At 68.6% G+C, this 57671-nt stretch carries 52 protein-coding genes and 3 tRNA genes (2 of these 55 cut by a window edge); 29 read left to right on the top strand and 26 right to left on the bottom strand.

Annotated features, from left to right (window positions below; all coding sequences use genetic code 11):
• The 5 genes from OED01_RS13245 to OED01_RS13225 form a co-directional block, all read right to left on the bottom strand.
• On the bottom strand, positions 1–39 hold the beginning of the coding sequence (locus OED01_RS13245) for a mandelate racemase/muconate lactonizing enzyme family protein (RefSeq protein ID WP_264155751.1). The gene continues 1053 nt to the left of window position 1, outside the view; the window shows 39 of its 1092 coding nt (coding positions 1–39); it begins with the start codon at positions 37–39; its stop codon lies beyond the left edge, outside the window.
• The gene (locus OED01_RS13240; protein ID WP_264155750.1) at positions 36–935 is read right to left on the bottom strand and encodes a 5-dehydro-4-deoxyglucarate dehydratase; all 900 of its coding nucleotides are present in this window, start codon (positions 933–935) and stop codon (positions 36–38) included. The genes OED01_RS13245 and OED01_RS13240 overlap by 4 nt, the downstream gene beginning before the upstream one ends.
• The gene (locus OED01_RS13235) at positions 935–1858 is read right to left on the bottom strand and encodes an NAD-dependent epimerase/dehydratase family protein (RefSeq protein ID WP_264155749.1); all 924 of its coding nucleotides are present in this window, start codon (positions 1856–1858) and stop codon (positions 935–937) included. The genes OED01_RS13240 and OED01_RS13235 overlap by 1 nt, the downstream gene beginning before the upstream one ends.
• The gene (locus OED01_RS13230) at positions 1855–3192 is read right to left on the bottom strand and encodes a Gfo/Idh/MocA family protein (protein ID WP_264155748.1); all 1338 of its coding nucleotides are present in this window, start codon (positions 3190–3192) and stop codon (positions 1855–1857) included. The genes OED01_RS13235 and OED01_RS13230 overlap by 4 nt, the downstream gene beginning before the upstream one ends.
• Positions 3193–3324: 132 nt before the next feature.
• On the bottom strand, positions 3325–4323 hold the full coding sequence (locus tag OED01_RS13225; RefSeq protein ID WP_264155747.1) for a LacI family DNA-binding transcriptional regulator: 999 nt from the start codon (positions 4321–4323) through the stop codon (positions 3325–3327).
• A gap of 115 nt (positions 4324–4438) precedes the next feature.
• Between OED01_RS13225 and OED01_RS13220 the strand changes: the two genes are divergently transcribed.
• Entirely contained in the window at positions 4439–5467 is a 1029-nt protein-coding gene (locus OED01_RS13220) for a M24 family metallopeptidase (protein ID WP_264155746.1), read from the top strand.
• Positions 5468–5522: 55 nt separating this feature from the next.
• Here OED01_RS13220 and OED01_RS13215 read toward each other — a convergent pair whose 3' ends face one another.
• The 3 genes from OED01_RS13215 to OED01_RS13205 form a co-directional block, all read right to left on the bottom strand.
• Positions 5523–5828, bottom strand: coding sequence for a hypothetical protein (locus OED01_RS13215; protein WP_264155745.1), 306 nt, complete (start codon positions 5826–5828; stop codon positions 5523–5525).
• A 164-nt stretch (positions 5829–5992) separates the two neighbouring features.
• Complete coding sequence (locus OED01_RS13210) at positions 5993–7894, bottom strand: DUF6807 family protein (RefSeq protein ID WP_264155744.1); 1902 nt, start codon at positions 7892–7894, stop codon at positions 5993–5995.
• Positions 7891–9231, bottom strand: a complete 1341-nt coding sequence (locus OED01_RS13205; protein WP_264155743.1) for a BNR repeat-containing protein — start codon at positions 9229–9231, stop codon at positions 7891–7893. Before OED01_RS13205 ends, OED01_RS13210 begins: the two co-directional genes overlap by 4 nt.
• A gap of 158 nt (positions 9232–9389) precedes the next feature.
• Here OED01_RS13205 and OED01_RS13200 point away from each other — a divergent pair.
• A tRNA-Ser gene (locus tag OED01_RS13200) sits at positions 9390–9481 on the top strand.
• A 12-nt stretch (positions 9482–9493) separates the two neighbouring features.
• On the opposite strand, the gene OED01_RS13195 is transcribed toward OED01_RS13200, so the two are convergent.
• The 5 genes from OED01_RS13195 to OED01_RS13175 form a co-directional block, all read right to left on the bottom strand.
• Positions 9494–9898, bottom strand: coding sequence for a site-specific integrase (locus OED01_RS13195; RefSeq protein WP_264155742.1), 405 nt, complete (start codon positions 9896–9898; stop codon positions 9494–9496).
• Positions 9899–10306: 408 nt separating this feature from the next.
• Positions 10307–12088, bottom strand: coding sequence for a DUF5605 domain-containing protein (locus OED01_RS13190; protein ID WP_264155741.1), 1782 nt, complete (start codon positions 12086–12088; stop codon positions 10307–10309).
• A gap of 4 nt (positions 12089–12092) precedes the next feature.
• Positions 12093–12986, bottom strand: coding sequence for a carbohydrate ABC transporter permease (locus tag OED01_RS13185; RefSeq protein ID WP_264155740.1), 894 nt, complete (start codon positions 12984–12986; stop codon positions 12093–12095).
• Positions 12983–13906, bottom strand: a complete 924-nt coding sequence (locus tag OED01_RS13180) for a carbohydrate ABC transporter permease (RefSeq protein WP_264155739.1) — start codon at positions 13904–13906, stop codon at positions 12983–12985. Before OED01_RS13180 ends, OED01_RS13185 begins: the two co-directional genes overlap by 4 nt.
• Before the next feature lie 56 nt (positions 13907–13962).
• Complete coding sequence (locus OED01_RS13175; protein WP_264155738.1) at positions 13963–15231, bottom strand: ABC transporter substrate-binding protein; 1269 nt, start codon at positions 15229–15231, stop codon at positions 13963–13965.
• 136 nt (positions 15232–15367) lie between these two features.
• Between OED01_RS13175 and OED01_RS13170 the strand changes: the two genes are divergently transcribed.
• From OED01_RS13170 to OED01_RS13130, 9 genes are all read left to right on the top strand, one after another.
• A complete protein-coding gene (locus OED01_RS13170; RefSeq protein WP_264155737.1) occupies positions 15368–16531 on the top strand; it encodes a LacI family DNA-binding transcriptional regulator in 1164 nt (387 codons plus the stop codon).
• A gap of 610 nt (positions 16532–17141) precedes the next feature.
• Positions 17142–17236: transfer RNA gene (locus tag OED01_RS13165), tRNA-Ser, on the top strand.
• 105 nt (positions 17237–17341) lie between these two features.
• Positions 17342–19474: a glycoside hydrolase family 32 protein gene (locus OED01_RS13160; RefSeq protein ID WP_264155736.1), complete on the top strand. Its 2133-nt coding sequence runs from the start codon at positions 17342–17344 to the stop codon at positions 19472–19474.
• Positions 19475–19538: 64 nt separating this feature from the next.
• A complete protein-coding gene (locus OED01_RS13155; protein WP_264155735.1) occupies positions 19539–20573 on the top strand; it encodes a LacI family DNA-binding transcriptional regulator in 1035 nt (344 codons plus the stop codon).
• Between the two features lie 122 nt (positions 20574–20695).
• Positions 20696–21538, top strand: coding sequence for an ABC transporter permease (locus OED01_RS13150; protein WP_264155734.1), 843 nt, complete (start codon positions 20696–20698; stop codon positions 21536–21538).
• Positions 21539–21545: 7 nt separating this feature from the next.
• Positions 21546–22523, top strand: a complete 978-nt coding sequence (locus OED01_RS13145) for a carbohydrate ABC transporter permease (protein ID WP_264155733.1) — start codon at positions 21546–21548, stop codon at positions 22521–22523.
• A gap of 36 nt (positions 22524–22559) precedes the next feature.
• Entirely contained in the window at positions 22560–24173 is a 1614-nt protein-coding gene (locus tag OED01_RS13140; protein ID WP_264155732.1) for an ABC transporter substrate-binding protein, read from the top strand.
• A 74-nt stretch (positions 24174–24247) separates the two neighbouring features.
• Positions 24248–25606, top strand: coding sequence for a glycoside hydrolase family 32 protein (locus tag OED01_RS13135; protein ID WP_264155731.1), 1359 nt, complete (start codon positions 24248–24250; stop codon positions 25604–25606).
• On the top strand, positions 25584–26501 hold the full coding sequence (locus tag OED01_RS13130; RefSeq protein ID WP_264155730.1) for a carbohydrate kinase family protein: 918 nt from the start codon (positions 25584–25586) through the stop codon (positions 26499–26501). Before OED01_RS13135 ends, OED01_RS13130 begins: the two co-directional genes overlap by 23 nt.
• An 18-nt stretch (positions 26502–26519) precedes the next feature.
• On the opposite strand, the gene OED01_RS13125 is transcribed toward OED01_RS13130, so the two are convergent.
• Positions 26520–28316: an ABC transporter ATP-binding protein gene (locus OED01_RS13125; RefSeq protein WP_264155729.1), complete on the bottom strand. Its 1797-nt coding sequence runs from the start codon at positions 28314–28316 to the stop codon at positions 26520–26522.
• Between the two features lie 106 nt (positions 28317–28422).
• On the opposite strand from OED01_RS13125, the gene OED01_RS13120 reads away from it, so the two are divergent.
• Together OED01_RS13120 and OED01_RS13115 are read left to right on the top strand one after the other, a co-directional pair.
• Complete coding sequence (locus OED01_RS13120) at positions 28423–29247, top strand: sugar phosphate isomerase/epimerase family protein (protein ID WP_264155728.1); 825 nt, start codon at positions 28423–28425, stop codon at positions 29245–29247.
• Positions 29244–30368, top strand: a complete 1125-nt coding sequence (locus OED01_RS13115) for a Gfo/Idh/MocA family protein (protein ID WP_264155727.1) — start codon at positions 29244–29246, stop codon at positions 30366–30368. Before OED01_RS13120 ends, OED01_RS13115 begins: the two co-directional genes overlap by 4 nt.
• Positions 30369–30462: 94 nt before the next feature.
• Here OED01_RS13115 and OED01_RS13110 read toward each other — a convergent pair whose 3' ends face one another.
• Both OED01_RS13110 and OED01_RS13105 read right to left on the bottom strand, forming a co-directional pair.
• The gene (locus tag OED01_RS13110) at positions 30463–31071 is read right to left on the bottom strand and encodes a TetR/AcrR family transcriptional regulator (protein ID WP_264155726.1); all 609 of its coding nucleotides are present in this window, start codon (positions 31069–31071) and stop codon (positions 30463–30465) included.
• A 52-nt stretch (positions 31072–31123) separates the two neighbouring features.
• Positions 31124–31399, bottom strand: coding sequence for a hypothetical protein (locus tag OED01_RS13105; protein ID WP_264155725.1), 276 nt, complete (start codon positions 31397–31399; stop codon positions 31124–31126).
• Between the two features lie 177 nt (positions 31400–31576).
• Here OED01_RS13105 and OED01_RS13100 point away from each other — a divergent pair, with 177 nt between their 5' ends.
• Positions 31577–32020, top strand: coding sequence for a DUF6325 family protein (locus tag OED01_RS13100; protein WP_264155724.1), 444 nt, complete (start codon positions 31577–31579; stop codon positions 32018–32020).
• A 4-nt stretch (positions 32021–32024) separates the two neighbouring features.
• Here OED01_RS13100 and OED01_RS13095 read toward each other — a convergent pair whose 3' ends face one another.
• From OED01_RS13095 to OED01_RS13065, 7 genes are all read right to left on the bottom strand, one after another.
• Positions 32025–34589 (bottom strand): LuxR C-terminal-related transcriptional regulator, encoded by a 2565-nt coding sequence (locus OED01_RS13095; protein WP_264155723.1) that lies wholly within the window; start codon positions 34587–34589, stop codon positions 32025–32027.
• 12 nt (positions 34590–34601) lie between these two features.
• Entirely contained in the window at positions 34602–35684 is a 1083-nt protein-coding gene (locus OED01_RS13090; RefSeq protein ID WP_264155722.1) for an ATP-binding protein, read from the bottom strand.
• Positions 35674–37353, bottom strand: a complete 1680-nt coding sequence (locus OED01_RS13085; protein ID WP_264155721.1) for a SulP family inorganic anion transporter — start codon at positions 37351–37353, stop codon at positions 35674–35676. Before OED01_RS13085 ends, OED01_RS13090 begins: the two co-directional genes overlap by 11 nt.
• Before the next feature lie 28 nt (positions 37354–37381).
• Complete coding sequence (locus tag OED01_RS13080) at positions 37382–38743, bottom strand: hypothetical protein (RefSeq protein ID WP_264155720.1); 1362 nt, start codon at positions 38741–38743, stop codon at positions 37382–37384.
• Positions 38744–38825: 82 nt separating this feature from the next.
• Positions 38826–40982: an RNA polymerase recycling motor ATPase HelR gene (helR, locus tag OED01_RS13075; RefSeq protein WP_264155719.1), complete on the bottom strand. Its 2157-nt coding sequence runs from the start codon at positions 40980–40982 to the stop codon at positions 38826–38828.
• 126 nt (positions 40983–41108) lie between these two features.
• Positions 41109–42164 carry a LacI family DNA-binding transcriptional regulator gene (locus OED01_RS13070; RefSeq protein WP_264155718.1) on the bottom strand — a complete coding sequence of 352 codons (1056 nt, stop codon included), beginning with the start codon at positions 42162–42164 and terminating at the stop codon, positions 41109–41111.
• 53 nt (positions 42165–42217) lie between these two features.
• Positions 42218–42466: a hypothetical protein gene (locus OED01_RS13065; protein ID WP_264155717.1), complete on the bottom strand. Its 249-nt coding sequence runs from the start codon at positions 42464–42466 to the stop codon at positions 42218–42220.
• Between the two features lie 107 nt (positions 42467–42573).
• Between OED01_RS13065 and OED01_RS13060 the strand changes: the two genes are divergently transcribed.
• The 5 genes from OED01_RS13060 to sufU all read left to right on the top strand — a co-directional run bounded on the left by OED01_RS13060 (position 42574) and on the right by sufU (position 46038).
• Positions 42574–42915, top strand: a complete 342-nt coding sequence (locus tag OED01_RS13060) for a DUF6804 family protein (protein ID WP_264155716.1) — start codon at positions 42574–42576, stop codon at positions 42913–42915.
• 1 nt (position 42916) lies between these two features.
• Entirely contained in the window at positions 42917–43852 is a 936-nt protein-coding gene (locus OED01_RS13055; protein ID WP_264155715.1) for a helix-turn-helix domain-containing protein, read from the top strand.
• Between the two features lie 100 nt (positions 43853–43952).
• Positions 43953–44264, top strand: coding sequence for a DUF7882 family protein (locus OED01_RS13050; protein WP_264155714.1), 312 nt, complete (start codon positions 43953–43955; stop codon positions 44262–44264).
• A gap of 29 nt (positions 44265–44293) precedes the next feature.
• Entirely contained in the window at positions 44294–45595 is a 1302-nt protein-coding gene (locus tag OED01_RS13045) for a SufS family cysteine desulfurase (protein ID WP_264155713.1), read from the top strand.
• On the top strand, positions 45592–46038 hold the full coding sequence (gene sufU, locus OED01_RS13040) for a Fe-S cluster assembly sulfur transfer protein SufU (protein WP_264155712.1): 447 nt from the start codon (positions 45592–45594) through the stop codon (positions 46036–46038). Before OED01_RS13045 ends, sufU begins: the two co-directional genes overlap by 4 nt.
• Positions 46039–46044: 6 nt before the next feature.
• On the opposite strand, the gene OED01_RS13035 is transcribed toward sufU, so the two are convergent.
• A complete protein-coding gene (locus tag OED01_RS13035; protein WP_264155711.1) occupies positions 46045–47661 on the bottom strand; it encodes an MFS transporter in 1617 nt (538 codons plus the stop codon).
• The gene (locus OED01_RS13030) at positions 47658–48407 is read right to left on the bottom strand and encodes an ion channel (protein ID WP_264155710.1); all 750 of its coding nucleotides are present in this window, start codon (positions 48405–48407) and stop codon (positions 47658–47660) included. The genes OED01_RS13035 and OED01_RS13030 overlap by 4 nt, the downstream gene beginning before the upstream one ends.
• Positions 48408–48595: 188 nt before the next feature.
• Here OED01_RS13030 and OED01_RS13025 point away from each other — a divergent pair, with 188 nt between their 5' ends.
• The 8 genes from OED01_RS13025 to OED01_RS12990 all read left to right on the top strand — a co-directional run bounded on the left by OED01_RS13025 (position 48596) and on the right by OED01_RS12990 (position 54390).
• Positions 48596–49465 carry a sulfurtransferase gene (locus OED01_RS13025; protein ID WP_264155709.1) on the top strand — a complete coding sequence of 290 codons (870 nt, stop codon included), beginning with the start codon at positions 48596–48598 and terminating at the stop codon, positions 49463–49465.
• Positions 49466–49529: 64 nt separating this feature from the next.
• A complete protein-coding gene (locus OED01_RS13020) occupies positions 49530–50189 on the top strand; it encodes a GntR family transcriptional regulator (RefSeq protein WP_264155708.1) in 660 nt (219 codons plus the stop codon).
• A 13-nt stretch (positions 50190–50202) separates the two neighbouring features.
• The gene (locus tag OED01_RS13015) at positions 50203–50448 is read left to right on the top strand and encodes a hypothetical protein (RefSeq protein WP_264155707.1); all 246 of its coding nucleotides are present in this window, start codon (positions 50203–50205) and stop codon (positions 50446–50448) included.
• Positions 50445–51317, top strand: a complete 873-nt coding sequence (locus OED01_RS13010; protein WP_264155706.1) for a hypothetical protein — start codon at positions 50445–50447, stop codon at positions 51315–51317. Before OED01_RS13015 ends, OED01_RS13010 begins: the two co-directional genes overlap by 4 nt.
• A gap of 35 nt (positions 51318–51352) precedes the next feature.
• Positions 51353–51916 (top strand): asparagine synthase, encoded by a 564-nt coding sequence (locus tag OED01_RS13005; RefSeq protein WP_264155705.1) that lies wholly within the window; start codon positions 51353–51355, stop codon positions 51914–51916.
• Between the two features lie 74 nt (positions 51917–51990).
• Positions 51991–52063 (top strand) — tRNA-Arg (locus OED01_RS13000).
• A 96-nt stretch (positions 52064–52159) separates the two neighbouring features.
• A complete protein-coding gene (locus tag OED01_RS12995) occupies positions 52160–53635 on the top strand; it encodes an L-serine ammonia-lyase, iron-sulfur-dependent, subunit alpha (protein ID WP_264155704.1) in 1476 nt (491 codons plus the stop codon).
• Positions 53635–54390: an AAA family ATPase gene (locus OED01_RS12990; RefSeq protein ID WP_264155703.1), complete on the top strand. Its 756-nt coding sequence runs from the start codon at positions 53635–53637 to the stop codon at positions 54388–54390. The genes OED01_RS12995 and OED01_RS12990 overlap by 1 nt, the downstream gene beginning before the upstream one ends.
• Positions 54391–54397: 7 nt before the next feature.
• Here the strand turns inward: OED01_RS12990 and hrpB are convergent, their stop codons facing one another.
• Positions 54398–56956, bottom strand: coding sequence for an ATP-dependent helicase HrpB (gene hrpB, locus OED01_RS12985; RefSeq protein WP_264155702.1), 2559 nt, complete (start codon positions 56954–56956; stop codon positions 54398–54400).
• 51 nt (positions 56957–57007) lie between these two features.
• Here hrpB and OED01_RS12980 point away from each other — a divergent pair, with 51 nt between their 5' ends.
• Complete coding sequence (locus OED01_RS12980) at positions 57008–57604, top strand: TetR/AcrR family transcriptional regulator (protein WP_264155701.1); 597 nt, start codon at positions 57008–57010, stop codon at positions 57602–57604.
• 45 nt (positions 57605–57649) lie between these two features.
• A protein-coding gene (locus OED01_RS12975) for an ABC transporter ATP-binding protein (protein ID WP_264155700.1) crosses the window boundary here: on the top strand, positions 57650–57671 show its 5' portion. It continues 734 nt past the right edge of the window; the window shows 22 of its 756 coding nt (coding positions 1–22); it begins with the start codon at positions 57650–57652; the stop codon falls past the right edge of the window.

The following is a 57671-nucleotide window of genomic DNA, read 5'->3' as shown; positions in this document are numbered from 1 at the left end:
GCGCTGCAGCCGGGTGTCGAACCGGGTGATCGTGGTCACAGCAGTGCGCGCCCCGCGTCGAGGATCTCCGCGAGCCGTGTCGCCTGCGCCGCAGTCGGATCGACCAGCGGTGCGCGCACCGAGCCGACCGGCAGCCCGCCCAGACGCAGGCCCGTCTTGATGAGCGAGACGCCGAAGCCGGGCGTCTCGTCACGGAGGTTCACCAGTGGTCGGTAGAAACCGTCGAGGATCTGCAGGCGGCGCTCCTCATCGCCGGACACGTATGCGCGGTAGAACGCGTTCGCGACCTCGGGGATCATCGCGAAGGCGGCGGACGAGTACAGCGGGACGCCGATGCCGCGGTACGCGCCCTGCGTCAGCTCGGCCGTCAGCAGGCCGTTGAAGAACGCGAACTCCGCGCGTCCGGTCTCGGCGACCGCTCGGACGATGAGCTGCGTCGTGCCGATGTCGCCGGTGCCGTCCTTGAAGCCGACCACCTTCGGGTTGGCAGCCAGGGTGCGCATCGTGTCGACCGAGTACTGCGCGCTGCCGCGGTGGTACACGATGACCGGCAGATCGGATGCCGCGGCGATCGCCTCGACGTACGCGATCAGCCCGGCCTGAGTACCACCGACGAGGTACGGCGGCAGCACGAGCAGACCGTCGGCTCCGGCATCCGCGGCGGCTCTGGCGACCTCGATCGCATGCCCGAGCGGCCCCCCGGCGCCCGCGATCACCGGTACGCGGCCCGCGACGGTCGTGACGGCCGTGCGGGTGACCGCGGCGGCCTCGGTCGCGGACAGCGCGTGGAACTCGCCGGTGCCGCACGCGGGGAAGACGCCGCCTGCTCCGGCGGTGACCCCGCGCTCGATGTGCTGGGCGAGGAGGTCGTGCTCGACCGAGCCATCCGGGGTGAACGGTGTGACAGGGAAGAAGAGGATGCCGTCGAAGTTCATCAGAGACCTTTCGTGAGGAGAGCGTCCGCGCTTGCGAGCTCGGTGCGCCAGTCGTGCTGCGGGCGCCAGCCCAAGAGTCGCTCGGCCTTGGCGATCGAGAACGCGGGTCGGGTGCCGGTCAGCTCGGCTGCGGCGCCGGCGGTTCCCGGATGGAACTGCGGCAGCAGGTCGGCCAGCGGCTCGCGGGCCAGAGCGTCGGAGGCGCCGACGAAGAAGACCTCGCCGTTGGGGATCTCGGTCATGCCTGCCAGCAGCGTGTCCGCGAAGCCGGCGACGTCGCGGGCGTCGACGTAGTTGAACAGCGCGGGCGCCGAGAGCGCCGGGTCGTCCAGTCGTTCCCGCACGGTGTGTCCCTGCTGGGTCGGAGCTCCGGCCCATTCCTCCGGCGCGATCACGTAGCACGGCCGGAACGCGGCGAACCGCGTCGCATCGCCGGTCTGGCGCTGCAGCATCCCGAGGGTGTCCTCGATCAGCAGCTTCGACAGCGCGTAGGCGTTCCACGGTCTGGTCGGGGTCTCCTCGTCCACCGGCAGCCGCTCGGGGATCCAGCCGGTCGGCGACCCGTACCCGAGCACGGTCGGGCTGGACGCCGCGACGATCTTCGGAATCCCTGCGCGCACCGCACCGTGCAGCACCGAGACCGCGAGGCCCGCGTTCGTGCGCATGATGACGTCCTCAGGGGCGCTGAACGGCACGGCGATCGCGGCGAGGTGGATCAGGGCGTCGGCTCCGGCATCCGCGAGGACGGATGCCGCGGCATCCGCGTCGGAGAGGTCCAGGGAGACCTGCGTGATGCCGTCCTGCTCGAGCTCGGGGGCGATGACCCTGTCGAGCGACACGATCTCGTGCCCGAAGCCCGCGAGCCCTGCGACGAGGCTGCGGCCGAGCCGGCCGGCGCCGCCGGTGACGACGATGCGGCTCATGCGTGCACCGCGCCTTCGAGCAGGTGGATGCCGAGGTCGGCGACCTGGACGGGCAGGCCCGTTTCGAGCGACCGGTTGCCGGCGATGCCGACCGCGATCGAGCGGATGCCGTCGCTCCAGTCCGCCGGTCGGGCGAGCGGGTCGTCGCCAGGGCCGACGAACACATCCGAGAGCAGCAGTGCGTCGCCGCCGCCGTGACCGCCTTCGCCGCGGACGATCTCGACTTCGCGGGCGGCCTCCCAGTGCTTCTGCACGATCAGGCGCTCGCCCTCGGGGCGCAGCGCGTTGCCGGCATCCGATCCCGAGAGGCTCGGGTCGAGGGCCGGATGCAGACCCTCTTCGGCGAGCACGGCGCCGCGCTCGACGACCTCGAGCTCGGCACGGCCCCGCGTGCCGTTGACGGCGACGCGGTAGCCCTCCCACGGGGAATGCGCGTTCAGCGAGTAGGAGAGCGTCGCCCCGGAGGCGTAGTCGACGACGAGCGCGAGGTTGTCTTCGATGGTGATGCCCTCGCTGAACACGTCGCGGTCGCGCACGTAGCCGTCGTGCTGCTCGGCGTCGAGATAGAGCGCCTTCAGCCGCTCATCGTCGCGCAGGTCGAGCTCGAACGGATCGCCCCCGTCGTGCGTGCCTCGGGCGGGCCGGCCCGTGATGCCGCGGGCGGCAGCGTTCTCGGCGCCGTAGAAGCGCAGTCCGCCGGATGCGTAGACGCGCCGCGGCTCGGAGCGCAGCCACCAGTTGACGAGATCGAAATGGTGGCTGGACTTGTGCACGAGCAGTCCACCCGAGTGGGCCTTCTGGCGGTGCCAGCGGCGGAAGTAGTCGGCGCCGTGCTTGGTGTCGAGCATCCAGGAGAAGTCGATCGAGGTGATCTCGCCGATCTCGCCGTCCTGCAGCAGACGGCGCAGCGCACTGTTGCGCGGCGAGTAGCGGTAGTTGAACGTCAGCACGACCTGGCGGCCGGTGCGTTCGACGGCCTCTTCGATGCGTGCGGCGCTCGGGGCGTCGATGGTCAGCGGCTTCTCGACCACGACGTCGGCGCCTGCTTCGAGCGAGCGGACGATGAGCTCGGCGTGCAGGTCGTCGCGGGAGCAGATGATGACGCGGTCGATGCGCTCCTCGCGGATGATCTGCTCGAGGTCGTCGGGTCCCGCCGTGCGCGGGGCTGCGGTCCCCGCGGCGGTGATGCGGTCGACGTAGTACTGCGCTCTGGTCGGGTTCGGCTCGATGAGGGCGATCAGCTCGGCGCGGTCGCGGTGCTCGCCGATGATCGCATCGACGTACATCTGTGCGCGGTGGCCGGCACCGGCGAGAGCGTAGCGCGTCATTGTCATCCACTCATCTCAACTGCTCAGGAAACGTTTTCTCGAGACTAGCACAGTGCTTGGGGCGCGAGACTTGGTTTGTGGGGTGAGACTTGGCCGAACCGGCAAAGTCTCACCCTGCAAGGTAAGTCTCGCGGAGAGTCAGGAGGGAGCTGCGGTGGTCTCCCGCACCACCAGCTCCGGCACGACCGTCGTCACGGCGACCGGCGCTCCATCCTCGAGCAGTTCGTGCATCGCCTGCCAGGCATGCGCACCGAGTTCGGCGGCCGGTACGGATGCCGTCGTCAGGGGAGGCGTGGCATTCGCGGCGAAGGGGATGTCGTCGAATCCGGCGATGGAGATCTTTCCCGGTACATCGACGCCGCGCGTGCGCAGGGCGGAGAGCAGTCCGAGGGCGACGAGGTCGTTGAACGCGAGGATGCCCGTCGCGCCCGAAGCGACCACCTGATCGGCCACCGCGACGCCGCTGTCGAAGTCGACGCCCGCGGGGATCTCGTCGACGCGCAGGTCCGCGATCCGCGCGACGGCCGCGGCGATCGCGTCCTGACGGGCTCGGTGCGACGCGCTGCGCTCCGAGCCGGCGAGGTAGGCGAGGTGGCGGTGGCCGAGGCATGTGAGGTGGTCGATGATCTCGCGCAGGCCGGCCCCGTAGTCCGCCGCGACCACAGGAGTGCCGGTCTGCGGCGCGCGGTTGATCACGACGGCAGGCGAGAGCTCGGGGAGCAGGGCCTGCAGCTCGTCCTCCGGCATGCGAGGGGCGCACAGGATGATGCCGTCTGTGCGCAGCCGTGTCGTCTTGGCGAGTGCGCGCTCGTTCTCCAGGTCCTCGATCGAGTCCGCGATCAGCACGTGATAGCCGTCCGTCGAGGCGGCCCGGCTGAGGCCGCGCAGGATCGCCTGATACGTCGGGTTCTCGAGATCCGGCACCACGACCGCCACGGTCTGGGTGCGACCGAGCACGAGGCTTCTGGCGAGGGGATTGGCGGTGTAACCGAGTTCGGCGGCCGCGGCCTTCACGCGCTCCACGAGGGCGGGGTCGACGGTCGGGTTGTCGTTCATGGCGCGCGACACCGTCGACAGGGAGACGCCGGCGAGCTTGGCGACGTCGGTGATCCGCGTCCGTGGTGTCGAACGGCTCATCGGCCAGCCCCTCTGTTCGCGTCGTCCACGCGGTGGCGCGAACCAGGCCATATTAGCCACTAGGGTGTGAGAAAACGTTTCCGGAGACCGGGTGGAGATCGCGATGGTGGGATCGATGAACGACCGCGAGGGCAAACAGGAGCGACTGGCGCGTGTGCGTTCGGCCGCGGGAGAGCCGCTGGTGCTGACCTCGCACGAAGCCGTGTCGTGGTACCTCGACGGCGTCCGCACGCATGTGTCCCTGGCCGGGCCTCCGGTTCTGGCCGTCAGGGTCGAAGATGCCGGCGACACGCTGTTCGTCGCCGCCAATGAGGCCGACCGGCTGATCGCGGAGGAACTGCTTCCCGCCGACGCCGATCGCGTCGTGCGCGTGGACTGGCAGATGCCGCCGGCCGACGCGGCGCTCGCCGCGGGATCGAGCGTGCCGGAGTCGGCCGTTGCCGCCGAGCTGCGGGCGGCACGGGCGTCGTTGCTGCCGGGGGAGCGCGATCGCTACCGGGCTCTCGGCCACGACGCGGCGGCCGTACTGACCGATGTCCTCTCGTCCGTCACCCCGAGCGACTCCGAGCAGACGGTCGCGGCATCCGTGGCGCAGGGACTCGTGGCCCGCGGCATCGACCCGCTCGTGATCCTCGTGTCCGGGGCCTCGCGGCTGGCGTTCCGGCATCCGCTCCCGACGTCGGCACACCTGGGCGAGCGGGCGATGGTCGTCGTGTGCGGGCGTCGGCATGGCCTGATCGCGAACATCACCCGCTGGGTCGGTGCGGATGCCGAGGACGAGCGCATCCTCGGCGTCGAGCGCGCCTTCCTCGACGCCTCGGTTCCCGGTCGTCCGCTCGATGTGGCGTTCGCCGAGGGCGCGGCGGCATACGCCGCGAACGGGTTCGCCGCGGACGAGTGGCAGCGGCATCACCAGGGCGGACCGACGGGTTACGCCGGCCGAGACCCGCGTGCGACGAGCGTGACGACCGATGCGCTCGCCGAATGGCAGGCGTTCGCCTGGAACCCGACCGCGCCTGGCGTCAAGGTCGAGGACACGCTGCTGCGCACGCCGGATGGCTGGGAAGTGCTCACGCTCGACGAGCGCTGGCCGACGGTCGCGTTCGGTGGCCTGAGCCGGCCGGTCGCGCTGCCCTTTGCCTGATCCGCCCGTCGCGGGCGATTCGCCGGGGACAAATCAGCGCCGAACCCGACCGCCGTCAGCGCCAGTTGTAGGTGAACGCCCATCCGAGGGCATCGAGCGCGGCCGCGCCGAGCTCGGGGTGGCGGGCCTTCATCACCCGCTCCACCTCATCTCCGCCCTCGGGAAGAGTGGTGTTCGACCAATCGATCTTGACGGCCAGGCACTCGTCCGTCAGTGAGACGACCGTCCTCACCAGCGCATCCGGATCGACATCCGCTTCCGCGGCGACGACGTGCACGGCATCCTCATCGTGCCGCGGGAAGGCCGACCTTCCTTTGCCCAGATAGGCCAGGACTGCCCGCTCCAGCGTCTGATCGTTCACGCGTTCCTCCAGAGATATCTCGTCCAGATCGCAGTTTCACACCGCGTCGGTTCACGTTCCATGCGGCCATGGTCGCCGTCGCATCGCTGTTCATCCTGCTCGTCGGGAAATCTGCGGGCACCGACCACGCGCACGCGATGGGGGAGAAGAACCCGCGCAGTTCGTCAGCCGAGCAGTGCGATGACGTCTGCGTCCGTCAGCCGACCGTCGGCGACGACGCCGCGGAAGGACAGCGTGACGGATTCGCCGGCTTCCAGGACGACGGGCTCCTCCCAGGCGAGCGCGGATCCGACACCGGGGTAGTCGGTCACCCGCACGAACCACGGTCGCTTCTCATCCGCCGCGAACGCGACGGTCGCCTCGCCGTCGGGGAAGCGTGCGCTGAACGCGATCCAGTCCGACACGCTGCCGTGCACGGCATCCTCTCCCGACGCATCCGCGGTGCGGACGTCGACCTCGGATGCTTCCGGGAAGCGCCACGAGAATCCGCCGTATCCGCCACCGGCGCGGCCGTGCGAGCCAGGGCTGCCCAATTCGATCCGGCCGGATGCCGCTTCGAGAGACGTCGTCGTCTGGAACGTCCACGCGCGGGCGTCGGAGGACGCGCGGAAACGCCACGTCGTCATCTCGCGCAGCAGCACGGTGCCGTCGGGGGCGAGCCAGTCGGCGGTGGACGTGAACCCTGACCGGGTGCGGTCGAACGACGTCGTCACGATGCGGCCGTGGTCGTCCAGCCAGCGATAGCCGCCGTCGCGCGTGTAGGTGGGGCCGCCCCAGAAGTTGACGCCACCCGCGTGCTGGATCGCCACCGAGACGCCGAGGTGCCAGTCGTGGTCGGCGGGGTGCGCGTCGGTGACGACGACGCCGCCGAGCGTGCGAACGGGGTGCAGGAACGGGCGAGGCCCCGAAGTCGGCGTGACGCCTGTACCCGAGTCCCGGACGGCGATCACACTGTCGCCCAGCGTCAGCTCCTCGGTCGCCCCGTCCGGACTCTCGGGGGCGAACGGCGCGCGCACTTCGCTGAACAGGGCGCCGGCGCGGGCCGTGCGCTGCACCCAGTCCGCGATGTCGTCGACGACGACCATGGTGTCGAGAGCGGTCATCGCGGCATCCGGGATCCGCACCGGGTCGGGCGCCGTGCGGACAGCCTCGAGGACCTCCATGTAGGCGCCGGTGTCGACGAGCGACGACAGCTGAGCGGCGCCGTGCTCGAGGTGATCCAGGAACTGCTCGAACAGCTCGATCCGTCCCGGCTCGGACGCGCGTCCGTCCGGGTAGGTGATGACGTCGTTCGTGTAGGAGAACAGTGCGTCGGTCGAGGGCGTCCGCACCTCGATCAGCGGCTCGTCCTGCGCGGCCCCCGCCAGAGTGAGGGCGGCGGACACGATCCGTCCGTCCGCCAGGGTGATCCGGGCGCTCGAGGTGTCGTCGGCTTCGATGTCGTTCGCGCGATAGAGCTCGAGCTCGATGCGGGCGATGTGCTCACGGCGGCGCGCGCCGGCGATGTGCAGTGCGGTCGCGACGGCGTGCGAGAGCGCGTTGGTGAGGACGCCGTCGACCACGGGCTGTCCGTCGAGAGTGCGCCTGCCCGCCCACGCCGACCGGTTCCAGTAGGTGAACTCGCGGCTCCAGTTCGCCCAGGTGGCGACGGAGGTCGCGTCACCGAGCTCGGCGAGCTCGGTGAGCGCGTGCGAACCGAAGCTCTGGAACCCGACCTGGATGCTGAGCCCGGTGCGCTCCTGCAACTCGAGCAGATCCGTGAACTGCTGCATGGTCGCGACCGGCGGCTTCTCGAGGTAGACGTGGCTGCCGTGCTCGAGCGCCTGCGCGGCCAGACCGAAGTGCGTGTTGGTCGGGGTCGCGACGATCACGACGTCGGGGCGGGTGCCGTCGGCGAGCGCGGCGTCCAGGGTCGGCCAGGACGGGACCTGCGAGCCGAATCCGTCCTCCGGGCCGCCCTTCGGGTCGGCGAGACCGATCAGCTCGACGCGGTCGCCGAGCCGTTCGAGGTTGCGGAGGTGGACGTGGCCGTAGCCGTGGGCTCCGACGAGGAAGACGGTGGTCATGCGGTTTCCTTCACAGAGTCATCTTCGTTCACAGTGTCTCCGCCGCTGCGCGGCAGATCGAGCAGCACGATCTCACAACGGTAGTGCTGGGAGGCGGTCATCTCACCGCGGAACCAGAGCAGTGCCGTGCGGCCGGGGTCGCCGGGGGCGACGATCGGGCGCAGGTTGTCCTGCGGGGAGTTCTCGGTGATCGGCGTCCACGACCAGGTGATACCGGCATCCGAGGTCCGGCCGTGGAAGATCTCGTGACGGGCGAGGCGGTCGCGGGTGCGAGGGTCGACCGGAGTCGAGATGTATACCGAGTCGACGTCGTACGGGTCGATGGCCGCGAGGCCGGTGTAGTCCTGCTCGTGAGGGAGCAGCCCCCCGCCTGCTTCGGCCAGCTCGACGAGCTGCCAGGCGTCGGCACATGGGGAGAGCCGGGCAGCGTAGAAGCGGATGTCGCGGACGGGGTGGTTGCGATCCGGATCGTCTTCGAGGTCGTCGTCGACGCGGGCGGTGAGGACAGCGGCGATCGTGCCGTCCGGCGCGCGCCGGATGTCGGTCGTCCAGGCGTGCATGCGGACGCCCTCGGGGCCGGCCGAGCCGGCGGCGAGCACGGTCGTCAGTTCGACCTGGGAGGGGGCGTCGTCGCTCGGCGCGGGGCGCGCGATGAGGGCGCCCGCGCTGTCGTGCAGAGCCCCGGCGGCGAGGTAGCCGTGGTAGATCGAGTTGTCGTAGTCGCGCGGGTGGTGATCCGTCGTGACGAAGTCGATGCGGTCACCGTCGGAGACGTAGCGGGTGTACCCGTTGACGTAACCGAGCTTGGGTCGGGTGAAGAGCTTGCCCGCATAGGTCCAGGTGTCGCCTTCGTCGTCCGACACCAGTGCGCATGGGTCGTCGTTGATGGCGCGGACGAAGCAGTACAGCCGGCCGTCGAGCTCGTGGAGGTTCGAGTAGGTGACGCCGCTGCCTCCGGTCAGCTCGCTCCAGTCGAAGGTGCGCTCCGGCCCCCAGCGGGTGGGGTCGTCCGATTCGCTGACGCGCCAGCGGGTCAGGTCGTCGGTCTTGTGCTTCGCGTAGACCGCGAGCCAGCGGCCGTCGCGGCGCCGCCAGAGGGCCGGCACGTCATGGTCGTCGGTCTCGAGGCGCTCGTGCAGGACGACGACCTGCGAGGTGCCGTGCGCGAGATCGGCGACGGTGAGTTCGATGTTGCCGGCGCGATCGTCGCCACCAGGGCCCTCCGGTGCCGGAACCGAGCCGACGACGAGGAGCTGTCGGACCGGGTCGACGAGGGCGCGTTCGTCCTGGAACCAGCACCAGGCTCCGTTGTCGTTGATGACGCGGGGTTCGGGCATGTCCTCTTCCGTTCCGATGATGTGGCGGCTGCGGCACGATCGTGGCGTCCTCGAGCATATCGGAAAGCGCTTACCCGAGGGGAGCCCGCCGGTGGTTCGTGGTGACTGTCGGGAGCGGTTATGATGGCATGACGCGTTCTCGCCACGGCGGGACGCATGGAGACGTCGCATAGTCAGGCCTAGTGCACCACCCTGCTAAGGTGGAGTCCCCTCACGGGGACCGAGGGTTCAAATCCCTCCGTCTCCGCCATTTATTTCCTGGTCAGAGGGTCAATCCTGATCCTGATGGATCTGGGCTCGCCTGAATCTGATCGGGATTCGCAGGCTTAGTGTCCGTGGAGTGTCCGGACTCACTCTGGCCGGTCTCCGCGATGGTGAGACGGCGGACGAAGTCGCGCCGTTGTCCTTCGCCGAGGATATGTGCGTAGATCTTCAGTACCGTGCGCGGATCGTCTCCCAGATACTCCGCAACTTCGTGAACGGGTGTTCCCAGGCGGAGCCAAGTCGATGCGGCGTAGTGGCGTAGCGCGTGACGACGGAAGCCCAGAGGAAACTTCCGCACGACGCCCACCCTCAACTGGCTGCCTAATTTGTTCGTGAACAAGTAGGCGTCGTTGCTTTTGCCTGATGCATGCTTCTCGTAGATCTCAACTGCTCGCGGCGACATCGGCACGAGCCGTATGCCCCGCCACGACTTGGGATCCTTCTCGTCGTAGCTGTCGGAATGCGAGCGAAGTACGGCGAGCTGTGTGAGTGGAGTCTTGACGAGCCAGCCGACCCGAGCAGCGCGCAACTCGCCCCACCGCAGGCCGGTCAGGGACTTGAACTCGTAGACGTCAGCGATGTCGTCCCGACGTTCGCGCAGTTCTCCGATCCGTGCCGTGAGGAGTTCGACCTAGCCGGATCGACGTCGACGTGCTGGACACCGCAGCGCTCATCGCAGGGACCGCGACGCTCATACCGACCGCGACCTGACAGTCCGCGTCACCGGTGGTCTCATTCGTTGAGATCGATGTCCCGCCACGGCGAAGAACGACCCGCAGGTCGAGTACCTGCGGGTCGTCTCGTGTCGAGGTTATGTAGTGGGCTGGTCGACGGCTTGGAAGCGCAAGGCCATGTAGGGACGGCCCGGCAGATCGATCGTGAATCGACCCGTGACGTGGCCGGGCAGGCGCTGGATGGTCATGTTCCAGGTGTCGATGACATCGACGGTGTATTCGGTCTCGGGGTCCCACAGGAATCGGCGGAACCGGGGCTGGTTGAAGCCGTAGTAGAACAGCATGTAACGGCCGGGGATCCCTGCGCTGGGGATGTCCCAGTCATGCGCTACAGGCTCCAACCCGAAGGGTGCCGCCTCCATGATTTTTCGCAGGAAGGCGATGCGCGCGGGGCTGGATCCGACGAGCTCTCCGCCCTTGGCCCACCAGATCTCGTCGTTCTCGCGTAGGTACGTTTCGCCATGGCCGACGTAGCCGCCACGGACGGCGCCTTCCCAGAAACGTCGCACCATTTCCTCGCCGGTGATATTGCCCCACCCCTGATCGAGGTCCCCCTCGTAGGCGCACTCATCGATCACGACGGGCTTGCCCCATGCTTGGCGCCACTGGTCGGTCATCTCTGCGGTCTTGTAGATATCGCGCCTCTGCACGCTCGCGTGCGTAATCCACTCACGGCTGTAGTCGTAGAAGTCGAAGCAGTTGTGAATCGAGAGCAAGTGCCCGGTCGGGTCGGACTCTTGCACGATGCTGGCGAAGCGCTCCCAGTCTGTCTCCGTTTTCGTAGGCAGCAGATCGTATTCGTTCGCGAGGGACCACCACACGTTCGCGAATCCGGCCAGTCGCGCCACTGCATATCGCAGGTAACGATCATCGGCTTGCAGCCCCATATCGGCGAAGCCCCACCGGTCGTACGGGTGGAAAAGGATGATGTCGGCTTCGATGCCCAGCGCATCCAACTGGGCGATCCGATGCTCCAGGTGCTCCCAGTATCGAAGGTCGAATCGTGCGAGATCGAATCCCGCGTCGGGGTCTCCGACGAATGGGTACAGTGCAGGCTCGTTCTCGTTGAACGCGTACGACTTGGGGAACACGCACATGCGAATCTTGTTGAAGGGTGCACTCGCCAACGTCGTGAGCGTGCGCTCCTCGAGCTCCCCGCCCTGATGCGTCCACGCATAGGCGGTCGTCCCAACGGGCGAGTACCGCGTGCCATCGGCGTGGGCGAAGTGGAAGCGATCCTGCACACGGACGGGGCCGCGCCCGGCGGCAGCAGAGGAGACCTCGAACTCGCCGCTGATGCCGTTCATGGAGCGTGCGTTGCTGACGCTCTCGAAGCGGTGCAGACCTGGATTCTCGGCCAGGAACCGCACCCGGTAGACGCCGTCACCGTCGTAGAAGCCTGGTACTTCCACGCGGCCCGACGGCGTGTCCATCTGCAGCGCGAGGGTGACATCCGTGAACGGGTTCCCGTGTTGCGGGCCTGCGAATACGACCTCGAAGCGTTCGAATCGGTGCAGTTCTCGCGGGTAGGTCACCGTGGCTGAGGCCGGGAGGCCCTCCGGGTCGTAGTTCTCTGGTGCGGCCGGCGACGCGGTGCGGATGGGTTCGGCCGGGCGGTCATCGCCCGGGACCTCAGACAACTCGAGGAACAGGGCGTCGATCGCGGCTTCGTCTTTCAGCGCTGGCGAGGTTTTGGCGACCAAGCGGAGCGAATGCCCGCCGAGTGTCAGACGGGAAGACAGACTCTGCAGCTCGGGCATGTGTCGTTCGAGAATTGCGCGTGCGTGGGGGTTGCGCATGAAGGAGTTCACAGACTCCTCGCCACTGACGGCGGTGGTGGGGGCAGGCAGGGGTGTCATTGGGTTATCCCTTCACAGATCCGGCAAAAGCACCGGAAACGAAATAGCGTTGAAAGAGCAGATACACGATCACGACAGGGATCACGGACATAAGAGTGAACGCATTGATCGGTCCGTATGAACTGGTGTATTGCGATTGGAAGCCCTGGATGGCCAGCGGAACCGTCCAGGAATCGGAACTCTGCAGGAGAACGAGGGCCATGCCGTACTCGTTCCATGTGGCCACGAAGTCCAGGATGAACAGTGCCGCCAGCGCGGGGCCGGAGAGCGGGAGGATGATCTGCCAGAACAGTCGGGCGTTCGAGGCTCCGTCGATCCGTGCGCTCTCGTCCAGTTCCTCGGGAATCTGCCGGAAGAATCCGTACAGGATGAAGATCTGATACGGGATGCCGAAGCCGATGTAGGGCAGGATCACACCAATGTGGGTGTTCAGCAGACCGAATGAGTTGATCACCTGGAACAGGGGAGCGATGGCTACCTGAACCGGCACCATCGCCCCCATCGCCACGGCTGCCAGCAACAGCCGGTTGCGACGGAATCTGATGCGTGCGATGGCGAACGCGGCGGCAGCAGAGATCAGCAGGCCGACGGGCACCTTCACCAGCGCGATGATGAGGCTGTTCAGTCCCACCCCGAGGAGGTTGCCGGACTCGATCGCTTCGGTGTAGTTCCCGAAGTCGGGATTCAGCGGTGGCAGGAACACGGGGGTACCGATCGCGTCCGCCTCGGTCTTCAGGGAAGTGAACAGAATGAAGACAAGCGGCATGATCCAGATGATCAGCGAGATCACCAACGCGATCCACAACCCGATGCGGATGTAGTTGGGTCGCTTCACCGGGCGGCTCATGGTCGCGTCCGTTTTCGAACGGCGCGGAGTGAGAGTCGATGTCGCGCTCATCTTTCGTCCTCCTGACGGCCAGTCCAGGCCAGATATGGCAGGACGACGGCGAGGGTCACGACCAGGAGCACCGTCGCGACGGCGCTGCCCGGTCCATATTCATGGTTGGTGAGTGATTGCTGGTAGGACCACAGCGCGAGCACCTGGGTCATCTGCGCAGGACCGCCTCCAGTCATGCCGACGATGAGATCGAACACTTTGATCGCGCCGATGAACGTGAGCACGAAGACGATCACCATCGTGGGGCGCAATGCAGGGAGGGTGACGTTGCGGAAGACCTGCCAGCTGTTGGCTCCGTCGATTCGAGCGGCATCGATGTGGTCCTTCTGCACAGATTGCAGTCCGGCGAGAAAGAGGACCATGTTGGTTCCGACGCTTTGCCAGACGAAGGCGATGAACACGGAGTAGAGGGCGAGGTTCTGGTCGCCCAGCCATTGCACGTCGGCTAGCCACGGCATGCCCAGCGCGTTTCCGATGCTGGCGCCGATGCCGTAGTTGGGGTTGTAGATCCAACGCCACATGTTCGCCACCGCGATCGAGGCGAGCACCCCGGGGATGTAGAACGCGGACCGGAACAAGTTGCGGCCGAACAGCGGTCGGTTCAGGGCTAGTGCGAGCAGCAGGCTTATCGACAAGGGGACGATCAGCGACAGCACGATCCAGATGACGGTGTTGCGGAACGCCGTCCAGAACACCGGATCCTGCGTGAAGATGCGCACGTAGTTGTCAAAGCCGACGAACACCTGAGGTGCGCCGACAAAGCCGGTCCATTCGAAGAAGGACAGCCGCACGGACTCGATCATTGGGCCGATGACGAAGATGATGTAAGCCACCAGCGCGGGAGCGAGGAAGGGTAGCGCAATCATGAATCGCGAGCGCCGCAGTGAACGCCGCGGCCTGGTCGGAGAAGAAATGGTCATGGGATCCCTCGTCTGTGACGACGTGGCCGGCGGGCGATGCCCGCCGGCCAGCGCTGTCACTGGTTATCGATGAACTTCTGCAGCTCGGCGCCCGCCTGCGACGGGTCCAGCTGATCGGTGGCGACCAGGTTCTGGATGCGCCAGTATTCGGTCGTCATCGCCAGAGACATGCCCTGATCGTTGAAGTAGTACAGACCCGTTGCTTCGTCGAACAGCGGGTTCCACTCCTTGTCGAGGCTGTCCTGCGTGGCTGGATCCACCGTCACAGCAGTGTTCACTGGACGTGAACCGACGATCTCGAGGTTGATCTCCTGCGGTTCCTCGCTGGTGAGATAGTCCAGGAACACGGCGGCCTCATCGGGATGCTTCGTTCCGGCGGAGACATACACGTTAGACGTGTCGCCGTACAGCTCTCCGCTCCCGGTGGGGAACAGGAAGACGCCGATCGTGCTCGTGTCGACATCGTTGGCACGCAGCATGTTGTTGAACCAGTTGCCCTCGATCACCATCGCGGCCTCGCCTGAATAAAACAGAGCATTCGCCTCCGAGTCGCTCAAGCTCGCCCACCCGCTGACAAGGTAATCCTGGGTCCAGGTATGGAACTCCTCGAATGTGTCGTCGACACAGGTCTCCGATGCCCAGTCGCCCTCGGCGGTGATCAGTGACCGGAACGTGTCAGGACCGCACTCGGTCATGAGGATGTTGTCCAGCAGCCTCATCAGATGCCAGTTGACCGTCCCGCCGAACTCGATGGGGGTGAAGCCCGCGTCCACGAGCTTGTCCGCAGCATCCACCAGCTCCTCGTACGTCGTGGGCGGCGCCTTGATACCCGCCTGAGCGAAGAGCTCCTTGTTGTAGAACACCGCTGCGCCAGCTTGACCATTGGGCACGCCGTCATAGCTGCCGTACTGCGTGACGCTCGCCATGCCGACGTCGCTGAAGCGGTCCTCCCAGCCGTACTCGTCGTAGTACCTCTTCAGATCGAGGCTCGCCCCTCCCTGGACGTACTCGCCGCCGATGCCCGGACCTGCCCAGGACCAGTACACATCCGGTGCAGCGGAGGTGCCCAGTGAGGTTCGCAGCGCCTCCTTGTGCCCATCCGTCGATCGCTCCTCGACCTGAATCTTGATCTCTGGGTGCGCCTTCTCGAAACCGGCCAGGACCTGCTCCCATGCTTGCTTCGACGCGTCATTGGTGTCCGCCAATTTCCAATAGGTGAGCGTGACCTGCCCGTCAGCGGCCTGATCCCCACCTGCGCATGCGCCCAGCGTTGTCGCGAGCAGAATAGTGCTCGCGGCCGCGGCCGCCTTTGTAATCCATCGCATCTCTGCTTCCCTTCACTGCATTGTGTGTGAGCGTGATCGTGTTGGGCTCGGCCTGCTGCTCAGCGCGCCGCCCAGAAGCCTATGTTAGCGTTTGCATATCTCGCGTCAAGCCCCGATTTCATGACCGTGGGAGACCATGCTCGTGGATTCCCGCCTGGTCGCGATGTCGCACGATGCCGGCTATGAGATCGCTATCATGATGGATACGATGAGGCTGAAAGGGGGCAGCGTGGCAGCCACGAAACAGAGCAAAGCGTCGACGACAGCGCGCCCGACTCTGAATGACGTTGGCCGGCTCGCAGGCGTCTCGGCACAGACGGTGTCGCGCTTCCTCACCGGCGCCTCTTACGTCGGCGCCGAAGCGGGGGAGCGCATCCAACAAGCGATCGACGCCCTCGGTTACCGCCCGAACCGGCTCGCGCGAGGGCTGCAGAATGGTCGCTCCGACATGGTCGGCGTCCTGACTGCCGCGCCACTCAACTACGGAGCGGCCGAGACGTTGGCGGGACTCAGTGCCGCAGCGCACGCCGCCGACGTCACCCTCATCACTGGACATCTCGATGTTGATGACCCCCAGTGGTCCGATGCAGGACGCATCCTGGAGCGCTTTCTGTCGATGCGCGTCGACGGAATAGTCGTCTCCGCGCGCATCGAAGGCCTCGAGTCCCTCCTGCAACAAACTGTGCGCAATGAAGTCCCGGTCCTCGCGATCACAGGCCGCCCCGTGCCCGGGACTGCTAACGCAGGCGCCGATTCGTATGCCGCGGGCCTGCTGGTAATGGAACACCTGCTGAGCCTCGGTCACCAGCGGATCGCGTTCCTGGCCGGTCCGCGAGAGAGCACCGAATCGCAAGAACGCGAGCGGGCGTACTTTGACGCGATGGCGACCGCGGGTGGAACAGTTCTGCCCATCATGATCGGTGGCGGTTGGACCGGCGCAGCCGGATACGAAGCAGGCCTGCGCGCCGACTTCTCTGCGTTCACGGCGGTCTACGCTGCGGACGATGAACTTGCGCTCGGGTTCTCCGCGGCCGCGCGCAGCAGAGGTCTCAGCGCGCCCGGAGACTTCTCGCTCGTCGGCATCGACGACATGCCACAGTCGCGCTACTTCGCGCCTCCGCTGACCACCGCGCGGATGGACTTCGACGCGCTCGGCCGGCGCGCGTTCGGTGCGCTCCGAGAACTCATCGACTCCGGAGGCGGGGACCACGTCGTGGTTACCCCCAAGCTCGTCATCCGCGAATCAACCTCCGCGCCTTCGTCCGTTTCGCTTTCCGCCGCGAAACAAAGTACGGCTTGAGCCCCGTTGCAGCGGTCATAGCGCTGCAACAGAGCGGCCGGAGAAATGGGGGGCGATGGATCTCGGCCATCTTGTCAGGAGTCACGATCAGACCGAGATTTGTCGAGGCGTCTCCCTTCAACCTGTGCGCCGGAGAGAAGGATGTGGTGCTTCTGTCCGACCGTGCTCCGGGGAGGAGGGGCACGTATTCCGATCGGGGAGCCGGAGCCCTTCCGGGCACACACCTTAGATCCACGTAGGCCGAGATCGTGACGTCGCCGAGTGACTAGATTCCATCGCGTTTGTGCGACCCGTCGGCTGCCAGTAGTTACCGGAGATGTGTCTTTTCCGCGAACCGGTGGCCTCAAGACGTTGAGAATCGCATGATAGCCCGCCCGCATCGTCAAGTCGGAGCATCCCATCGAGATTCGCTACCGCATGAGCGAATGCCATGGACGCTTCCTGCAACTGGTTTCGCGAAGTGTCCGGATAGTGTCCGGAGTATCCGGAGTATCCGGAGTTTATTGATTCTGGCGTGTGCGGGGATCCGTGAGTGCCTGACGGCACTGTCGCTGCATTGCTCTGATGCGCGGAATCTCGCGGATCCGACGTGCTCTCTGATGAAGTGGGCGGCGGAGCTCGCGCACTCGGTTGGACGATGCACCACCCTGCTAAGGTGGAGTCCCCTCACGGGGACCGAGGGTTCAAATCCCTCCGTCTCCGCCACGAGAATCGCGCTCCGGGACGAAGTCCGGGGGCGCGATTCGTTTTGCTGCTAACATCGTCGGTTATACGATTAACGCTCTCGATCCACGAACACGAAAGCCGACGATGATCTTCGACCTCAGCTTCACCGGCAACCCCGTGACCGTCGTCGATGCGGCGCGCGGATCCGCATCGATCGTCATCGACGCGCCTGCCGCGCAGCGCAGGACGCTCGGGAAGCCGCGCCGCGGCCGCACCACGGGGGAATCCGCCCTGTATCTGGACGGCTGGTCCACTTGGGTGGAGCATCGGGGCCGAACGTACGAGGACGTCGAGGTCCGGCTGTCGGCCTGGTTCGCGCCGCGGGCGATCGCGAGCGGGGACTCGCGCGGCTTCACCGCGCTGATCGACGCGACCGACGTCGAGCGCGGAGTCGCCCTCGGCCATGTCCGGTCTGGACGCATCGCTGCCATCATCGGCGGTGAGCTTCTGGTCGGAGAACGGATGCTCGACAGGGACCGTTGGCACCACCTCGTCCTGGAAGTGAACGGTGGGGCGTCGCGCCTCTTCCTCGACGGCATCGCCGCAGGCGAGGTCGCGTTCCGGCCTCGAACGGTCTCCCTCCCGTCGCTCGTGCGGATTGGGCGAACGGGCGAGGCTCCGCTCGTCGACGACCTGTTCCGGCGCGGTGCGGCGAACGGACTCCTCGCCAGGGCGTCGGTGGCACTCCTCCAGGCGAACGGCGCGGGTGACGTGCCGACCGCGGATCCGGCGGCCGGCACCGTCGGTTCACGCGCCGAGACGGCTCCGGACAGATCCCGCTTCGCGGATGACCCGCACCGCCCGATCGCACACGTCACGGCCCCGCAGGGCTGGATGAACGAGCCGCATGCGGCCATCGAGGTGGCGGGGACCCATCATCTCTTCTCGCAGCACAACCCGGTCGGTCCGTACTGGGGTGACATCGCGTGGGCGCACGCGGTCAGCGAGGACCTCGCGCACTGGCGGGACGAGCCGATCGCGCTCGCACCCGCGGACACGATCGTCGCGCCGGACGGGATCTGGAGCGGCAGCTCGGTCACGGGCGCCGACGGCGAGCACCTGCTCTTCTTCACGGCAGGCGACATGTCCGCGAAGCCGGATCAGTCGGTGGCGGTCGCCAGACCCGACGGTGCGGGTTGGAAGGCAGACGAGGTCCCTGTGCTCCGCATGCCGGCGAGTGTGCCCGGCCGCACCGAGTCGTTGGTGGACGGCCAGTTCCGAGACCCGTTCGTGTGGCGGGAGGGCGAGGCATGGTTCATGCTCGTCGGGGCCGGCCTCGAGGGGTTGGGCGGGGCGGCCCTGCTGTTCGACTCGAGCGACGGGCGGGAATGGCGGCAGTGCGAGCCGCTGCTGGTCGGCGATGTGGGGCGGTTCCCCGCGACGGGAGTGATGTGGGAGCTGCCCGTCCTGCTCCCTGTCGGCATCGGCGCGGACGGTCGCACCCGGCATGCGCTGTTCGTCGCACCCTGGTGGGCGGGGACGAGCGAGCATCATCTGCAGCACGTCTGGCACTGGGTCGGCGTCTGGAGCGCCGCCGAGCGCCGTTTCGTCCCTGACCATGCCGAGCCCCGCGAGTTCGACGGCGGTGGGCATCTGACCGGGCCGAGCGGCACGCTCCTGAGCGACGGGCGTTCGATCCTCTGGACGATCGCCCAGGACAAGCGCAGCGGCGAGGAGTTCGCCGCGACGGGGTGGGCGCACAATGCGGGCTGGCCGCTCGAGCTCGGTCTGCACAGCGACGGAGGGCTCTCGGTGAGGCCGGTCGCCGAACTGCGGTCGCTGCGCGAACCGCAGCTCGCTCCGGCCGCGGGCGACGAGCTCGCCCGCGGCCGTCATCTCGATATCGAGCTCGAAATCACCGGAGCACAGTTCGAGATGGAGGTCCTTCGCAACGCGGACGGCAGCGAGAGCACGGTGCTCGGCGTCACCGGTTCGGAGGTCTGGATCGATCGGAGTCGGAGCAGCCACGCGCCCGAGCATCGGGAGGGTCTTCGGGGGATCGCCAGGCCCGACAGCGCGACCGTGCGGGCGCGCGTCGTGGTGGACGGATCGATGATCGAGTTCTACGTCGACGACCGGGTCGCACTCACCTCTCGCGCCTACCCGGTGTCGCCGGATGCCCAGGGTGTACGGGTGCGGATCGGGGCGGACTCGCGCCTCGAACGATGCGAGATCCACCCGCTTCACTCGGCGTATGCGCCGGCCGACCCGGAATGAGTTGCACAGGTCCGGACACGGTGATAATGTCCGTTATACGATTAACGACCAAGGGTGGTGAGCAATGGCGCGCAAAGCGACGGCGACGATGAAACAGGTCGCCGAACGTGCGGGCGTGTCCCAGGCCACCGTCTCGCTCGTTCTGAATAACGTCGGCGGCAACCGCGTCAACGAGAGCACCCGGCAGCGCGTGCTCGACACCGTCGATGAACTGGGTTACCGGACGAACGCCTTCGCCAAATCGCTGCGCAGCGGCGAGTCCGGGATGATCGGCTTCATCTCGGATGAGGTCGCCAGTTCTCCCTTCGCCGGTCGCCTGCTCAAGGGTGCGCAACTGCTGGCGTGGGAGACGGGCAACGTGATCCTGAGTGTCGACACCTTCAACGAGCCCGACCTCGAGGCCGCGGCCATCGACATGATGCTCTCGTACCGGGTCAAGGGTGTCGTGTACGCGTCGATGTACCACCGCGTGCTCGACCTGCCGGCCGGCCTGGATGCCGTGCCGACGGTCGTGGTCAACGCGCAGGAGCGCTCGCGACGCGTCGCGAGCGTCTTCCCCGACGAGGAAGGCGGCGGCTACGCGGCCACCCGCCCGTTGATCGAAGCAGGACATACGCGCATCGCGATGATCAACATCCAGCCGGAGGACAGTGATCTGCCGGCCGGCCTCGGGCGACTCGCGGGGTATCGCCGCGCCCTCGCGGAAGCGGGCATCGCGGAGGACCCGGAGCTCATCCGCTACGGCGGTGGCATCGTCGAGGACGGCCTCGCGCTGACGCTCGACCTGTTCGACCTCGATGCGCCGCCGACCGCGATCTTCTGCGGCAACGACCGCACGGCGTGGGGTGCCTATCGTGCGCTCGAGTCGCGCGGACTGCGCGTCCCCGAGGACTGCTCCATCGTGGGCTTCGACAATCACGAGATGCTCGCTCCCATCCTCGATCCAGGGCTCAGCACCATCGAGCTTCCCTACGAGCAGATGGCCCGAACCGGCATCCAACTCCTCCTGTCGGGAATCGGGCAGGAGCCGACGTCCAATCCGATCGAGTGCGTACCGATCCTGCGGGGATCGATCGCCGATGCGAAGGTGCATGCATGACAACTTCAGCCCCCGCCGAAACCGAACGTCCCGAGGGTCCGCCTGCGCGCGCGGGACGCGTGCGCTCGCACCTGCGACGTGCTTTGCGTTCTTGGCAGTTATACGTATTACTTGCTCCCGCGGTGATCTACATCATCGTGTTCAAGTACTGGCCGATGTACGGCGCGCAGATCGCGTTCCGCGACTACAACCCGGCGCTCGGGTTCACGGGCAGCCCGTGGGTCGGTCTCGAGCACTTCGTCCGATTCGTCAACTCGTTCCAGTTCGGGCGCCTGATCGAGAACACCCTCACCGTGAACGCGCTCGGACTGCTGATCGCCTTCCCCGTTCCGATCGTCCTCGCGCTGGTCGTCAACCAGCTCTCCAGTCCGCGGTTCAAGAGGTTCACCCAGACCGTCCTGTACGCGCCGTCGTTCATCTCCGTCGTCGTCGTGGTCGGCATGATCTTCCTGCTGTTCTCGCCGCGGGCGGGGATCATCAACAACGCCATCGTCGCCTTCGGCGGCGACCCGGTCTTCTTCATGGGCTCGCCCGACTGGTTCCGGCCCCTCTACATCGGATCGGACATCTGGCAGACGGCCGGGTTCTCCATGATCGTGTACCTCGCGGCGCTGACCGCGATCGACCCGGCGCTGCACGAGGCGGCGAGAGTCGACGGCGCGAGCAAGTGGCAGCGCATCCGCCACATCGACATCCCCGGGATCATGCCGGTCATCACCATCCTGTTCATCCTGGCGATCGGCAACCTCTTCAATCTGGGCTTCGAGAAGGTGCTGCTCATGCAGACCGACCTGAACCTGCCGACATCCGAGGTCATCCAGACCTACGTCTACAAGATCGGTCTCCAGCAGGCGCAGTTCAGCTACTCGGCCGCCATCGGCCTGTTCAACTCCCTGATCAACCTCGTCCTGCTGCTGACCTTCAACTGGGTCGCGAAGCGAGCCGGGCAATCGACCCTTTGGTGATGACGCCATGACCGACACGCTCTCCGCACCCACGGCATCCGACGTGCCGCCCCGTCCTGCAGCGGCCGACGCGCGGCGACGCCCGACCGCTCGCGGTCGCTGGCGCGACCGCGCCGCCGACCCGGTGTTCAACTTCTTCGCGATCGGGATGCTGATCGTCGCGATCGTCGCGATCCTCTACCCGCTGTACTTCATCGTGATCGCCTCGGTCAGCGAGCCGTCCGAGATCCTCAACGGCAACGTGTGGCTCTGGCCGCGGGGCTTCACGCTCGAGGGCTATGCGCGCATCTTCTCCGACTCGACCATCATCCGCGGATTCGCGAACTCCGTCCTCTACACCGTCCTCGGAACGGCGATCAGCGTCGCGGTCATCCTCTGCGGTGCGTATGCGCTGTCGCGGAAGGACCTCTACGGCCGCACCTTCTTCATGCTGCTGTTCATCATCACGATGTTCATCGACGGCGGTCTCATCGCCCGCTACCTCGTGGTCCGCGACCTGGGCATGCTCGACACCATCTGGGCGATCGTGCTGCCAGGAGCCGTCGGGGTCTGGAATCTGATCATCGCCCGCGCCTTCTTCGAGAACAACGTCCCAGCGGAGTTGCGCGAAGCGGCTCAGCTGGACGGAGCCAACGACTTCCGCTTCTTCTTCCGGATCGTGCTCCCGCTGTCGAAGCCGCTCATCTTCCTGATGATCATGATCCACCTCGTGGCGAACTGGAACGCGTTCTTCGACGCCCTCATCTTCCTGAACGACGAGAGCAAATATCCGCTTCAGCTCGTACTGCGCAACGTTCTCATCCAGTCCGAGGTGTCCTCGGCAGGCGGCACTGGGGCGCTCGACTCGTACGCGGCCGCCCAGCGCCTCGGCGAGTTGATCAAGTACGGCATGATCGTCGTCTCCACGGTCCCGCTGCTGATCGTCCTGCCCTTCATGCAGAAGCACTTCACTCAGGGGGCGCTCCTCGGCGCCGTCAAGAGCTGACCGTCCGATCACCCACCCCCAACCAGAAAGCACACCATGAGACACCGCCGTTTCCTTATCGCTTCCGCCACCGTCGTGACTGGCGCACTGCTGCTCGCCGGCTGCACCGGGAGCGACACCGCCGCCGAGATCGAGGACAAGTCGGGCGACTTCGGGTTCAACGAAGAAGGCCTGCCGATCGTCGACGAGACCCTCACGCTGACCTTCGGCGGGACCAAGGCACCGCTGGCACCGGAGTTCTCCGAGATGGAGCTCGTCCAGCAGTGGGAGGCCGATACCAACATCGCCATCGAATGGGAGAACCTCCCCGATCAGGTCTACGCCGAGAAGAAGAACCTCATGCTCGCCAGCGGCGACCTGCCGGATGTGCTCTTCAACACGGGGCTGTCGGATGCCGAGATCGTGGAGAACGGCAGCAACGGCACGCTGCTGCCGCTCGAGGACCTGATCGCCGAGCACGCGCCCACGCTCACCGCGATCCTCGACGAGCGTCCCGACATCCGCGCAGCCATCACGGCTTCGGACGGGCACATCTACTCGCTGCCCAACGTGGAGGAGCTCGGAATCGTCCAGTACCCGAACTTCCTCTACATCAACACGGCCTGGCTGGATGCGGTCGGCCTGCCGATGCCCACCACGATCGACGAGTACCGCGAGGCGCTGACGGCGTTCAAGACGCAGGACCCCAACGGCAACGGCATCGCCGACGAGATCCCGCTCTCGTTCCGCACGGACTCGTTCTGCGCCAACCCGCACGATCTGATCGCGGCGCTCGGCGGGCAGCCGGAGAACAACGACCACCGCATCGTCCGCGATGACACCGTCGAGTTCACCGCTGACACCGACGGGTACAAGGCCGGCGTCTCCGCGCTCGGCGAGTGGTATGCCGACGGCCTGATCGACCCGGAGTCGTTCTCCCAGGACGACACGGCCTACCTCGCCAAGAACAAGGCCGCCACGCCGATCCTCGGGTCGTTCTTCTGGTGGGAGCTGAAGGAGATGGTCGGCGACGAGCGGGTGGGCGACTACGCGCTGCTCGGCATCCTGGAGGGCACGGACGGCGAGAAGCTGGCCAGCGTCTCGAACTACCCGGAGGTGAGTCGAGGTGCGATGGCGATCACCCGCTCGAACGAGTACCCGGCGGCCACCATGCGCTGGGCCGACCGTCTGTTCGACCCGGTGATGTCGGCTCAGACGAGCTGGGGCCCGATCGGTGTCACCCTCGAGGAGGATGCCGAGGGCGTCCTCGTCCAGATCCCCGTCGCACCCGGAGAGTCCGAGGGCGAGCGCCGCCAGGCCGTCGCCCCTGGCGGCCCCCGGATCGTGACCGCCCAGGACTTCGAGACCGTCGTCGCACCAGAACCCCGCGCCAAGGAGCGCCAGGACCTCGTCGCGGAGTACTATGCGCCGTACCAGGCCAACGACGGCTACCCGCCGGTGCTGCTGTCCAACGAGGAGCTGGAGCAGGTCTCGTTCGCGACGACCGACATCAACACTCTCGTCAAGGAGAAGTTCGCCGCGTGGATCGTGGACGGCACGATCGACAGCGAGTGGGACGCATACGTCTCCCAGCTCGAATCGCTCGGGGTCGACGACGTCATCGCCACGTACCAGCAGGCATACGACCGCTTCCAGGAGGGCGGCGAGTAGTCCTCGCGGGTGGGGAGGGTCGCACGATCCTCCCCACCCCGCCCCCGTTCCGCCATCGACACACAGGAAAGTCCGTGACACCTCTCCCCACCGCCCACATCGCCTCACTGCGCCCGGCAGTCCACTTCACCGCGAAGGACTCCTGGCTCAACGATCCGAACGGACTGCTGTACCACGACGGCACCTATCACCTCTTCTTCCAGAACAACCCGCTCGACAGCACCTGGGGGAACATCTCGTGGGGGCATGCGACCTCGACGGACCTCGTCTCCTGGGTCGAGCAGGACGTCGCCATCCCGTGGACCGAGGACGAGATGGCGTTCTCGGGCAGCGCCGTCGTCGACGTGCGCAACACCGCGGGATTCGCGGGACCGGGCGAGACCGCCATGGTCGCGATCTACACGAGCTCGAAGCCGGGTTCGCAGTCGCAGGCGCTGGCGTTCAGCGTGGACGACGGCGCGACGTGGAGCCGCTACGAGGGCAATCCGGTGCTCGACATCGGCTCGAGCGAGTTCCGCGACCCGAAGGTGTTCTGGTACGGCGGGGACGACGGGCACTGGGTCATGGTCGTCGTCGAGGCCGTCGCGCGACGCGTCGCGATCTACACCTCGCCCGACCTGCTCGAGTGGACGTTCGTCTCGCACTTCGGACCCGCCCACGCGACAGGGGGAGTCTGGGAGTGCCCCGACCTCTTCCCGATCGCGGTCGACGGCGAGGACCGCATGCGGTGGGTGATGGTCGTCAGTCTGAACCCTGGTGGGATCGCCGGAGGCTCCGGCGCGCAGTACTTCGTCGGCGACTTCGACGGCACGACGTTCACGCCGGAGCGCCTGGTGAATTCGACCGACCCGCGGGACTTCGACTGGCTCGATTACGGCCGGGACTACTACGCCGCCGTCTCGTTCAACCACGCACCCGACGGACGACGGTTGATGATCGGATGGGCCAGCAACTGGGACTACGCCAACGAGACGCCCACCGCACCGTGGCGATCCGCCATGTCGCTCGTGCGCGAGATGCGCCTCGTGCGAAGCGCGGACGACCGGCTCCGCCTGGCGCAGCGGCCGGTCCTGCCGAAGGACCGGCAGGACCTCACGGTCTTCGAGCTCTCCGTGCCCGCGGCCCCTGGAGACCGACACGCCGTCGTGCTGTCCGGCGCGGACGACGAACGTCTCGTGCTCACGGTCGACGGCGCCGAGCGCAGCATCACCTGCGACCGGACGGCCAGCGGGGCGACGGCCTTCCACGACGGGTTCCCCTCGGTCGATCGGGCTCCGCTGCCTCCCGAAGCGGCAGACAGCGTCGACCTGATGATCGTGGTCGACGCGACGATCGTCGAGATCTACGTCGCCGACGGCCTGGTCACCATGACCGAGCAGGTCTTCCCGTCCGAGCCCTACCGGCACCTCCATGTCGACGCGCTCCCCGCGTAGCGTGGGGGAGGAGCCGGCACCGGATCTGCAGGTCCTCGTCGTCGGCGAGGCGCTCGTGGACATCGTCGAGCGCGACGGCGAGACCGTCGAGCACGTCGGAGGCAGCCCGGCGAACGTCGCGCTCGGCCTCGGGCGGCGCGGACTCGCCGTCGGTCTGCTCACGCAACTCGCCGACGATGTGCGCGGTCGTGCGATCGTCGAACACCTCACGGCGTCCGGCGTCGAGGTGCTGCCGGAGTCGATGACGGCCGCGGCGACGTCGACGGCCAGGGCTCTGATCGGAGCGGACGGTCAGGCGGAGTACGAGTTCGACATCGAGTGGAGTGCTCTCCCTGATCCGCGTGGCCCGGCACCTCGGGTCCTGCACGCGGGCTCGATCGCAGCCTTCCTCGCGCCGGGCGCGGAGTCGGTGCGACAGATGCTGAGCCGATCCACGGCGCAGGAGATCACGTTCGATCCCAACATCCGACCGGCGCTCCTGGGTGCGCACGCCACGGTGTTCGACGACTACGAGGCCACGGCTCGCCTGGCGAGCGTGGTCAAGATGAGCGATCAGGATGCCGCCTGGCTGTACCCGGGTGCGACGGTCGACCAGGTCGTCGATCGGGTGCTCGAACTGGGCCCGAGGCTGGTCGCGATCACCTCGGGCGCGGAGGGTGCGATCATCGCCTCGCCGGCCCACCGTGCGCGGATCCCTGCCGTGCGGGTCGACCTGGTCGACACGATCGGTGCGGGGGACACCTTCATGTCGTCGTTGGTGTCTTCCGTCCTCGCGCACGGCAGCGCCGGGCTCGGCCTCTCCGACCTGCGGCGGATCGGCGCATCGGCGGTTCGCGCAGCGGCCATCACCGTCTCCCGCGCCGGTGCCGACCTGCCGTGGCGATCCGAGCTCTGACCCGCGCTCCGGACGCGGCTACGGACCGTCGGTGATGCCCGACTGCGTCGCGTGCAGCTGTGCGTAGCGGCCCTGCGCGGCCAGGAGCGTCGAGTGATCGCCCTGTTCGACGATCCGGCCGTGCTCGAGCACGACGATCCGGTCCGCCTCGCGGATCGTCGACAGGCGGTGCGCCACGACGAGCGTGGTGCGTCCCTTCATGAGCCGGTTCAGCGCCTCCTTCACGAGCCCTTCCGATTCAGGGTCGAGCGCTGACGTCGCCTCGTCGAGCAGCAGGATGCGCGGATCGCGCACCAGCGCTCTGGCGATCGCCAGCCGCTGCCGCTGTCCGCCGGACAGTCGGGATCCTCGTTCTCCGACGACCGTCTCCCAGCCGTCGGGCAGACGGTCGACGAACTCGGCGGCGTTCGAGTCGACCAGCGCGCGGCGCAACTGATCCTCCGGCGGGTTGTCGAGACCGTACGCGATGTTCTCCCGGATGCTCCCCTCGAACAGCACCGACTCCTGCGGCACCACTGACATCCACCGTCGAACCGTGCGCATGTCGACGTCCTGCATGTCGAGTCCGTCCAGCAGGATGCGCCCACCGGTGGGGCGCACGAAGCCGAGCACGAGATTGAGCATCGTCGACTTACCAGAGCCGGATGAGCCGACGAACGCCACGGTTTGCCCCGGCGGGATGTCGAGGGTGACGTCGTGCACGGCATCCTGGTCCGCACCGGGGTAGCGGTGCGACACCCTTTCGAGCTGCACGTGCCCCGAGACGGAACCGACCGGCTGCTTGCCGGCGTTCTGCTCGAGGTCCGGCTCCTGCAGCACCTCCGAGATCGAGCGCATCGATTCCAGCCCCCGCGCCCCGACCGGGATGAGCATGAGCAGGGAGGTCAGGCCCTGCGTGAGCAGCGCGAAGTACGACGACAGCAGGACGACCTCGCCAGGCGTGATGGGCAGGATGCCGGTCAGCGCGAAGATGCCGGCGAGCGCGAGGCAACCCAGCCCGAGCAACTGCATCGTGACCCAGGAGATCGACGCGACGTGGCCGTTGAGCATGTCCAGGTGCAGCCCGGCTCTGCGCACGCCATCGGCGCTCGCGGCGACGCGGGACACCGCCGTCTGCTCGAGGCCGTGCGCCCTCGTCACCGGGATGAGCGAGGCCATCTCGCCCACGCGCGAGGCGAAGCCCTCGACTTCGCGGCGGAACACCTCGTTGCGCGCTCGCGACCGCCGACTCAGCGCCCAGCGGAGCACGAGCGCGATCGGCACCGCGAGGGCATAGACGGGCAGGAACTCCGGCACCGCGATGGCCGTCATCGTGATCGCGCCGATGAGCACCATGGTCGCGGACAGCAGCGGGTGGGTCAGCTGCTGGAGCATCAGTTCGACGTTCTCGACGTCTCGCACGACCTTCGTCTGCACGATGGACGAGCTCACGCGCGTGTGGTATCCGATCGACAGGCTCTGCAGCCGCGCGGCCAGGGCGTTGCGCAGGTCGGCACCGGTGTCGCGCACGACGGTCATGAAGTTGCGGGTGTAGACGATGTGGTTCGGATAGTTCTGCACGAGAAGCACGGCGGCGATCGCGAACCACATCAGCAGGGTCGACACGTCGCCGTCCGTGGCGACGAGATCGATGATCCTGGCGGTCACGACGGGGAGGAACCACAGCGGGATCTCCTTGAGCGCGAACGCGATCAACGCGATCGTGATGCGTCCGGGGCGACGGGCGAGCAGCCGCAGCACCGAACGCGCCGGGCGCGGCCCCTGAACGATGCGTATCGTTCCGGTGGACGTGTTGGAAAACGCTTTCGCGGGCATGCTCGATGCTACCGCGGTATTCGAATAACTTCCATGTGGAGGTTTCTGCTATTCTGACCGCTGGGCCGTCGGAGGCCCTCACTCACGTCAAAGAAGGAAGGTCACCGTGGCCCTGCCAGAAGCCTCGATCCAGCTGTACACGCTCGCGGCGGAGTTCTCCGCCGATATGGAGGGCTCGCTCGACAAGCTCGCCGCGCTCGGCCTGCGCAATGTGGAGGCGTTCGACTTCGTGCGCCGCCCGGACGAGATCCGCGCCGCGCTGGACGCCTCGGGCCTCGCCTCGCCCACCGGCCACGCCCCGCTGCTCTCGGACGAGCTGTGGACGCCGGACGGATCCATCCCGACGCCGGCCCCCGAGGTCGTCTTCGAGGCAGCAGCCAAGGTCGGTCTCAAGACCGTCATCGACCCCTTCGTCGCTCCGGAGCGCTGGCTGACGCTCGAGGGCGTCACCGACATCGCCGACCGACTCAACGTCCTCGTCGAGAAGGCGGCCGAGTTCGGCCTCGAGGTGGGCTACCACAACCACGCCCAGGAGTTCATCGCGGACTTCGACGGCGAGACGGCCTACGAGCGTTTCGTGTCGCTGACGGACGAGCGCGTCGTCATCGAGCTCGACCTGTACTGGGCGCTCGTGGGCGGCCAGGACGTCGTCGCCCTCACCTCGCGCCTCGGCGACCGACTGGTCGCGGTGCACGTCAAGGACGGCGTGGCCCCCGCGAGCAACCCGTTCGCCCCCGGCGCCGACAAGTTCGGTTCCGACTCCCTCGACCAGCGGCACGCCGGCCTCGGTGACGTGCCGCTCGCCGATGCGCTGAAGGCGGCATCCGCCCTCAAGTACGCCGTGATCGAGTACGACAACGCGCCGGGCGACGTGTTCGCCGACATCGCAGCGAGCTACTCGTTCCTCATCGAAGGCGGTTTCGCGCGATGAGCGTCGTCGGCATCGGAATCATCGGCGTCGGTGTCATCAGCGACACCTACCTCACCAACCTCTCGTCGTTCCCGGACGTCGAGGTGCGCATCGTCGGCGACCTGCTGCTCGACCGCGCCCAGGCCCAGGCGGAGAAGTACGGTGTGCCGGCATCCGGCTCCGCCGAGGACGTCCTCGCCCACCCAGGTGTGGACCTCGTCATCAACCTCACCATCCCGGCCGTGCACATCGAGGTCTCGCGTGCTGCGATCGCCGCGGGCAAGCACGTCTGGACCGAGAAGCCGCTCGGCCTTGACCGCGAAGGCGCCGCCGAGCTCCTGCGCGAAGCGGACGCGGCCGGCCTGCGGGTCGGCTCGGCGCCGGACACGCTGCTCGGCCCCGCTTTCCAGGCGGCGCGACGCGCGATCGATGAGGGCATCATCGGCCGTCCGCTGTTCGCCCAGACCGCATTCCAGACGCAGGGACCCGACCTGTGGCACCCGAGTCCGGCGTTCCTCTTCGCCAAGGGTGCCGGTCCGCTGCTCGACATGGGGCCGTACTACTTCTCGGCCCTCGTGAGCCTGCTCGGCCCGGTCGATCGTGTGTCGGCCGTCGGTTCGAAGGCTCGCGAGGAGCGCGAGATCCACACGGGGCCGGCCGCCGGGACGACGTTCCCGGTCGAGGTGCCGTCGACGATCCAGATCGTCACGGCGTTCGAGCAGGGCGCGCAGGCACAGAGCCTGCTGAGCTTCGACTCGGCGCTCGAGCGTCACGGAATCGTGGAGATCCACGGCACCGAGGGAACGATCGTGATCGCCGACCCGAACCAGTTCGCCGGTCGTATCGCGTACGTCAAGCCGCTCGGCGTGATCCGCGACGGCATGTCGTTCCAGCAGGAGTGGATCGAGATCGAGCACGACGACGTCGAGGTGGGCCGAGGCATCGGCGCGCTGGACATGGTCCGCGCGATCGCGGAGAAGCGTCCGCACGTCGCCTCGGGCGAGCTCGGCTTCCACGTGCTCGACATCCTGCTGTCGGCCGAGGAATCCGCCGCCACAGGCAAGACCGTGGTGGTGGAGAGCACGGTCGCCCCAGTGCCGCTGCTCCCGGCGGGCTTCGACCCGTTCGCCTCGACTCTCTGAGTTCACGAGACCGTGGGTCCGACAGTCTGCAGACTGCCGGCCCGCGGTTTCGTCGTTCGCGCGTGCGGGAGGCCCGGCTCCCGCCGGCGACGGATCAGCGTCCGCCGGTCAGCAGCCGGTCGAGCATCTCCAGCGCGCCTTCGTGGTCGACGGCGCCGTCGAGCAGCCACTGCGTCTGCAGGCCGTCGGATGCCGCGATGACCAGGGCCGCCACGTGGGCCGGGTCGAGATCCGCGCGCAGATGCCCGGAGTCCTGCAGCTCGATCACTTGCCGCGAGATCTCCTCCCGAAGGCGCGCGAAGCGGTCCGTGATGAATTCCTGCGCCGCCGGGTGGTTGTCCTCGAGCGCCATGGCCGTCAGTGTCGAGTAGAGCTGGACGAGGCCGGGGATGCTGCGGTTCTTCTCGGCGGACACGCGCATCGCCATCGCGGGGCTCGACGCGGCGGGGGGCTGCTTGCCGTTGTCCGGGCGGCGCTGCGACTCGCGGTAGACCTCGACGAGGAGTTCCTCGAGGGACCCGAAGTAGTGCGTGAGCGCCGCGTGGGTCACGCCGACCTCCTGCGCGATCGCCCGCAGGCTCGTCTTCTGGGAGCCGCGCTTCGCGAAGACGTCGATCGCCTTGTCGAGGATCTCCTGCCGCCGGGCGATGCCCTTCGGGTATCGGCCGCGCGTGCGGGGGGAGTCGGCCTCGGCGTCGGTCATATCCCGATGATACCGGCCGAAGGCCGAAAACCTCCGATCGGAAGTTCTTGGCTCACGCCGTCCTGCGCCGCGCCCGTGCGACCAGGGCGACGGATGCCGCGGCACCCACGGCGCTCGCGCCGACGGCCACCCAGAACACGATCGCGTAGCCCGTTGCCGCATCAGCGACGGAGGCCGCCAGCAGTGCAGCGACCACCGGCGCAGCCGCCGCCGACCCGAAGCCGACGGCGACGGTCAGCACGCTGATGAGCACGAGAGGCCCGTGGCGGAAGGTGCGCACGTCGACGATCGGTGCCGCAGTGCGCAGCTCCACGAGCACGAGCGCCACGAGCGCGCAGGCCGCGGAGGGTGTCGCGCTCGAAGGCGGGCCCGGCTGGGACGAGTGGGTCGGCGCCTGGCACGGGTGACGCATCTCACCCCTCCGGGATGACTCCCGGTGCTCGTCGCCACCCGGCGGTGCCAGCATCCTCGCAGACGCATCCTGTCGAGGGGAGGGAGCCCGTTCATGACCGGCAGCAGCGCCTCGCTCGCGCCTGTGCAGTACGGACCGGTGGAGCTCACTGTGATCTCGCTGCGGGAGCCCGTGCCCTCTGCCGGCGTCCTGCACGCCCTCGCCGCTCAGGTCTCCGACGGCGTGGTGCGGCTGCTGGACTTCGTCGTGCTGTCGCGGAGCGCGTCCGGTGTCGTGTCGATCGAGGAGATCGACCGCGACGGCTTCGCGCTGGACGGACTCGAACTGCACGCCCCCGGCCTGGTCGGGGACGAGGACCTCACCGCGATCGCCGAACGGCTGCCCTCCGGGGGTTCGGCGGCAGTCGTCGTCCTCGAGCTGCTGTGGGCGCGAGAACTGGCCGAGGAGCTCGAGCACGACGGCAGCGCGGTCCTCGCGGCGGAGCGCATCCCGGCATCCGTCGTGAACACGATCGTCGACATGGCTGCGGACGACTGACCGCTCAGGCGTAGAGACGGACGGCCTCGCGACGCGACGCGACCCCGAGCTTGCGGTAGATCGCGCGCTGGTGCGTCTTGATCGTGTTGATCGAGACGCCGAGGCCCGCGGCGATCTCCTGCATCGTCCGCGTCGTCCGCAGCTGCGCGAAGACCTCCCGTTCGCGCTCGGACAGCACCTGGAGAGATCCGCCCACCGTCTTCGGGGCGAGGCAGGAGGTGATGAACGCCTCGTGCTCCGTCCCCCAGGCGAGATGCTCGGTGAGCACCTGGCGGATGTCGAGGCCGCCGCCGGCGAACGGACGGCGCAGGTTCTCCGCGACGGCCAGCTCCAGTGCGGCTTCGATGACGTCATGCGCCTGCGCCAAGCGGTCGGCGCGCCAGTGCAGAACGCCTTCGACCAGCATGCGAGTGACCCGGATGTAGGAGATCGCGTCGTAGCGCTCGATCCGACGCAGCATCTGCAGCGCGAGCTGCGGGCGCCCCATCCGTTCGGCGATGCCGGCGAGGATGGCCGTGACCAGCGGCAGGTCGTCGGCGTCCTCGTACTGCGCGACGATCTTCAGCGCCTGCTCGCGCCGCCCGCTCGCCTCGAACAGGGTGGCCAGGGCCGCGTGCCGGAACGCCGGCCACGAGACGCCCTGCTGCATCGTCTGCGGCAGGGCCTGCAGTTCTCTCGCCGCGTGCTGACAGGCGTACGGGTCGCGGGTGGCGGCGGCGGTGAACGCCAGCATCATCCGGGCGATCCCTGCGAACGAGCGGTTCGAGCCCCCGCTGCGCGTCGCTCTCGTCAGATCCGTGTGCGCGCGCTCCAGGTCATCCCGCCAGTAGGCGGCGAAACCGGATGCCGTCGCCGCACTGCCACCCGCATACGCGGACCACCCCGCGTCGTCGCGCTGCTCGATCCCGTCGGCGAGCACCTCGTCCGTCCGCACGAGCTGGCCTGCCCCGGCCAGCGAGAAGGCGAGATGTCCCAGGGAGCGCTGCTCCAGCGTCTCCTGACCCGAGGCCCTGGCTTCGCGTGCGGCCGAGGAGAACAGCTGCAGGATCAGCTCCGGTGCCGTGCGATGACGCAGCTCCGACCAGCCGAGCAGATACAGCAGCGCGGCGCGGTCGCTCGTGCCCAGTGATTCGGCCTGCGCCAGCCGCGTGCGCACGACCTCGGCCGAGCGCCTCAGCTCCTGCCGATCGTCGATGAGGAAGAGATCGGCGTGCGCGCGCATCGCGGCGTACTCGTCGGCGTCCACCGCGTCGGCCCGTGCCTGCGCTCTCGCGGCGAACATCTCCGCGACGTCCCGGTTGCCGACGACGTCCTGAGCGCACGCCCGCATCAACAGCACTCTGGGGTCATCCGCGTACTCTCCCGACAGCATCGCGCACCAGCTGTCGAGTGCATGAGCTCGGGAGCCGACGGCCAGCGCGACCCAGTGCTCGGCCACGAGCCGAACCGCATCCTCGGTGTCGCCGGCGTCGCACAGGTACTGCGCCGCCGCGAGCGGATCCTCATCGCGCAGATGCGCGGCCGCCAGGCGCAGCACTTCACCGCGGCGAGCGGGCCGTGCCTGGTCGAGAAGGCGACGGAACTGCCGGGCGGCGATCCCGTGCCATCGATACGCCGGTCCGGATGCCGTTTCGAACCTGTCGAGAAAGAGCCCCATCTCGGTGCAGCGCTCCAGCAGTGCCGAGCCGTCGGCGGTTCCCGAGATCTCGGCGGCGAGCGCAGGGGTGAGCACGCGGCACACCGAGGAGTCCAGGACGAAGGCGGCCAGGTCGTCGGGCAGCGAGGCGATGACGTGATCGCGGACGTAACGGCGCAGAAGCGGCTCGTCGTGGTCGTCGGCCGAGACCGGCCGGACCCCGCTCAGCTGCACGAAACGCAGCGCGATCGGCCAGCCGCTGGTCTCCGCGAGGACGGCGTCCGCATCCACCACGGCATCCTCGGACGCATAGAGCGAGTGGATCTCCTCGCGCGAGAAGGCGAGGTCCTTCGGCCGGATGACGCAGCTCGTCCGCGTGAGAGCGACGCGACTCAACGCGATCTCGACGTAGCCGGTGCCGACGACGATCACCTGGAGCTGTTCGCACTCGCCGCGGATGAACGCGCCGAGCAGACCTTCCGACAGCTCGTCCCTGGCGCGATGCGCGTCGTCGACGACCAGCACGATCGACTCGTCCAGCTGCGTCAGCACTTCAGAGACGATGTCGAACGCGAGCGCCGGGTCGACCTCATCCGACGGGATGCCGAGAAGCTCGCCGAGTTCCGGACGACCTGTCTCGCGCGCCAGGCCCTGCAGGGCCCGCAGCACGCTGACGTCCAGATGTGCGCGGTCGGTGTCCCAGGTGCCCAGCGTCAGCCAGGCCACGCGGTGATGCTGCGACGCGGCCCATTCCGCGACGGCCGAGGTCTTCCCGTAGCCGCTCGGGGCCACGACCAGAGTCGTCTGATTCTCGGCGAGGCGGGCGTCCAACTGCTCCGTGAGGCGTGGTCGCTGCAGGTGGCCGCGCTGCTGCACCGGCGGCCGGAATCGGACGCCGCGGGTGCGAGCCGACGGGGCTGGCTGGGGGACCATGGCCCCAGTATCTCAGCGGATGCCGATGGGGACGTCCGACCCGCCCTCGCGCGTGAGACGCGCGCCCATCTGCACGAGTTGCGGCTCCGCAGCGAACCCCCCGGCGAACAGCGCCTGCCCCTGCTGGAACTGCGGTGCCCGGTCCAGCAGCTCGGACGGTGTGAAGCCGAAGATCTGGCCGAGCTCGTCGAGGTCTCGCGTCGAGCTCATCTTCATCAGCGCGAGGTTGTCGCACTGGGAGATGACGTTGGGATGCAGCTTCGACGGACGCTGGGTCGACAGCAGCAGCCAGATCCCGTATTTGCGCCCCTCTGCGGCGATCTGCACGATGCGCTCGGTCAGCGCCCTGGCCAGAGGAGTGTCGGCCTCGGGGGAGGCCAGGTTGTGCGCTTCATCGATCACGACGAGGCGACCGGTGCGCTCGTGGCGCTGCGCCCACAGTCGATCAAGCACGGCCAGCGCTGTGGTCTGGAGCTGGGCCGCTGAGCCGAAGCCGCCGAGGTCGACGACGGTCGCATCCGGAAGCTCGTTGACGGTGTCCGTGACGTCGTGGCCGCCCCAGGCCCACATGTCCCATTCCAGCACCCCGAGGTTGCGAAGACGCAGCGCGAGGCGCCGGATCATCGGATCGCCGTGGGCTTCGAGCCACTCCGCGAGGTTGTGATCGTCGCGCATCGTAAACTCGGCGCCGACGCGCAGCATCGCGTTGTACTCCTCGGCGTCCAGCACCGGGTCCAGCTGCAGGACGGCGGCGCGTGAGCGGATGTCCATGTCGACGAAACGCACCTGCAGGTGGTCCTCGCCCGTGCTCCCGGGGCGGAGGATGCGCACATCGCGCGATGCCAATTGCGCCGCGGCGCCCTCGGGCGCGTCGTCCTGCGGGGTGTCCAGATGCACGAAATCCGAGTTCGGGTCGAGCACCACCAGGGGCAGGCGCGTGTGCAGCAGGACCTGCTCGAGCACGACGCCGAGCGCATACGTCTTGCCGGATCCGCTCTGACCGCACCAGAAGGTGTGACGGTTGAACTTCGGGGCGCGCAGGTACGCGATCTCGGACGAATCGAGGCGGGTGCCGATCGGCATCTCAGCGGTCATGATCGCCATCGTAGGGGATCCCGCGGTCCCGGATCGCCGCCAGAGCTTCGTCCAGGGAGTCGCCGAAACGGCGGCGCAACGGGAAGATGTTCTCCTCGCCGATGATCGCCCCGACGCCGGTCGCCGTGAACTGGTGGGCCAGGCGCGGTTCGACGCCCGTGATCATCAACGTCGCCCCGTGCCTGCGCAGCTCGGCCGCGTAGTCGCGGATCATCGTGAGGAACGTCACACCGAGCTCTTCCGTGCCGCGCAGTCGCATGATCACGGTCGCCCCGGCGGAGTCGGCGGTCGGCTGCGGCAGCTGAGCGCGGAAGGACTGCGCCGACGCGAAGAACAGGCTCCCGTACGCGGTGAGGATCACGGTCTCGCCCGGCGGCAGCTCGGACGGCGGGGCGACCTCGCGCGGGTGGAACCCCTCGTCGTCGAACACCCACCGCAGGACGCGGATCCGGTTGGACTGCCGGGCGATGTGCATCACGATCGACAGCCCGACGCCGACGAGCACCGCGTACTGCAACGGGATCAGCAGCGTCAGCACGAAGGTCACGAGGAACACGGCGATCTGCATGGCTCCGGTGCGCCACACCATCGTGATCTGGTGGAACTTGAACGTCCGGATGCCGATGAGGATCAGCAGCGCGGCGAGCGCCGGCATGGCGACGTATTCGATGAGCGGGCCGCACACCAGAAGCGTCACGAGCATGACGACGCCGGCCGTCAGGTTCGCGAGAGCGGTCTTCGCGCCGGCCGCACGCACCAGTGCCGTCGCGGACATCGATCCGCCGACCGGCATGCCCTGCAGCATCCCCGTCGCGATGTTGGCGATGCCCTGGCCGCGGAAGTCCGCCGACGCGTTCGGATAGGTGCCGTCGGGGTTCGGCACCGAACCCGAGATCGCCGCGCCCTGGACGAGCCCGACGAGGGCGAGCGAGAGCGCGGGGACGATGAGCGACAGGACGAGCAGCGGATCGGGCAGCGACAGGCCGGGAAGCGATCGGGTGACCTCAGCGAGGTCGCCGACCGTCGCGACCGATTGGTTCGGCATGAGCAGCGCGGCAGCCGAGCCGGCGACGACCGCGACGACCATCGCCAGTGCGCCGAGACGGGTGCGTTCGAGCACGAGGATGACGGCGGCGGTCAGCGCGCCGACGATCAGCGAAGGCCAGCTGAAGTGCGCCATCCCCAGCGCGCTGTCCAGGGCCCGCACTAGGCGGTTGGCCCCCGTGCTGGTGAAGCCCGTGAGGTTGTCGAGCTGGCCGAGGACGATGTTGATCGCGACGGCGTTGACGAACCCGATGAGCACAGCCGTCGGGATGAAGCGCACGAGGCTGCCGAGCCGTGCCAGACCGAGGCCCAGCATGATGAGCCCGGCCATGACCGTGACGGTCGCGATCGCGGTCGCGGCGAGGGGGCCCTGCATCTCGGGCACGTCGGCGAGGATGACGGACATGGCGCCGGTCGCCTGCACGCTCATGAACACCGAACCGGTGGTGAGCGCCCCCGTGAACGTGCCGATCATGTAGGCGTTCAGTCCGAACAGGGGATTGACGCCGGCGAGGACGCCCGCGGCGAGGCCGTCCGGCACGCTCTCCACCCCGAGCGCGACACCTGCGACGAGGTCCTTTCGCAGCGTCCTGCGTCCGCCGAAGCGGCCCAGGTACGTCCGCACGCGCGCAGGAATCCTCATGGCATCGGGCTCAGACCGCGGTCCGCTCCACCGATTCCTCCGCGGCGGGGTCGACGGGCGCGACGACCTCGGCGTCCGGCGCAGCGGCCGGGCGGCGCAGGACCTCGATGAGCAGGAGGAGCAGCAGCACGCCGAACAGGGTCCAGAGCACGCCGCCGATCGTGATCGGTCGGGACAGGAAGAGAATCGCGACGGCGCCGAGCACGATGATCACGCGCAGCGCGGAGGCGGCCCTGTCGAGGAACGCGCCGAACGCGCCCGTGCTCAGGCCGTAGCGTTCGGCGGTCCGGCGCACGGTGTTCTCCGTGTCCTGTCCGATCCGCCGGAGCGCCCGCGCCGGGCGCCACGGCCCGCTCAACCAGGCCCCGAGGGCGATGAGCAGCGCGAGGACCGTCAGGGCGACGAGGGTGGAGTTCATCAGCTCGATCACCTGATCGAACACGACGGTGGCGGTGCCGGCAGGCATCACCGACGGGCTGACGGCGCCGATGAAGAACTGCTTGCCGATGCTGAAGCCTGCCAGCAGAGCGAGGAACGCGATCGCGAGTCCCGCGCCGGTCGCGACCACCGCCCTCGGTTTGCGGATCGAGAGCGCGACGCCGGCCACGAGGAGCCCGAGCACCACCCAGGGCAGCCAGTATCCGGCGGCCGTCGCCACCTGGTAGAGGGTGCGGATCAGGGCGAACGAATCCGCGGTCGCCAGAGGGATGCTCTTCTGGATCTCCGGGATGGCGTCGGCGAAGCCGAAGCCGTTGTCGACCATGTACTCCTTGACCTTGCTCACCACGACGCCCAGATCGATCGCGATCGTGCCGTCGTCGCCGAGCGTGATCGCCGTGCCCTCCTGGCCCTGGATGATCGCGATGGCGCGCGAGTGCGTCTCGCGCAGCGTCGTCTCCCAGACATCCGCGAACACCTCGGACGTCACGACCCTGTCGACGGCGTCGTCGATCAGCCCGCGGATGCCCTGCGCGGCCGGGACGGTGAGCAGCTGGATCGCGCTCTCGGCGCGCGGCGGCAGGTCGAGTTGGGTCAGGCCGTCGGCGAGATCGTCGACGATGCCCTGGATGTCCAGGTTCTCGTCGATGGCCGCCATCGCCTGGTCCGAGATGTACGCCTGCACCTGCGGGTCGTCGGCGAGCGGAGCGAAGGTCGAGACGAAGCGGTCGGTGTCGACGAGCTGCACGCGCGCCCAGGTGCCGAGCACGGCGATGGGGGCGATGAGCACGGCGATGACCAGCAGGACGCCCGCGACGATGCTCCGGCCGTGCACGCGCCGGCGGCGCGGCGTGGCCGCCCGCAGCGAGTCGTTCTCCGCTTCCAGAGCGGCGATCTTCGCACGCAGCTCCGCGGTGTCGGTCTCGGTGGCCATGATTCCCCCATCGATGTCTGCGGTCCGTCCGGCGGGCCCGCCATCCACTGTGCCGCTGTGCGGTCCACGGCGAGCCGAGGGCTCATCCCTCACGGGTGAGCGTAGCGGTACGCAGGATGACGAGCTCGCGGGTCGAACGCGTCATGGCGACGTAGCGGTCGACAGCGCCTTCGACGCCGTCGCCCCACGCCTCGGGGTCGATGAGCACGACGAGATCGAACTCGAGTCCCTTCGCGGTCTCGGGCGTGAGCGAGAGCACCCGCGGCGGTGCGGCCGGCGGCGCGGTGCCGATCACGGCGGCCGTACCGTCCTCGTTCGCGTCCAGCCAGGCGGCCAGGATCTCGTCCAGGTCGCGCAGCTCGCCGTGACGCACGGGTACGCCGCTGTCTCGGATCGAGGTCGGCACGTTCGCGTCGGGGATCGCCTCGCGGATCACGGGTGCTGCCGCCGCCATGATCTCGGACGGCGTGCGGTAGTTCACGGTGAGGGAGGAGACGTGCACGTCGCGCAGTCCGGCGCGAGTGAGGCGGCTCTCCCAGGTGTCGGTGAATCCGTGCCTGGCCTGCGCGCGGTCCCCGACGATCGTGAAGCTGCGCGACGGGCAGCGGGCCAGCAGCATCTGCCATTCGGCGTCGGTGAGCTCCTGCGCCTCGTCCACGATGATGTGCGCGAACGGTCCGGCCAGCGGATCCGCCGCGACCTCCGGCAGCGTGTCGAGATCGTCCAGCGAATTGCGCAGATCGTCGCCCTTGAGCATCGACATCAGGCCGAGGTCGTTGTCGGAGCTGGCGATCAGATAGTCCGAGACGTCGTCACGGTAGGCGCGTTCGGATGCCAGGCGGGCCGATCGTTCGCGGCGGACCTGCTCGGCCGCAGGATCGCCGATCAAGCGGCGCGCGGCATCCAGGACGGGCAGGTCGGAGGTCGTCCACGCCGCGCCGCGATCGCGAACGAGCCTGCCGACGTCGGCATCCGTGAGCCAGGGGGCGCAGCGCCGCAGGAAGGCGGGATCCGACCAGAGAGCCGCCACGAGAGCTGCGGGGTCGAGCAGCGGCCATGCCCGATCGAACGCCGCCGCCAGAGCGGCGTTCTGGGCGAGCACCGGTGCGAGGACCCGTTGCGGTGCGCGGACGCGGCGCGCCAGGATCTCGACGATGGCGCGCCAGATCTCGGGGCGGGCGTCGTCGTGCGCTGTGCCGGGCTCGACCGCGTCGAAAGCGTCGGCCCAGTCGTCAGGGGTGAGCGGGATGTCCGCCCACTCGGTCTCGACGATCATGGTGTGCTGCGGCGGTCGTCGATACGCGTGGACGGCGTTGCGCACGGCATCCAGAAGGCGCGCATCGGCCTTCACCTCCGCCGCACGAGCGTCTGTCTCGGCGACGGTCCCTGAGCCCTCGGGGACCAGATCGCGCAGCGTGCACGTCTGCACGCCGTCCTCGCCGAGACTCGGCAGCACGTCGTCCACGTAGGCGAGGTAGGGCTCGTGCGGTCCCACGACGAGCACTCCGCCGCCGCCCTTCGCGATGCGCGGTTCGGCGTAGAGGAAGTACGCGGCGCGGTGCAGTGCGACAACGGTCTTGCCCGTGCCGGGCCCTCCGTCGACGACGAGCGCTCCGTCGGAGCCGGCACGGATGATCGCATCCTGGTCCGACTGGATCGTCGCGAGCACGTCGCGCATGCGCGGGGAGCGGCTGGCGCCGAGGCTCGCGATGAACGCGGACTGGTCGTCCAGCGCCGCACGGTTCTCCAGTCCTTCCGCGGAGAAGACCTCGTCCCAGTAGTCGCTGATGCGCCGTCCGGTCCAGCGGTAGCGTCGACGACTGGCCAGCCCCATCGGGTCTCCGTGACTGGCCGCGAAGAACGGCTCGGAGGCCGGGGCGCGCCAGTCGATCAGGAGCGGTTCGCCGTCGGCATCCGTCAGTCCGACGCGTCCGATATACACCGGACGGCCCTGCTCGGGGACCATCCGTCCGAGGCACAGGTCGATCCCGTAGCGCCGCAGGAGCCCGAGGCGGGCGTTGAGTCGATGGATCTCCAGGTCGCGCTCGACGGCCGCGCCGCCGACGCCGGCGGGGGAATGCAGGACGGCGTCCAGGCGGACGGATGCCGAGGAGATCGCGTCCTCGAGTGTCGCCGCGATGCGGTCGAAGTGGTCGATGTCGTCGGCGATGAGGGTCGGGTCCGCCTTCGCGGCGAGACGCTCGGGGAGGTCGAAAACAGTGGGGGACGGGTGGTTCACGCAGGCTCCGATCGCACGCGTCCGCCGGGTTTCGGCAGGCGCGACGGACCAGTATGCGCCGTACGGGGGCCCTTGCCGCAAGCCCCCACCCCTCCGGTATCCTGGAAGTGCGGGCAGGGGATGGTTCTACGGGCGCGCTGGCCTGTCGTCTGCAGGAGCCGTGGACGCCCTGACCACCAGCTCGGTCGGCAGCGGATGCGGAGAGATCGCATCCTCCCCGCGCAGCAGCCCGAGCAGGGTCGCCGCCGCCGCTTCGCCCTTCGCGTCGATGTCCTGGCGGACGGTGGTCAGCGGTGGAGACACGCGTGACGCGATCGGATTGTCGTCGAAGCCGATGATCGAGATCTGCTCGGGGACGCGCAGGCCACGTGCCTTCGCGCGCTCCATGACCTCGAGGGCGGCGAGGTCGGAGAACGCCAGGACGGCGGTCGGCGGGTCATCGAGCATCCGTTCGATCCGCTCGGTCAGGAGATCGTCGATCGCGAGGCCGGGGGTGCCGATGAGGATCGGATCGATTCCGGCCCGTTCGAGCGGAGCCATCCAGCCCGCCATCCGCCCCGCGATGGTCGTCGACGGCGTCTCGAGCGGGATCGTCGACGCGAGGGCGTCGTCGGCATCCAGTGCGGCCAGGACGATCGCGATGCGCGTGTGCCCCAGATCCACCAGGTGCTGAGCCGCCTGGCGTGCGCCGGTCGTATTGTCGAGGGCGACATCCGGCACGCCGGGGTGCGGTGAGCCTTCGACGTTCACGATCGGCAGTCGGCGTTCGCGCAGCGCCGTGAACGCGGACGTCGCGGGATCGCACGAATAGACGATGGCGCCGTCCATCGCGATGTCGCGGGCCGGAACCACACCGTCATCGCCGGACGAATGCAGCAGCACGAGGGAGTATCCGGCGTCGGCCAACGAGCCGGCGACCGCGCGGACGAAGCCCACCGCGACGTCGTCGGTGAACGCGTCCCGTGCCGAGTTCGTCAGCACCATGCCGATCACTCCGGTGCGGCCGCGTGCGAGAGCACGCGCTGCCGGGTCGGGCCCCGCATAGCCCAGTTCCTCCGCGGCGATCAGAATCCGAGCACGCAGGTCTTCGGAGAGCTGGTCGGGTCGGGAGAAGGCGTTCGAGACCGTCATGCGGCTGACGCCGACGTGCTCGGCGATCGTCTTCAGCGTCACTCGCGCCACGTCGACCACCTCCGTGCCTATTCTGCCCGAGCGAGGCGGCAGATCAGGCGACGTCAGCACGGATCGGGCGCGGCGGCGACGCAGTCGGGTCGGCGGGGCTCGATGGCCTCCGCCAGCCGCCGGATGCAGCGGGCGAGCGCCATCCGGACGCGTCTGCTCCGATCCGCTCTGGACCGGGCGGCCAGGACGCGGTCCCGCTCGCGCAGCGCGTCGATGCGTCGTTGTCGGTGCGGATCCCGCGCGCCTTCCGGCGCGGCCTGGCGCTCGGTCAGGACGAGGGTCGTGATCGCCTGATGTTCCATCGGGAACCCCTTCTGTAGCGGTACAGAAGAGACGGTACTATACCGGTACAGAAAACGCCAGGGCTCCACAGGGGACCGGATCGCTGCCCACCTGGGAGACTGGATGCATGCACGCCTCCCGTTCATCGGAACCGCCACTCCAGCGCAACGCGCTCGCGCCGGGCATCCTCGCCGCGATCGCCCTGTTCCTCTCACCGCTCGTGCCGGACGGCTTCGGAGCGACGATCGTCCGCTTCGTCGTCACCATCCTGGCGCTCATCGTCGCGTGGTTCGCCGTCCAGGCGGGACAGTGGTGGTGGACCATCGTGTTCATCGCGGTGGCCGTGTTCTGGAATCCGATCTTCGCGGTCGAGGTGGACTACGGGGTCTGGGCCGTGGCCGGCGTCATCGGCGCCCTCCTGTTCCTCGCGGCGGGTGCGACGATCAAGAATGCGCGGATCGAGTCCTAGCGTGCAGTCGGTCCTCAGATTCCGCTCCCGGGATGTGGAGCGCGTGGAGGAGACCTGGCAGCAGTTCGTCCCCTCCGCGCAACTGCAACGCGCAGACCGGCGCGACTTCCGCTTCGACTGGGCGTCGGCGTCTCTTCCGGAGATGTCGGTGGTGCGCTACGAGCTCGCCGCCGGCGTCGCCTCGGTCGTCGAACCGGAGGCACAGATCCTCGCGTGCCGGGTGACGGGCGGCGATGCCCAGGTGCAGTCGTCGAAGGGGCCTCTGCCGCACGGCAGCGCGTGGATCACGGACGGCGAGCCCGTGAGCGCCCGGTGGGACGGTGCGGCGACCGTGCGCGCGCTCATCTTCGACCGCGAGGCCGCGGAGCGCTGTGCACGCCAGATCTCCGGTGACGATCGACTCACGCTGACGATCCGCGATGCGTCCGTGCGCGATGCCGACGCGGAGGAGCTCTGGAATCGGACGTTCGAGTACGTGCTGTCCGCGCTCGGATCGAGCGCGGCGTCGGACGAGGTGCTGCGCGCCTCGCTCGAGCGCCATGCGCTGACCGTGACGCTGAGCGCGTTCCAGACCTCGTTCCGCGACACCATGGAGCGTTCCCCGCAGACCAGGGCCGCGCCCGTGTCGGTGCGACGCGCACTCGCGTTCATCGAGGCCAACGCGCACGAGCCCGTGACGGTCGACGACGTGGCGCGGGCGGTGCACATGTCGACCCGAGGGCTGCAGCGCGCGTTCCAGCGGGCGCTGGACGCGACGCCGGGCGAGATGCTGCGGCGCGCACGTCTCGCCGGGGCCCGGAGGGACCTCGAGCAGACGGATGAATCGGTGGCGAGCATCGCCCGGCGCTGGGGCTTCTCGCACCCGTCGCGATTCGCCGCGTACTTCCGTGCCGAGTACGGGATGCTGCCCGGCGTTGTCGCCCGTCTGCACCGCTGAGACCGCGCACCATGACAGCACGCGCACCGGATGCGTCGTCAGACGGATGCCGAGCGGGGCGATGGCGGCGACGCGTGTCCCGCGGCCATAGCCTTGCCCGATGGGACAGTTGCACTACGGTGACGCGGCGAAGCCGATCTGCATCGAGGATCGGGCGCTCGCGCATCTGAAGGTCGTCATCGCGACGAAGTTGCGCCGCAATGAGAGCTTTACGCTGTCATGGCGGCATCCGGACGGGGAGTCCGCCGGGCGATCGACGATCTGGCTGCACCCGTCCATCCCGCTGCGTTTCGTGTTCGAAGAGCCGGAGCCACCCGAGCTCAGCCCGACCTGGATCACCGACCTCGCGAACTCGGCGAACTCGACCGGAGGCATCACGCTCGTCGAAGAGCATCTCGAAACCGTCGGCTGAGTGCCCCCGGCGGGTGAGAAGCTAGAAGGATGAGCTTCTCGACCACCGACGCGGACGCGCTGACCGATGCCGAAGTGCGACGGATCGCGGCGGATTTCCCGATCCTCGGCACCGAGGTCAATGCGCACCCGCTCGTCTACCTCGACTCGGGTGCCACGTCGCAGCGCCCGCTGGCGGTGCTGGACGCGGAGCGCGACTACCTGCTGAGCCTGAACGCCGCCGTGCACCGAGGGGCGCACACGCTCGCGGCCGAGGCCACCGAGCTCTTCGAGGACGCCCGTGCCACCGTCGCGGGTTTCATCGGCGCCGACGAGGGCGAACTGGTGTGGACATCTAACGCGACCGAAGCCGTCAACCTCGTCGCATACGCGATCTCGAACGCGTCCGTCGGGCGAGGGGGAGCGGCGGCCGAACCGCTGCGGATCGGTCGCGGCGACGAGATCGTCACGACCGAGATGGAGCACCACGCGAATCTCATCCCGTGGCAGGAGCTCGCAGCGCGCACGGGGGCGAACCTGCGCGTCATCCCCGTCGACGACGACGGCGCACTGCGGCTCGATGAGCTCGACGAGTACATCACCGAGCGCACCCGGCTCGTCGCCGTCACCCACGTCTCCAACGTGCTCGGCGTGGTGAACCCCATCGAACGGTTGGTCGCAGCAGCGCACGAAGTGGGAGCGCTGCTCCTGCTGGACGCCTGCCAGTCCGTGCCGCACCTGCCCGTCGACGTGCGGGCCCTGGATGTCGACTTCGCCGTGTTCTCGGGGCACAAGATGCTCGGCCCGACCGGGATCGGCGCTCTGTACGGCCGGCGATCGCTGCTCGAGGCGATGCCGCCGTTCCTCACGGGCGGCTCCATGATCACCACCGTGTCGACGACCGATGCGGAGTACCTGCCACCGCCGCAGCGCTTCGAGGCCGGCACGCAGCGCGTCTCGCAGGCGATCGCGCTCGCCGCGGCCGTGCGCTACCTCGACGGGGTGGGGATGCCGAGGATCGCCGCCCACGAGTCCGAGCTCGGCCACCGTCTGGTCGACGGGCTGGGCGCGATCGACGGGGTGCGCGTCCTGGGCGCCGGCATCGACCTGCCGCGTGTGGGTCTCGCGAGCATCGACGTCACCGGCATCCACTCGCACGACCTCGGCCAGTTCCTCGACGACCGCGGCATCGCGGTCCGTGTGGGGCATCACTGCGCCCAGCCGCTGCACCGCCGCCTCGGGGTCACGTCCTCGACGAGGGCGAGCACCTATCTCTACAACACGACCGACGATGTGGACGCCGTGATCGACGGCGTCACCGCGGCCATCGACTTCTTCCGGAGGGTCCGATGAGTTCATCCGATCTGCAGAACCTGTACCAAGAGCTCATCCTCGACCATTCGCGCACGCCGCACGGATACGGGCTGCGCGATGCGGTCCCGTCGCAGTCGCACCAGGTCAACCCGACCTGCGGCGACGAGATCACCCTGCAGGTGCACCGCGCGGACGACGGCACGATCGAGGCCGTGGCCTGGGAGGGGCACGGCTGCGCGATCTCGCAGGCCTCTGCATCGCTGTTCGCCGAGTTGGTCGAGGGGATGCCGCAGGCGGACGTCGAGCGGCGCATCGACGTGTTCAGGGAGGCGATGCGCTCGCGCGGCAAGATCGAACCCGACCCCGAACTGCTCGGCGACGCCGCGGCCCTCGGCGGCGTCTCGCGATACGTCGCCCGCGTGAAGTGCGCCATGCTCGCCTGGGTGGCGGCGGAGGACGCGCTGCGCAAGCTCGACGCCTGAGTCCGCCTACCCGGTGGCGACCGGATCGCGTCGGCGTTGCACGGGTCGGTCCGCGGGTATGCCCCGGGAGAACAGCAAAGACAGCGCGCTGATCGCGATCAGCCCCACGAAGGCCACGCGCAGTGACGCCAGCTGCGACTCGCGGTAGATCTCTGACAGCGCTGCGGCGTCGGCGTCATCCAGGCCGGCGTTCTTCGCCAGATCGTCGACCTCAGCGGCGGGCACGATGGTGACACCGGCCTCAGTCGCGGCGTAGACGACCGTCCTGGTCTCTTCCGGGAGACTGCTGGCTGCCACGCTCGATGTGAAGGACGTCGACAATGCTCCGATCAGCACCGAACCGATGAGCGCGGTGCCGAGCGACGAGCCGAGGTTCTGGAATACTCCCTGCAGCCCGCCGACTTCGCTGGTCTGCTGCTCCGTGACGCTCGACATGTTGACGTTGCCGAGTTGGGAGGCCAACAGCCCCAATGCGCTGCCCGCCAGGAACATGCCGAGCGCGAACATTGCGCTGCGCAGATCCTCAGTGGCGGCGCCGAGCAGCAGAAAGGCACTGCCCAGGAGAACGAGCTGCCCGATTCGTACGATGCGTCTGGGAGACCATCGCGTGGACAACCGCGTGCCGACGATGGAGAACAGGATCAGCGAGATCGACAGCGGGAAGATCTTGACCCCGGTCTCGAGCGCATCTAGTCCCAGGGTCATCTGCAGGTACACCGGCACCATGAAGAAGAGTCCGGCAGTGACGGCGTACTGCGCGCCGAGCACGGCGAGCCCGCTGCGCAGCGGCGTCAGGGAGAACAGCTCCACGTGCAGAAGCGGCGATCCGCCGCGCGCGACCAGGCGGCGTTGACGTCCGACGAACAGCGCGATGAGCGCGCAGCCCGCGCCGAGGAACCACGTGGTCAGCGAGATCCCGAGTGGAGCGATCGGGACCCCGGCGATCACGGGCAGGTGCAGCGGTAGGACCCAGCCCCAGGACTTGCTCTGCAGCATGCCGAACACGACGAGGACGAGGCCTGCGGAGGACAGCAGGATGCTGAGAAGATCGATTCGCATGGTCTGACGTTCGGTCGCGTCGGTGATGATGCGCGCGAACAGTACGACGATGATCATGATGACGACCTCGGCGACGAAGACGTAGCGCCAGTCGAAGTACGTGGTCACGAATCCGCCGATGAGTGGACCGGCCGCGACGGCGGCACCCGAGACCGCCCCGATGGCCGCGAACGCGGTGACGCGATCGCTCCCGCGGTAGTTGTCCGCCACGAGTGCGGCGATCGCGGGGATCACGAGGACGGCACCCAGACCTTCGACGATCGACCAGCCGAGGAAGAGCGTCTGCACGTTGGGACTCACCGCCGTGATGAGCGAACCGATCGCGTACACACAGGATCCGATCACGAAGGCACGGCGTCTGCCCCACACGTCCCCGAGCTTTGCGCCGAGCAGCATGAATGCCGCCATCGTCAGCGTGTAGAAGGTGATGGCAGCCTGCATGGCCGCCACGCTCGTGCCGAGGTCAGCGACGACAGTGGAGATCGAGACGTTCATCACCGTTCCGTCCAGAACCATGACGAACTGCGCGAGACCGAGCACGATGACGACATTCCATCTCTTCACGGTGCGCTCTCCTTCGGCGACGTGGGCCGGGGGTCGGGTGCTGCGATGTCCGCCGGCGTCCGCGTTCCTCGCATGATCCGGGCGACGGCCGTGATGAGGAAGAGCTGGCCGGTGATCGCCTCGGCGACGGCGATGGTCTGCACACCGGGACCGGCCGGCACGATGTTTCCGAAGCCGGTCGTCGTGAGGGTCGTGAAGGAGAAGAACAACTGCGCCGACAGCGAATCGGGACTCGCGTCACCGAAGATCGGGCCGCCCCCAGCGAGACCGATCAGGTTGTAGACGAAAGTGAAGAACATCCCTACCAGGGCGTAGGCGGTCAGAGCGGCCAGCAGTGCTTCGAGATCGAGACCGCGGCGATGCACCTGGTGCGCGATGATCGCCGCGGGCGCGATGAGGAACGCGATGGCCGATGCCGCCGCGAGTCCGATGTCGAGGGCATGGCCGCGCGTATCGAGAAGCTGCGTACCGACCGCAGCCAGGCCTGCGACGCTGAGCACGAGCCAGGCTATCCTCTGGACGATTCTGGCGGCACCCGTGATCCGAAGGGTGACAGCGACCGTCACGAGCTGGACGAGGAACGCGATCGCGCTCGGGTCCGTCGTAGGCTCAGCCGCGCAGAGTCCGTAGGAGATGACGAGCAGAACGAGGACCAGCCAATAGCCGGTGCGCCAGCCGGATCCCGGCCCGGACACGGTTTGGATCCATCTGCGTGTCGCCCCACGGGTCGCCGTGCTCTCTTCCATGCCCGCTCCTCGCTGCCGGTGAGTGGCGAGCCTGTCATCGGCGATATGAGGCGAGTATCGCAGTAACGGGGGTGCGAGTTCCAGATGCTGTCGCGAACGGCCGATGCCGTATGACGCCGTGTGTCGTCACGTGAAGCGCGGTGTCACCGTCCCGTGACGGCCCGAGCCGGCACGCGGATCATGGGGCCATGAGCAATCTCGTCAGCCCGGCGCAGCTGATCCATCTTCAGCGACGCGCCGAACACGGTGAGGGTCCGACCGTGCGGATCCTCGACGTGCGCTGGCGCTTGGACCGTCCGGAGGGGCGGCCCGAGTACGTCAGCGCCCACCTCCCCGGTGCCGTGTACGTCGACCTCGAACACGAACTCGCCGACCGCGGGCAGCCGGAGCGGGGGAGGCATCCGCTGCCCGCGATCGAGACCCTGCAGGTCGCCGCCCGAGGGTGGGGCCTGCACGACGAGGACATCGCCGTCGCGTACGACGACAACCGCTCAGTGGCGGCCGCTCGGCTGTGGTGGCTGCTGCGCCGCGCAGGCGTCGACGTTCGGGTGCTGGACGGAGGTATCAGGGCATGGGTCGCCGAAGGGCTGCCGCTGGAGTCGGGGGACGTTCTGCCCGAGCAGGGCGATGTCGTGCTCACGGCCTCGGAGGAGGGCCAGATCGGACGGGAGGAGATCGAGGCGTTCGCCCGCTCCGGCATCCTGCTCGATGTCCGCACGCCGGAGCAGTACAGCGGCGCGCAGACCTCACTGGATCCGGTCGGCGGGCACATCCCTGGTGCGATCAATCTGCCCGCTATGGCTGTCGTCGACGGGGACGGGCGTCTGCGGCATCCGGACGCCCTGCGTCGCGTCTTCGCCAGCGTCGGGGTGCGGCCGGACACCGAGGTGGCTGTCTACTGCGGTTCCGGTGTCGCGGCCATGCACACGGCGCTCGCGCTCGACCGAGCCGGAATCCGCGCCGTGGTCTATCCGGGTTCGTGGAGCGAGTGGTCGAATCAGCGCGGGCTGCCGGTGGCGATCGGCATCCTCCCGAACGGACGACTCACCGCGGTCTGACGCCTCGAGCCCGCTCTGGGATACCAGAGTGGTGCAATCCCCGGTCAGGTGGGAGAATCCATCCATGGCGGGGGCGGGGGGTGCAGAGCTGGAATCGGCGCGCGTGACGCGTCTGCTCCGCAACGACATCATGCTCGGACGCCGCGCCCCCGGATCCCGCCTGATCGAGCGCGACATCGCCGCCGAGCTGAACGTCTCCCGGTTGCCCGTTCGCGAGGCGATCCGCGCACTGGTCGGCGAGGGCATCGTCGTCGCACGCCCGCGGTCGTGGGCGGTGGTCCGCGAGTTCAGCGAGCGCGACATCCAGGACTTCGCCGAAGTGCGCGAGGCGCTCGAGACGCTGATCTTCGAGTTCGCGGCCGCGCGTCACGACGAGAGCGGCATCGCCAGGATGAGGGCCGCACTCGAGCAGGAGCGGGCCGCGGTCGCGGAGGGCGACGTCCTCGCGGCGCGTGCCGCAGCGGGCGAGTTCCACGAAACCGCGACGACGATGGCGGACAACGACATGCTGAGGGAACTCGTCGCCGTCTTCACGACGCGGCTGCGGTGGCTGTTCGGTCAGTACGAGAACCTCGCCGAGATGCTGGCCGATCACGAGGCGCTCTTCGCGGCGATCGAAGCGCGGGATGTGCCGCTGGTCCGGGACGTGCTGCCGCGTCATCTCGCCCGCGGGCGGGATGCGGCCGAGCGCCGGCTGCGCGAACCGTCCCGGTCGCCGGACTGAGACGGGCACCGCGATGCGTATCCTCTCGTTCGTGCTCGGTGGGGTGCTGCTCCTCGCCGGGGCAGGCGCGGTGGTGCTGGCGGACCAGCAGCGTCAGGACGCCGTGGATCAGGCGCGGACTCAGCTGGAGGATGCCGGAGCGCGGCTCGATTCGGCACGCGCGGCCAACCGAGAGCTGGCGGAGGAGCTCGCGCCGCTGCGTCTCGCGGTCGCGGAGCTCGAAGAGCGGCTGGCCGACACCGAGGGGTTCCTCGAGTGAAGCTGCGACGCGTCATCGCGGTCGCGGTGGCCGCCGGGGTGCTGCTGGGGGCGGGGCTCTCGGCCAGGGCCGCCGAGCTGGAGGGGCAGCGCGAGGAGCTGCTCGCTCAGGCCGGCGAGGTGGCCGCGCAGGCGGATGCCGCCGAAGATCGCACGCATTACCTCAGCGGCACGATCGCGTTGGCGGAGGACCAGCGGGACGCGCTTCAGGCGCTGGCCGACGCGCGCCCCGCGTTCGTCGACCAGCTCACCGCCCTGGCCGCCGCGTTCGAGAACGCGCAGGGCAAGGTGGACGTCAGCGATGAGCGGGTCGCCGCCGTATCGGCCCAGCAGACCGTCCTCGCCGAGCGCCGCGCCCCGGAGACGATCGCCGCGGCGACCGCGACGATCCAGGCGCTGACCACGAAGGTGGATCAGGACGTGGCTGCCTGGGATCGGGGGCAGGTGGCATCCTCATCCGCCACGGGAGCGTCGTGGGCGGCGAGCGGACCGGACGGGTACGCCAGGGTGCGCGCGGCGCTGGACCTCGTCGGCGGCGGCGGGGTCGGCCTGTTCGAGTCGTCGTCGTGCGCCGGCGGCACGGCGCCCGCGTGCGCGAACAGCGACGGGTTCATCAAGTACCGTGCCGACGTCGCGACGTGGAGCGAGGGCCGGCTGAACTGGGCGATGGCGCACGAGCTCGCGCACATCCACCAGTTCCGCGTGTGGGGGACGCTGAACGATTCGCGCGCCTATCGGGACATGTTCGGCGGCGATCCGGAGTTCCTGGCCAACTGCATGGCGGTCGTGCGCGGGTATCCGGGGTCCGTGGGGTGCGATCCGGCTCAGCAGGCCTGGGCATCCGGCATCTGGGTCGGCGCCGTGCGGTGACGCCGGGCCGGTACGATTTCAGGAAGGAGGTCGACGTGGGTCGCACAGGGGATGCCATCGCGGAAGGCGTGGCGATCGCCACGGCCGCCACGCGGCTGGCTGTGAAGAATCACATCCTGGTCGGGACCATCGCCCAGGGCGGCGTGTTCGACACGGATCGTTACCTCCAGGACGCGCGCGAGGCGCTGCTGGCGATGGCGAAGGAGTCCGAGGATGCCGCGGCTCTCGTGACCCAGCTCCGCAAGCGCGCCAGGGGCAGGCACTCGGATCCCTCCGGAACCCACGACTACCGCGACCGCGACGTGCGCAATCTCCGTCGGCGCGCGCGGCAATCGACGGGGGTGGCGACGCGGTTGCGCGCCATGGCCGAGGACGACGAGAAGATGCGCGCTCTCGTCGAGGAGGCGCGCTCGGCCGCCTGGGCCGACGTACGCCACAACCTCGACCGTCGGCTGCGGGTCGAGGGCATGCGTCCGGATCAGGATCCCGACTACGAGACCATGCGCGAAGCGCGGATGCAGGCACTGCGTCTCGTCGATCTGCAAGCTCTCTCGTCGGAGCAGCGTGCACGCCGCAAGCGCGAGTCCGAGTCGGCCTGACCTCGATTCGCTCCGGCGGGAATCCTCATGTATTCTTGTCGACGGCCCGGAAAGCGTTCTGCGGAACAGGCCATGCGCCCGTAGCTCAATGGATAGAGCATCTGACTACGGATCAGAAGGTTAGGGGTTCGAGTCCCTTCGGGCGCACACTGTGTTGAGACAGTACGGAAACCCTCGTCGCGCAAGCGACGGGGGTTTTCGCTTTGGTGCTCCGCTTCATGATCGTCGGCGTAGCCTGGACACGTGTCTGCGTACGTCTCCGCCTTCGACCTCTTCTCCATCGGTGTGGGGCCGTCGAGCTCTCACACGGTCGGGCCGATGCGTGCGGCTCTCGACTTCGTCCGCCGCACTCCGCTGGATGCCGTCGCGCGCGTCACGTGCACGCTGTACGGGTCGCTCGGAGCGACCGGCATCGGGCACGGCACTCCGGATGCCGTCGTGGCGGGTCTGCGCGGACTGAGCCCGGAGACGTGCGACCCGGCGCAGGTGCGCCAGGCATGGGCTTCGTATCCCGAAGGCGCGCCTCTGCTGCTCGGCGGCGTGAACCCGATCGCTTTCCGCAAGGAGGACATCGAGTTCGCTCCGCGGACCCGCCTGCCGGGGCATCCGAACGCCATGACGATCGTCGCGCACGACGCGGATGCCGTGGTGATCGCCGAGGAGACCTACTACTCGGTCGGGGGCGGATTCATCCGTCGCGACGGCGAGGACGCGCAGATCGCCAGGAGCGAGCTGCCGTTCGCGTACCGCGATGCCGCCGGACTGCTCGCACTGTGCGACGAGCACGGACTGACCATCGCCGAGGTCGCGCGGCGCAACGAGACGGCACTGCGCCCGGAAGCCGAGGTCGCCGCCGGTCTCGACGCGATCTGGGATGCGATGGCCGGTTGTGTGGATGCGGGCCTGCACGCGGACGGGGTGCTGCCTGGCATCCTCAAGGTGAAGCGCCGCGCCGCGGCGATCCGCGCACAGCTCGAGGCGGCAGAAGCCGACAGCGGGCGCGAGATCCCCGGTGAGTGGCTCGGGGCCTTCGCGCTCGCCGTGAACGAGGAGAACGCAGCGGGTGGCCGGGTCGTCACGGCGCCGACCAACGGCGCCGCCGGCATCCTGCCCGCCGTCGCGATGTACTGGTGGCGTTTCCTCGCCGACTCGGGTCTCGGATCCGGCAACGCGGTGACCCCGCACGGCGAGCTGGTCGGCAGTGCGCTGCTGCAGTCGCCCACAGAGCCGGTCGATGCGGAAGCGCTCGGAGAGGAGGCCGTCGCCGAGGCGAACCGTCGCCGCGGCATCCGGCGCTTCCTGCTGACGGCCACGGCGCTCGGATCGCTGTTCAAGGCGAACGCTTCCATCTCGGGTGCGGAGGGCGGCTGCCAGGCCGAGGTGGGCTCGGCCTGCGCGATGGCGGCTGGCGGCCTCACCGCGGTCATGGGCGGCACCAACAGGCAGATCGAGAACGCGGCCGAGATCGCGATGGAGCATCATCTGGGGCTGACCTGCGACCCGATCGGCGGACTGGTGCAGATCCCTTGTATCGAACGCAACGCGATCGCGGCATCCACGGCCGTCACGGCGGCGCGGCTCGCGCTCCGAGGCGACGGACAGCACTACGTCTCGCTGGATGCCGTGGTCGAGACGATGCGGCAGACCGGTCTGGACATGTCGACCAAGTACAAGGAGACCAGCGAGGGCGGCCTCGCGGTCAACGTGATCGAGTGCTGATGGACTCGATCTGGGAGCCGGGGAGTCGGCGCAGGCGCGAGCAGCCGGTGGTGGCGGTCCGACCCGCCGATGACGCGCCCGCCCCTGATGGCACCTGGCCGGCGAGCATCCCCGCGGTCGCGCAGGTGCTGAACGAGGGGATCGACCTCGCTGCGGGCGTGACCTTCCTCGTCGGCGAGAACGGAAGCGGCAAGTCCACGCTCGTCGAGGGGGTGGCGGTCGCGTACGGCCTGTCGCCGGAAGGCGGCTCGAGGCAGGCGATGCACAGCACGCGCCCGTCCGAGTCGCCGCTGTCGGACTGGCTCCGTCTGCAGCGCGGCGTCGGCGCGAGTCGGTGGGGTTTCTTCCTCCGAGCCGAGACGATGCACTCGTTCTACACGTATCTCGAGGAGAACCCCTCGATGAGTTCGCCGGACCTGACGTTTCACGAGATGAGCCACGGCGAATCGTTCCTCGCCCTGCTGGGAAGCCGGTTCCGCGACCCCGGCTTCTACTGTCTCGACGAGCCGGAGGCGGCGCTGTCGTTCCAATCCACACTGGCGCTGATCACGGTCCTGCAGCGGATCGTCGACGACGGCGGACAGGTGCTGTGCGCGACGCATTCGCCGGTGCTCGCCTCGCTCCCCGGGGCGCGCATCCTCGAAGTCGGCGAGTGGGGCATCCGCGAGGCGGACTGGGAGGATCTCGAACTGGTCCGGCACTGGCGGTCGTTCCTGGATTCGCCACCGCGCTATCTGAGGCATCTGCTCGGCTGAGAGGACGTCAGATCCCCGCAGCGCGGCGCTTCGTGTGGCGGGTCGGCTCGGCCGACCACGGGTCCTCCGGCCATGGATGCTTCGGATACCGGCCGCGCATCTCGGCACGCACCTGCGAGTACGGACCGGCCCAGAACGATGCGAGGTCGCCGGTCACCGCCAGCGGGCGCCCACCGGGGGAGAGCAGATGGAACAGCACCGGCACGCGCCCTCCGACCAGTCGCGGCGTCTCAGCCCAGCCGAAGCACTCCTGCAGCTTCACGGCCACGACCGGAAGGGCCGTCGCATCATCGACAGGCGGGTACGCCAGGCGAATCCGTGATCCGCTGGGCACCTCGAGGCGTTCGGGGACCAGAGCGTCGAGGTCGCTCGCCGCCGGCCACGGCAGCAGCCGTCGCAGCGCCGTGGCCAGGTCGATACGCGCGGCCGGCGTTCCTGTGGCCAGTGCCGACAGTTCCGGGCCGAGCCAGGAATCGAGGGCATCCAGGAGCGCGGTGTCCGCGACATCCGGCCACGGGGATCCGAGCTCGCGATGCAGCAGCGCGAGGCGCCGCCGCAGGCCATCCGCCGCGTCCGACCAGGCGAAGACTTCGAGCCCCTGCTGCTGCACGGCTCGGCGGACGGCATCGCTGCCGCCGTCGTCTGCCCGCACGCGAACCGGGACGGATGAGCGGACGATCGCACCGATCCGGCGCTCGCGGCGAGCGGCCACGCGGCCGTCGGAGAACTGCGCTTCGACGCGGTCCGAGACCAGAGGACCAGCGGCCTGCTCCGCCTGGCGCTCCGAGATGATCGCTGCGGAGCGGATGATCGCTCCGGTGCCGGCCGCCGCTCGGCCCTGCGCGCGGGCGACGTCGGCCACGGCGAGCCATTCGGCGCCTGCGAGCGGGCCGCTGATGCCCGCGCGCGTTCCCGACGTCAGGAGGAACACCGCTCCGTCCGCTGAATGATCCACCCGCCGGGCTATCCGCTCGGGAAAGGCGAGTGCGATCAGAAGACCGGTCGGATCCTCGTCCGCGCGCGCATCCGCGCGCCCGTGCACGAACGCCGAGAGGCGACGCACCTCCTGCTGCCACCGCCGCGCGTCGGCGCTCCGGCCGCTGCGCAGCGTCGAGAGCGCCGCCGCTGCATCGGCGTCGGCGATGCGGAGGTCGCTGCTCAGCAGGGCGACGACTTCGGCGGCGGCGCGTGCCCCGGCGATGCCCGTGCCGTGGCGGAGCGCGCGAGCGAGGCGAGGGTCGGTCGGGATGCGGGCGAGGCGTCGCCCTTCATCGGTCGTGCGGCCGTCGGCATCGACCGCACCGAGTCCGCGCAGGACGCCCACGGCATCGCTCAGACTTTCGGAGGGGAGTGGGTCGACCAGCCGAAGACCCGCACCGCCCGGCGCTCCCCAGCAGGCGAGCAGCAGTGCCGCGTCGGTGAGGTCGGTCGTCGCGATCTCCGGGACGGAGCGCGCGGGGGCGGCGGCGAAAGTGCGCTCATCGATGCACCGCACCACGACGCCCGGCCCTTCTCGAGTGGCGCGCCCTGCGCGCTGAGTCGCCGAGGCGCGCGACGTCGGGCCCGTCACCAGACCGCTCATGCGGCGCGCCGCGTCCCGTTGCGAGGCGCGCGAGAGGCACGTATCGACGACGAGCCGGACACCGGGAACGGTCAGCGACGATTCGGCGAGTGACGTCGTGACGATGATCCGCGCGGACTCATCGCTGTCGCGACCGCTGATCACGGCATCCTGCGCTGCGGCCGGAATCCGGCCGTGCAGTTCGCGGACGTCGAACTCGGCGGTGAGCTCTCGGATGCGGCGCGCGATCTCGGAGACCTCGCGTGCGCCGGGAGCGAAGACGAGGGCGTCCGCGGTCGGATCAGCGCGCACCATGCCGCGTTGCGCATCGACCGTCGTACGCGCGACATGGTCGAGGAATGCCCGCGTCACTCCCCGCTCGTCCAGGCGAGGGGCGGGGCTCGGCACCCAGCGCACCTCGAGCGGATGCGCGGGAACCGTCTCGGTCACGACGGGGGCGGGCGAAGCATCCGTACCGAGGACGGCGGCGAACCGCTCGGCGTCGAGCGTCGCCGACATCGCGACGACGACGAGGTCGTCGCGCAGTTCGCGCACCTCGCCGAGCAGGCCGATCAGCAGGTCCGTCTCCAGAGCGCGCTCGTGCACCTCGTCGATCACGACGGCGCCGACACCCTCCACCCCCGGATCATCGAGCAGTCGACGCAGCAGGACGCCGGCGGTGACGAACTCGATCAGCGCGGACTGCTCCACCTGGCGCTCGCCGCGGACGGTGAAGCCGACGCGGGATCCGAGTGCCGACCCGTCCAGCCCGGCGAGTCTTCGGGCCGCCGCCCGCGCGGCGACGCGCCGCGGCTGCGTCACGATCACCCGGCCACGGACGCGGCCGGCGAGGATCGGCGGGACGAGGGTCGTCTTGCCCGTACCCGGAGGTGAACTGACGACGACGGCGGTGTGACGGTCGAGTGCCGCGTGCAGGTCGGCGGATGCCGCGGCGAACGCGAGTCCGCGGCCGATTCTCGGCAGGTCGAACGGCGCAGTGGTCACACCTCCAGTCTCTCGCGTTCGCGGAACGCACCGCCGCGTAGGCTGATCGGCATGACCGAGCACCCCGCACCGCGGCGCCGCGGACGGCCGCGAGGGCGGTCGGACGCACGCGCACGCATCATCGCGGCGGCGGTCGACGAGTTCGCCGAGCGCGGGTACGACGGCGCGACGATCCGGTCGATCGCGGGACGCGCGGGTGTCGACTCGGCGCTCGTGCACCACTACTTCGGCACGAAGGCCGATCTCTTCGCCGAGGCCGTGGGGATGCCCCTGCGCCCTGATATGGACGTGCCGGCGATTCTCGCCGGCCCGCGCGAGGAGGTCGGGGAGCGGCTCGTTCGCTACATCCTCGAGGCGTTCGAGGACCCGGATGTACGACGTCGCGGGGTGATGCTCATGCGCACGGCCGTGGCCAGCAAGCTCACGACGCCGTTGCTGGCCGGGTTCCTCTCCCGCGAGCTGATCGGGCGGATCGCGCGGACTCTCGACGTGCCGGATGCCGAGCTGCGCGCCGGTCTCGTCGCGTCGCAGATCGCCGGGCTGCTGCTGACCCGCTTCGTGCTGAAGCTGCCGCCGATGGCCGGGGCGTCGATCGATGACCTCGTCGACAGGGTCGGACCCACGGTGCAGCGGTATCTCTTCGACTGAGCATGGCCCTTGACGCGCTCGCGGCCGAGGAGAACAATTCATCACATGGTGAATAACGCGGTCGAGG

This window comes from Microbacterium sp. M28, from assembly GCF_025836995.1.
In the GTDB taxonomy this organism is placed as follows: domain Bacteria; phylum Actinomycetota; class Actinomycetes; order Actinomycetales; family Microbacteriaceae; genus Microbacterium.
The sequence above is the reverse complement of the archived record's forward strand: the minus strand, read 5'-3'. Positions and strand labels throughout refer to the sequence as shown.

Coding starts and splice junctions, on each gene's coding strand:
- OED01_RS13240 (WP_264155750.1), bottom strand. CDS start 935: ATGAACTTCGACGGCATCCTCTTCTTCCCTGTCACACCGTTCACCCCG.
- OED01_RS13235 (WP_264155749.1), bottom strand. CDS start 1,858: ATGAGCCGCATCGTCGTCACCGGCGGCGCCGGCCGGCTCGGCCGCAGC.
- OED01_RS13230 (WP_264155748.1), bottom strand. CDS start 3,192: ATGACAATGACGCGCTACGCTCTCGCCGGTGCCGGCCACCGCGCACAG.
- OED01_RS13225 (WP_264155747.1), bottom strand. CDS start 4,323: ATGAGCCGTTCGACACCACGGACGCGGATCACCGACGTCGCCAAGCTC.
- OED01_RS13220 (WP_264155746.1), top strand. CDS start 4,439: ATGAACGACCGCGAGGGCAAACAGGAGCGACTGGCGCGTGTGCGTTCG.
- OED01_RS13210 (WP_264155744.1), bottom strand. CDS start 7,894: ATGACCACCGTCTTCCTCGTCGGAGCCCACGGCTACGGCCACGTCCAC.
- OED01_RS13205 (WP_264155743.1), bottom strand. CDS start 9,231: ATGCCCGAACCCCGCGTCATCAACGACAACGGAGCCTGGTGCTGGTTC.
- OED01_RS13195 (WP_264155742.1), bottom strand. CDS start 9,898: ATGTCGCCGCGAGCAGTTGAGATCTACGAGAAGCATGCATCAGGCAAA.
- OED01_RS13190 (WP_264155741.1), bottom strand. CDS start 12,088: ATGACACCCCTGCCTGCCCCCACCACCGCCGTCAGTGGCGAGGAGTCT.
- OED01_RS13185 (WP_264155740.1), bottom strand. CDS start 12,986: ATGAGCGCGACATCGACTCTCACTCCGCGCCGTTCGAAAACGGACGCG.
- OED01_RS13180 (WP_264155739.1), bottom strand. CDS start 13,906: ATGACCATTTCTTCTCCGACCAGGCCGCGGCGTTCACTGCGGCGCTCG.
- OED01_RS13175 (WP_264155738.1), bottom strand. CDS start 15,231: ATGCGATGGATTACAAAGGCGGCCGCGGCCGCGAGCACTATTCTGCTC.
- OED01_RS13170 (WP_264155737.1), top strand. CDS start 15,368: ATGCTCGTGGATTCCCGCCTGGTCGCGATGTCGCACGATGCCGGCTAT.
- OED01_RS13160 (WP_264155736.1), top strand. CDS start 17,342: ATGATCTTCGACCTCAGCTTCACCGGCAACCCCGTGACCGTCGTCGAT.
- OED01_RS13155 (WP_264155735.1), top strand. CDS start 19,539: ATGGCGCGCAAAGCGACGGCGACGATGAAACAGGTCGCCGAACGTGCG.
- OED01_RS13145 (WP_264155733.1), top strand. CDS start 21,546: ATGACCGACACGCTCTCCGCACCCACGGCATCCGACGTGCCGCCCCGT.
- OED01_RS13140 (WP_264155732.1), top strand. CDS start 22,560: ATGAGACACCGCCGTTTCCTTATCGCTTCCGCCACCGTCGTGACTGGC.
- OED01_RS13130 (WP_264155730.1), top strand. CDS start 25,584: ATGTCGACGCGCTCCCCGCGTAGCGTGGGGGAGGAGCCGGCACCGGAT.
- OED01_RS13125 (WP_264155729.1), bottom strand. CDS start 28,316: ATGCCCGCGAAAGCGTTTTCCAACACGTCCACCGGAACGATACGCATC.
- OED01_RS13115 (WP_264155727.1), top strand. CDS start 29,244: ATGAGCGTCGTCGGCATCGGAATCATCGGCGTCGGTGTCATCAGCGAC.
- OED01_RS13110 (WP_264155726.1), bottom strand. CDS start 31,071: ATGACCGACGCCGAGGCCGACTCCCCCCGCACGCGCGGCCGATACCCG.
- OED01_RS13100 (WP_264155724.1), top strand. CDS start 31,577: ATGACCGGCAGCAGCGCCTCGCTCGCGCCTGTGCAGTACGGACCGGTG.
- OED01_RS13095 (WP_264155723.1), bottom strand. CDS start 34,589: ATGGTCCCCCAGCCAGCCCCGTCGGCTCGCACCCGCGGCGTCCGATTC.
- OED01_RS13090 (WP_264155722.1), bottom strand. CDS start 35,684: ATGACCGCTGAGATGCCGATCGGCACCCGCCTCGATTCGTCCGAGATC.
- OED01_RS13080 (WP_264155720.1), bottom strand. CDS start 38,743: ATGGCCACCGAGACCGACACCGCGGAGCTGCGTGCGAAGATCGCCGCT.
- OED01_RS13065 (WP_264155717.1), bottom strand. CDS start 42,466: ATGGAACATCAGGCGATCACGACCCTCGTCCTGACCGAGCGCCAGGCC.
- OED01_RS13060 (WP_264155716.1), top strand. CDS start 42,574: ATGCACGCCTCCCGTTCATCGGAACCGCCACTCCAGCGCAACGCGCTC.
- OED01_RS13050 (WP_264155714.1), top strand. CDS start 43,953: ATGGGACAGTTGCACTACGGTGACGCGGCGAAGCCGATCTGCATCGAG.
- OED01_RS13045 (WP_264155713.1), top strand. CDS start 44,294: ATGAGCTTCTCGACCACCGACGCGGACGCGCTGACCGATGCCGAAGTG.
- sufU (WP_264155712.1), top strand. CDS start 45,592: ATGAGTTCATCCGATCTGCAGAACCTGTACCAAGAGCTCATCCTCGAC.
- OED01_RS13030 (WP_264155710.1), bottom strand. CDS start 48,407: ATGGAAGAGAGCACGGCGACCCGTGGGGCGACACGCAGATGGATCCAA.
- OED01_RS13025 (WP_264155709.1), top strand. CDS start 48,596: ATGAGCAATCTCGTCAGCCCGGCGCAGCTGATCCATCTTCAGCGACGC.
- OED01_RS13020 (WP_264155708.1), top strand. CDS start 49,530: ATGGCGGGGGCGGGGGGTGCAGAGCTGGAATCGGCGCGCGTGACGCGT.
- OED01_RS13015 (WP_264155707.1), top strand. CDS start 50,203: ATGCGTATCCTCTCGTTCGTGCTCGGTGGGGTGCTGCTCCTCGCCGGG.
- OED01_RS12990 (WP_264155703.1), top strand. CDS start 53,635: ATGGACTCGATCTGGGAGCCGGGGAGTCGGCGCAGGCGCGAGCAGCCG.
- OED01_RS12980 (WP_264155701.1), top strand. CDS start 57,008: ATGACCGAGCACCCCGCACCGCGGCGCCGCGGACGGCCGCGAGGGCGG.